Raw genomic sequence first — 49,239 nt, forward strand, 5'->3', positions numbered from 1 at the left:
TGGCATGGCGCCCCGGCGCTCGATCCACCGGCGGGGCCCTCAACGCTCGCGGCAGATTAAAAAAAAAAGCGCGGACCTTTCGGTCCGCGCCGGTGGTGCCGCCAGGGGGAGAGAGGACCTGGCGACACCGTTGCCTGGTAGGTCACGACCGTTGGCCGTGACCCCTTTCAATCAATATTTCAGGTTCTGCGACCAGTAGGTCTCGATCTGCTTGACCAGGGCGTCCGGCAGCGGCACGTAGTCCAGCTGCTTGGCTTGGGCATCGCCGCTCTTGTAGATCCAGCGGAAGAACTCCTGGGTCGCCTTGGCGCTGTTGACGTTCTTGGGCTGCTTGCGGACCAGGATGAAGTTGGTGGCGGTGATCGGCCACGCTTCGGCGCCCGGGGCGTTGGTCATGACCAGGTAGAAGTCCTTGGCGTTGGCCCAGTCGGCGCTGGCGGCAGCGGCGGCGAACGACTCGTCGCTCGGCAGCACGACCTTGCCCGACGCGTTCTTCATCGCGGCGTAGGACATCTTGTTCTGCAGCGCGTAGGACAGTTCGACGTAGCCGATGCCACCCTTGATCTGCTTCACGTACGCGGCAACGCCTTCATTGCCCTTGCCGCCGATGCCGACCGGCCACTGGACCGAGGTGCCTTCGCCGACCTTGGACTTCCACTCCGGGTTGACCTTGGAGAGGTAGTTGACGAAGTTGAAGGTGGTGCCCGAACCGTCCGAGCGGTGCACGACGGTGATCTTGCCGTCGGGCAGCTTCACGCCCGGGTTGAGGGCGGCGATGGCCGGGTCGTTCCAGGTCTTGACCTTGCCCAGGAAGATGTTGGCCAGGGTCACGCCATCGAGCTTCAGCGCACCCGGGGCGATGCCGGCCACGTTGATCACCGGCACCACGCCGCCAATCACCGACGGGAACTGGGCCAGGCCGGCCGCGGCCAGATCTTCCGGCTTCAACGGGGCATCGGACGAACCGAAGTCCACCGTGGCCGCCTTGATCTGGGCGATACCGCCACCCGAACCGATGGACTGGTAGTTGACCTTCTTGCCGGTCGCGGTGCTGTAGTCGGCCGACCACTTGGACATGACCGGGTAGATGAACGATGCGCCCGCGCCGGTCACATCGGCGGCGTTGGCGGCGAACACGGAGGACGCGGCGAGGACGGCAACAGCGGCGCGCGACTTGAAGGCGTGGATCACGGGGTGGCTCCTGGGATGGATGGTGGTGCGGGGTTTCCCGCCCGGTGCCTATTCCATAACGGTTCGATGACAGCGCAGCGACTGTCATATGACGCAACCGTGACACCGTTGGTGGGCAGTTCCAGCCACGCAGGGCGTGGCTCTATGCGCTCACGTGCGATGGCGGTGTGCGGGGTAGGGTCGGTCGCCAGACGACTGCAGTGAACGGTTCAACGTCCGGTAACGCATGGAACCGGAACGAAAAAGGGGCGCAGCCCAAGCTGCGCCCCTCCATCACACAGTTACATCAGGACTTACCAGAAGAACTGCAGGCGCGCTTCCAGGATGTTCGGGTCGTCGTTGACGAAGGTGCGCGTGGCCGAGCTGTACTTCTTGCTGTCCACCATCACGTAGTTGAGGGCGAACTTGGTGTTGGAGCGCCAGTAGTAGTTCACGCCGACGGTCCAGATATCCATCTTGCCGCCCAGCACGCCGTCCACGATCGGCGGGCGACCGGCAACCGGGTTGGCGTTCAGATGGCCATCATCCAGGTTCATCGAGTCATAGCGCGCGCCCAGCTGCCACATGCCACGGCCCGGCTCGTCCGGCAGGCCGGTGGTCGGCACGCCGCTCTTGTAGCCCCAGGTCTCGCCGGTGATGTTCCACAGCCCGCTGACATAGAAGCCGTCGCTGGTGTAGTTGTCGCGCGTCATGCGCTTGGCTTCGCTGGTGTAGTACTCGGCCTGGGCCTTGAACGGGCCGCCGATGTACATGGCTTCGGCACCGATGGTCTTGACGCGGTCGGTGTCGGTCATGTTGCCGCTGTCGACCAGGCGTGCGGTGGCCAGGTCGGCGTTCGGACGGGCGCGCACGCGCAGGGTGTCGGCGTCGGTGTCGTAGTCGACATAGCTCAGGCCGAAGTGCAGGACCTGGCCTTTGTCGTTGATCGGCGCCCAGGTGCCACGTGCGCCGTAGCCGCTGCCGTGGGCCAGGTTACGGGTCAGCTCACGGCCGAAGGCGCTGGCGGTGACCGACCAGTTGTTGTCGCCGAAGCTGTAGGCGCCACCGAGGCGGCGGGCCACGGCGTAGGTGTTGGTGACCGCAGCCTTGGAGATGAAGTCGTTGTTCTTGGTGCTGGACAGCTCTTCCAGGCTGTTGGGCTGCTTGAACTGGCCCAGCTGCACGAAGTGGTTGGCGTTGCCGGCCAGCTTGTACTTGACGTTGGTGTCCAGGAACTTGTCGGCCTTGGCGTCGTAGCCGACCACCCATTCCACGTTGCCCGGGCCCTTGCCCTTCAGCACCAGCTCGGCGCGACGCAGTTCGAATTCGCTGTCCTTGCCGTTGGCGGCATCGCCACCGTTGAGATCGGTCACATCGTTGTCGAACCAGTTGCCGTCGGCCTGGACCAGGCCTTCGAAGGTGATCTCCGAGCCGCCGATCACGTCGATGGCCACTTCAGCGTGGGCGGCCGGCACGAACAGCGCAGCAGCCACGGCCGCAGTGAGGAGTTGGCGATGCAGTTTCATGGAAAGGAGCCTTGCAGGCAGGTGGGAAGATGCTGCGCAGGCTAATAAGTGAAGATTGCGTAAATATGACAGTTTCAGACAAAGCAGCCCCAGGCCCGGGCACGGCGGCTGCTGGGGTTGCTCAAACTGCCCGAATCAGATGACTGCCCGGTTGCGCCCAGATGGCAGTCGCCGCCGTCGCTCAGGCGGCGGTTTTCTGCTTGAAGCGGCACAGGTCACGGATCACGCACTGCGGGCAGTCCGGCCTGCGCGCCTTGCACACATAGCGGCCATGAAGGATCAGCCAGTGGTGGGCGTCGAGCAGGAACTCGGCCGGAATCACCTTGACGAGCAGGTCTTCCACTGCCCGAACGTCCTTGCCGGGGGCCAGCCCGGTGCGGTTGGCCACCCGGAAGATGTGCGTATCCACCGCCATCACCGGTTCGCCGAACGCAGTGTTGAGCACCACGTTGGCGGTCTTGCGCCCGACCCCGGGCAGGGCTTCCAGCGCGGCGCGGTCACGCGGCACGTCACCGCCATGCTGGTCGATCAACAGGCGGCAGGTGGCGATGACATTCTTCGCCTTGGCATTGAACAGGCCGATGGTGGCGATGTACTTCTTCAGCCCGTCCTCGCCCAGCGCCAGGATTGCCTGCGGCGTGTTGGCCACCGGGAACAGTTTGCGCGTGGCCTTGTTGACGCCCACATCGGTGGCCTGCGCGGAAAGCGCCACGGCGACCAGCAGTTCGAACGGTGAGCTGTACTCCAGTTCGGTCTTCGGATGCGGATTGAGTTCGCGCAGGCGGGTGAACATTTCAACGACGTCGGCCTTGGGCATGCGCGCACTGCGCGGAGCGGCCTTTGCAACAGGGGTCATCAGGAAGGCTTTCCAGCAGCCCTGGCTTTGGCGCGCGCAAGAATCGCGGCAGCCGCAGGCGGCAGGGCGGGCTTCAGATCGGGAGTGGGGGCCGGCGGCGCGCGTCGCGCATCGCGTTCGGCCGCGCGGCGCGCAAGCCGCTGCGCGCGATGGCGGTAACGGTCACGCGCGGCCCAGGCGCGCTGCAGCTGCTGCTGGGCCTGCAGCAGGCGGGCGGGCAGGTCCGGGTGGCCGGGCAGCAGGGCGTCGTCGCCAGGGCCGGGCACGTAGTCCATCAGGCCGGCGTCCAGCGCGGCGTCCAGGCCATCCGCCAGCACCAGCTGCAGCAGGCGCGCCGGCGCTGGCCCGGCGGCGTCACCTCCCTGAACCATGGGGCGGTTGACCCCGGGCGCTGGGGTGGCACCATCGTCGGCAACGGTCAGGGGCGCGTCGGCCACGGCAGAAACTCCTGGTAAAACGTTAAAAAAAAGTGATTTTGAACTCTGGAAACGAAAGCAGGTCATAGCCTTCGTCGTTAGTGGCGGTTCAACGTTGCGGCGGCTATCCTAACCCGTCGCCTCAGGGCGGCCCAATGCGTCCTGAGTTACCACCCCTGGAGAAACGTTTGATGAAGTTGCGTTCTATCGCGGTCGCCGTCGCGGCCCTGGCCCTGACGGGCAATGCCTTCGCCCAGGACACTTCGTCCGAAAAGGGCAAGCTGAGCTATTACTTCGGTTACGACTACGGCAACAACCTGGCTGAGCTCACCGGTCGCGGCGAACAGCTGGACATCAATTCGGTGGTGAAGGGCCTGCAGGATGCCTACGCCAAGAAGCAGCCGGCAATCACCGCCGACCAGCTGAAGCCGGCCGTCGAAGCCTTCCAGAAGCGTGAGCAGGGTCGTGCTGCTGCCGCCAAGGCCGAGTACGAAAAGGCTGCCGCCGAAAACAAGACCAAGAGCACTGCCTTCCTGACCGCCAACAAGGCCAAGGCCGGCGTGCAGGCGCTGCCGAGCGGCGTGCAGTACCGCGTGATCGAAGCCGGCAAGGGCGCCAAGCCGACCCAGGCCAGCACCGTGCAGCTGGAAGTGGCCGGCCCGTACCCGTTCGGCACCCGTCCGACCGAAGCCCGCCCGGCGCAGCAGATCCCGTCGATCAAGGTCAGCGAAGTCGAAATGAAGGCCATGCGCGAAGTGCTGCTGCAGATGCCGGCCGGTTCGAAGTGGGAAGTCACCCTGCCGCCGGAACAGGCCTACGGTGCCGACCCGCGTACCCCGTTCCCGCCGAACGTCGCCGTGCAGTTTGAAATCAAGCTGGTCAGCGTCAAATAAGAACGGCTGAAAACAACAAAACGCGTCGATGGCAACATCGGCGCGTTTTTTGTTTTCAGCACATTCGTAGCGCCGACCGTTGGTCGGCTCTCGCAGTGTTGGAACCGCGCCATTCGCGTTACTGTTGCCCGGTGCACTTTCCGGAAACCCCCGCCCATGCCATGCCAAGCCCCTGCATCGGAACCTGCGCGCTTGATCGCGCCGGCCTGTGCGGCGGCTGCCTGCGCAACGTGGATGAAATCACCCGCTGGTCGACGATGACCCGACACGAACAAGAACATGTGATGCGGCAGGTGCTGCCGCTGCGTGAGCAGCTGCGGCAGTCGCTGGGTGGCTCACTGGCCGACCACGAGCGCCTGTTGCGCGCGCTGCACCCGCTCGATGCACCCCCCGGTGGCGATGGCTGGAACCGCAGTGAACTGGCCGACCTGCTGCCGCCCGGCCCGCCAGTGGAAGCGGCGGTGCTGGCCGGGATCATTCCGCGTGCCAGCGGCGCGCAGGTGCTGCTGACCCGGCGCACCGATACGCTGCGCCAGCATGGCGGCCAGGTCGGCTTCCCGGGCGGCCGCCAGGAGCCGGACGACCGCGACGCGGTGGCCGCCGCGATCCGCGAAAGCAACGAAGAAATCGCGCTGCCGCACGACCAGGTGCAGGTGCTGGGCTACCTGGATCCGTTCGTGACCATTACCGGGTACCGGGTGATGCCCGTGGTGGCGGTGATCGACCCGGGTTTCGTGGCGGTGCCACAGCCGGATGAAGTGGCCGAAGTGTTCGAGGTGCCGTTCGATTACCTGATGGACCCGGCCAACCTGCACCAGGTCGAGATCGACCACCGCGGCCGCATTCGCCACGTGCTGGAATACGGCTGGCCGGGCCAGCGCATCTGGGGCGCCACCGCCGCCATCCTCTACAACCTGCGTCGCCGCCTGGAGCAACTGGAACGATGACCGCGAACCCGACCCCGTGGACCACCCTTGTCGATGTGGCGACGCTGTCCAGCGCGCTTTCGCAGGGGGATACGCGCCTGCTGGATGCACGCGCCACCGCCAGTGCGGCGCCGCGCGTGCTGGATGCGCGTTTTTCGCTGGCTGATCCGCAGTCCGGCGCGCGCGATTACGCCGCCGGGCATCTGCCCGGCGCCCTGCGCGCAGACGTCAACCGCGACCTGGCGGACATGAGCGTGGTCGGCCACGGCCGCCACCCGTTGCCGGACAGCGGTGCGTTCGCCGCCACGCTGGGGCGTTGGGGAATCGGTCCGGATACCCAGGTCGTGGTCTACGACGGCGGCGACGGCAGCATGGCGGCGGCGCGCGCGTGGTGGCTGCTGCGCTTGATCGGACATACACAGGTGGCGGTGCTCGATGGCGGCCTCGCGGCGTGGCAGGCGGCCGGTCTGCCGTTGACCACGGACGTGCCCGAGGTGCTGCCGTTGCCGGCCTATCCCGGGCGTTTCGATACCCGCCAGGTGGCGTCGGTGGACGAGATCGCCGCGCGCTTGAAGCATGCGCCGGGCTGGCTGCTGGATGCGCGTGCCGGTGAACGGTTCCGGGGTGAGGTGGAGCCGCTGGATCCGGTGGCGGGGCATGTGCCCGGGGCGGTGAACCGCCCGTTCGCGTTGAATGTGGCCGACGGCCGCCTGCGGCCCGCAGCCGAATTGCAGGCCGCGCTGCGGCCGCTGATCGGGACGCATGATCCGCAGCAGGTGGTGTTGATGTGCGGGTCGGGCGTGACCGCCTGCCATCTGCTGTTGGCGATGGAAGTGGCCGGGCTGCACGGCGCGCGGGTCTATGCCGATTCGTGGAGCGGGTGGGTCAGCGATTCAAGCCGACCGGTCGCGACCGGCGCCTGATCGGCCGTCACCCAGGGCGTCAACGATGGCGCAGGTAGAGCGGACTGTCAGTCCGCTGCTCTCCGCGTAGACCGCAGGCTATACGCCAACGGCAGCGGACTGACAGTCCGCTCTACCCCCCCAGCGGACTCAGCGTCACCGCCGCCAGCACCCGCGGCCACGGGAACAACGGGCCCGGGTCGCGCTTGCGCAGCACGCGCCGGTCCGGGTCGTCGCTGGCTACTTCTTCCCGGGTGTCCAGCGCCTCGTGCCCGGCGATGTGGTGCAGGGCGGGCAGGGTGTCGCACAGATGCTGCAACAGGTTGATCAAGGCCGCGATCTGGGTCTCCGGGTAGGGTTCGTCCATCGCCTGGTGGCGTGAATCCAGCCAGTGCGGGTAGCGGCCGGTGTTGACCAGCTCGATGCCGACCGAACGCGGGTTGTACCCGCTGACGTGGTGAGCCACGCGCTCGACCGGGACGTACTCGACGATGCTGCCGTCGCGGTCGATGTAGAAGTGCCCGCTGTTGCCGCTGCCGCTGTCGTACAGCACGCGCTCGCCGTAGCTGCGCGCCATGGCCAGGTCGGGCAGTTCGGTGCAGTGGATGACCACCAGATCGATGTCCTCCGGCGCGCGCTCGCCCAGCTGCGCCACGTAGGGCAGCGGCTGCGAATCGATGCGGGGCGGGGCGCGGTCGGGCATGCGCCGATGCTAGCATTCAGGCATGAGCGCTTACATCGATTTCCACGCGGTGGCTGCATGAGCCGCGGCCACTGCATTCTTTCCCACGGCTTCGAAAGCGGCCCGGACGCCACCAAGGTAACCGCCCTGGCCGAAGTGGCCGAGCGGCTGGGCTGGACCCACGAACGGCCCGATTACACCGACCTGGATGCCCTGCGTGAGGTCAGCAGCGTGGGGGATGTCCGTGCCCGCCTGCAGCGCCTGGTCGAGCGCGCCAGCGCCGCCGCCGCGCAAGGCCCGGTCGTGCTGGCGGGTTCCTCGCTGGGTGCCTACATCTCGGCCATCGCCTCGCTGCAGGTCCCGACCCGGGGTCTGTTCCTCATGGTGCCGCCGACCCGGATGGGGCCGATGCCGGCGCTGGATGCCGCCCGCGTGCCCACCAGCGTGGTCCACGCCTGGCACGACGAACTGATTCCCGCCGCCGATGTGATTGCCTGGGCCCAGGCCCGGTCAGCCCGTCTGCTGCTGGTGGACGACGGCCACCGCCTGAACAATCACGTGGACGCCTCCGCGCAGGCCTTCGAGGCCCTGCTCGCCACCCTCCGGTAGAGCGGGGCTCTGACCCGCTGCATTCCGGTAGCGGTTCGGCCAGCCAGGCAGAGCCGGGCGCTACGCGGCCGCGTGCGGCCGGGTCACGTACAATGGACGGTCCGGCGCCTGCGCCCGGGCCGCCCGCGGTGCCCGTGGGCACCCCCTTCCTGCTGACCTGCGATACCGATCCCGTGAAATTCTTTGTTTCCTGCGCCAAGGGCCTGGAGTACCTGCTCGCCGACGAACTGCTGGCGCTGGGCCTGCCCAGGGCCACTGCCACCATTTCCGGCGTCAATGCCGAGGGCGAGCTGCCGCAGGCACTGAAGGTCGTGTTGTGGTCGCGCCTGGCCAGCCGGGTGCTGTGGCCGCTGGCCGAGTTCGACTGCCCGGACGAGGGATCGCTGTACCAGGGCGTCTCCTCGATGCCGTGGGAGCAGCACATCAGCCCCGAGCTGACCCTGTCGGTGGACGCCCATGTGTCTGGGACCGAAATCACCCACGCGCGTTTTGCCGCGCAGCGGGTCAAGGACGGCGTGGTAGACAGCCTGCGCGCGCAGGGCCTGGAACGACCGTCGGTGAACACCGAGTTCCCGGACGTGCGCATCAACCTGTCGCTGCGCAAGGGCCGCGCCTCGATCTCGATCGACCTCGGCGGCGGCCCGATGCACCGGCGCGGCTGGCGCATGGCGCAGAACGAGGCCCCGCTGAAGGAAAACCTGGCGGCCGCCGTGCTGATGCGCGCCAACTGGCCGAAGATCCATGCCGAAGGCGGCGGCCTGCTGGACCCGATGTGTGGCAGCGGAACGCTGCTGATCGAAGGCGCGCTGATGGCTGCCGACGTGGCCCCGGGCCTGCAGCGGCATGGCAGCATTCCGCCGAGCCGCTGGCTGGGCTTCGACCGCGAGGCCTGGAACGCCCTGATGGCCGATGCGCGCACCCGCGAGCAGGCCGGGCGCGCCGCGCTCAAGCAGGTCATCCACGGCAGCGACATCGACCCGCATGCGATCCGCGCGGCCAAGGAAAACGCGGAGACCGCCGGTGTCGCCGAGGCGATCTGGGTCGGCGTGCGCGACGTGGCCGACGTGCAGGTTCCGCCGCAGGAAACCGGCTGCGTGGTGTGCAACCCGCCGTATGACGAACGCCTGGCCGCCGATGCGGTGCTGTACCGCCGCCTGGGCGACGCGCTCAAGCGCGCCGTGCCGCAGTGGCGGGCCAGCCTGTTGTGCGGCAGCGCCGAACTTGCGTTCGCCACCGGGCTGCGCGCGAACAAGAAGTACCAGCTGTTCAACGGCGCCATCGAGTGCGCGTTGATCGTATGCGATCCCATCGCCGTACCGCAGCGCGAGAACGCGGGCCAGCCGCGCGAGCTCAGCGAAGGCGCGCAGATGGTGGCCAACCGGCTGCGCAAGAACATCCGCAGGTTCAAGACCTGGAAGGCGCGCGAGCAGGTCACCTGCTACCGCGTGTATGACGCCGACCTGCCCGAGTACGCCGCCGCGATCGACGTGTACGAAGAAGACGGTGGCGCTGGCCGCACCTTCCTGCACGTGCAGGAATACGCCGCGCCGGCCACCATTCCGGACGTGGACGTGCGCCGCCGCCGCAACGAGCTGCTCTCGGCCGCGCGCGAGGTATTCCAGGTGCCGGCCGAGCAGGTGGCGCTGAAGTCGCGCGAGCGCGGCAAGGGCGGCAGCAAGTATGGCCGCTTCGAACAGCGCGGCGAATTCGTGCTGGTGCGCGAAAACGATGCACTGCTGCGCGTGAACCTGTTCGATTACCTGGACACCGGCCTGTTCCTGGACCACCGCCCGCTGCGCTGGCACATGGCCAAGGAAGCGCAGGGCAAGCGCTTCCTCAACCTGTTCTGCTACACCGGCGTGGCCAGCGTGCAGGCAGCGGTGGCCGGTGCGGCCTCCACTACCAGCGTGGATCTGTCCGGTACCTACCTGCAGTGGTGCGCCGACAACCTGGCCCTTAACGGCAAGGGCGGCAGCCAGCACCAGCTGATCCAGGCCGATGCACTGGCCTGGCTGGAAGCCGAGCGGCATCGGTTCGATGTGATCTTCTGCGATCCGCCGACCTTCTCCAACTCCGCCCGCGCCGAGGATTTCGACGTGCAGCGCGAGCATGTGCGGCTGCTGCGTGCGGCCGTGGCGCGGTTGAGCCCGGAAGGCGTGCTGTACTTCTCGAACAACTTCCGCCGCTTCAAGCTGGACGAGGAAGCGATCAAGGAATTCGCCGAGTGCCGCGAGATCTCGGCCGACACCATCGGCGACGATTTCGAGCGCAACCCGCGCATCCACCGCGCGTGGGAGTTGAGGCGTTACGGGGCGTGATGTAGAGCCGACTGTTGGTCGGTTTGCACTTGAGTTCCCGTTGCCACCGGAAGAGCAGCCGACTGACAGTCGGCTCTACAGCGCGGCGGCGCCCAGGCCCAGCACCGGCAACGCCCAGGCCAGCGGCGCGATCCAGCGCGGTCGCCAGGGATACAGGCCGAAGGCGATCAGCAGGCCGCTGACCGTCATCGCGCCCAGCCACAGCACCGGGCCGGCGGCCCAGCCGTGGTCGGCCACGCAGATGCCGAACGCGGTCGCCAGCAATGCCCAACCCAGCCAACGCCACAGCCGCATGCGCGCGGGGCCGGCGTGCGCCTTGCCATGCAGGTCGAGCTGGTGCTTTTCCATCGCCAGCGAGAGGGCGGTGAACGCAGAAAAGTTCAATGTGAGCGCCAGCAGCATCATGCGCTGGCCTCGGCGGCATTCGCGGTGGCAGCGAGGGCAGCGGCCTGGCGCCGCTTCTTCTCGGCCGCGCTCAGCGCAGGCTGCCAACGCTGCATGCGCAGGCCGCAGTACGCCAGCATCGCGCCGAAGGCGAGCATCACCAGGTCGAACCCGGCCAGCGCCCAGTCGCCGGTGCGCAGGGTTACGCCCAGATGTGCATCGGTGGTGAGCACATTGATCACCGGGATCAGGGCGAACAAGGCCGCGCCCAGGTACAGCTGCCAGGCCCACATCAACCGCTTGGGCCAGACGAAGGCCGCCAGCAGGGCGGCGGCCCAGGCATAGAAGAACACGCTGGCTTCTGCGTCGGCGCGTTCCGCCATTTCCAGCGGCAGCAACCGGTTACCCCAGAAGTACGCGGCAAACGCGATCGGCAGGCCGGCCACGGCGCCGATGTTGAGCGCATCCACCAGCCGCAGGCCGAAGCCGATCCTGCCGGCCTTGGCGTGCTTGGGGCGTTCCTTGACCGCCCACAGCACTACGCCGCTGGCCACCATCAGGCAACCCACCAGGCCGGACAGGAAGAACAGGGCGCGCAGGCCCCAGTCCGCGAAGCGGGCCAGGTGCAGGCCGTACATCACGCCGCGGGTGTGGGTGGCGCCGCCGGGCTCCGGGCTGGTCTCGATCAGTGCGCCGCTGACCGCGTGGTAGCGCAGCGATGGTGTGTCGATCGACAGCCGCTTGCCATCGCGCTGGTAGATGTCGATCACCGCATTGGCCGCGCCCGGGTGGAACACGGTGAAGCCGCTGACCTGCGCGCCCTTCCATTCGGCACGCGCGCTGTCGAGCAGCTGCTGGATCGGCAGCGGCGCCGCGCTGCCTTCGGCGGCGTCGGCCGGATCGGCCAGGCGCGCAAAGGCCTCGCTGAAGAACGCGTCCTCATCCTTGGGATAAGCCACGCTTACGCCCTGCGGCAGGTACATGAACATCAGCGTGACTATGCCGGTGTAGGTGATCATCGCGTGGTAGGGCAGGGCCATCACCGCGCTGACGTTATGGAAGTCCAGCCACGAACGCAGGCCCTTCTCCGGCCGGAAGGTGAAGAAATCCTTGAAGATCTTCTTGTGGGTGATCACGCCGGTGATGATCGCCACCAGCATGAACATCGCGCAGAAACCCACCAGGTAGCGCGCCCACAGCACCGGGATATAGTGCAGGTCGAAATGCAGGCGGTAGAAGAAATCGCCGCCCCGGGTTTCGCGCGCGGCCACTTCCTCGCCGCTGGCCGGGTCCACCGTGGCATCGCCGAAGCGGCCACCGCCGCGGCGGCGCTTTTCACCTTCGGCCTGTGGCTTCACCATCGATTCGGGGTTGCGCCAGAACATGCGCATGGCCGGGTTGCGCGGATCGGGCAGGGTCACGTTCCAGCTTTCGGCCTGCGGCGCCTTGTGCTGCAGGAAGGTCACCGCGCGCTCGGCGGCGACCTCGGTGGACACGCTGCTGCGCGGCAGCTCCGGGCGCATCCAGCGGCTGATTTCTTCGCGGTAGTAGCTGGCGGTGCCGGCCATGAAGATGAGCAGCAGCAGCCAGCCCACCAGCAGCCCGGTCCAGGTGTGCAGCCAGGCCATGGACTGGCGGAATCCATTCTTCATGCACGTGCTCCCAGTGCGAGGGTGCCCAGCCAGAACAACGCGGTGGGCGCGGCGATGCCAATCCAGGCGCGCAGTGCGGTCCGGGTGGCGAACGCCCACAGCGCGGCGCAGGCGCACAGCACGATCGCCACCAGCATGCCGGTCAGCACCGCTTGCGCGCGGGCGATGGGCAGGGCCACGGCGAAGAACATCGCGCAGGTGGCGGCCAGCGCGTAGCCGCCGAAGATCGCGGCCAACGAACGCGACAGCACTCCCAGCCAGGGGCGGTCGAAGAAACCGCCGAAGCGGTTGAACCAGCTGGCATCAGGCGTGCTGTCCACGGGAACCTGCAATGTCGGGTCGAACAACGAACGTCACCGGCCGGGGCCGGTGACAGGGGGAGGGTGGCCATCCGTGGCCAAGCCGCCGCACAGGGCGGGGGTATCCCTGGAGAACGGTGTTGCCTCTGTCGCGCACCGCAACGCCACCATCGGCGGCGCGCAGGACGGCATCGAGCAAGCATGCAGTGCGCTAATGATAGTCATTATCATTCGCTTCGGCAAGATTGACAGGCGCTTCGCGCCACCCGTTCTTCGCGCGGCGGCTGCAATACTGGCCGCATGACCGACGCAGACCTGCACGCTCTCGACGCCTTGCCCGATCCCGCCGGGCGCGACCCTGACAGGCTGGCAGCCGATGAGGACTGGTGGTCCCAGGTAGCGGCGCTGTACGACCTCACCGGCGAGGTGGTCATGCTCGACAACGGCTACTGGGGCGCGATGGCGCGGCCCGTGTTGCAGTCGTATCAGCGCGCCACCGCACGCGTGAACCGTGAGAATGCCTGGTTCGGGCGGCGGCAGTTCCCGGCGTTGTTGGAACACGCGCGTGCAACGCTGGCCGAAGCGCTCGGCGTGGGCCCGGATGAGATCGCGCTGACCCGGGGCGCGACGGAAGCGATGCAGGTACTGATTGCCGGCTATCGGCACCTGTCTCCGGGCGATACCGTGCTGTATGCGGACACCGACCACGAAAGCGCGATCGCTGCCGTGCAGTGGCTGCGCGAACGCAGGGGCGTGGACGTACAGCGCATCGTGCTGCCGGAGCCGTTCGACCATGACGGCATCGTGGACACCTACCGCCAGGCGCTGGCGCGCTACCCGCGCACCCGCCTGCTGCTGCTCACCCAGGTCGGCCATCGCAACGGCATGCTGCTGCCGGTGACGGAGATCAGCGCACTGGCCCGCGCGGCCGGCGCGGACGTGGTGCTGGATGCGGCCCATGGCGTCGGCCAGGTCGACACGCCGCTGCACGCGCTGGGCGCGGATTTCGTCGGCATCAACCTGCACAAGTGGATCGGCGCACCGGTCGGCATGGGTGCGCTCTACGTGCGTCGCGGACGCGTTCAGGACCTGGATCCCTGCATGGGCGAGACCGACACCGGCGATATCGACAGCCGCGTCCACACCGGCACGGTCAACTTCGCGGCGGTCATGGCCTTGCCGGCCGCGGTATCGCTGCACCAGCGGATCGGCGTGGCAAACAAGCGCGCGCGCCTGCTGCGCCTGCGCAACCAGTGGCTGGATGCGCTGCGCGACGACGCCCGGATCCAGCTGCTGGCGTCACCGGATCCGCGTCTGTCCAGCGCCATCGCCGCCTTCCGCCTGCGCGGGCAGGTCAGCCTGGACGCCAACGCCGCCACGGCCGAGCGCATGCTGCAACAGTCCGGTGTGTTCGTGGTGGCCCGCGAGGGATTGGCGTCCGGCGCCTGCGTACGCGTGACACCGGGAATCTTTACCGCCCCCTCGCAGATACAGTCGTTGATCGACGCCGTGCGCGCAGTTGCTGGTTAGGCAGGACTTCCTGCCGCTAGATGTTCAGCGCGAACTGCAGGCCTTCGCGATTTCGGTATCGATCCGCTCCGGTGCGGGGCGTCCGAACATCTCGCTGATCTCGCGTCGGGCGCGTAGTTCTTCGCATTGCTCCGGATTGGCCGCGCCGTCGATCACGGTGCCGCGCACCGGGGGCTCTCCACGGCCAGCGTCAGCCTGCATGCGGCGGCGGGCCTGGTGCAGGTCGCGCTGGGCGCGGGTGCGCTCTTCCCACGTGAGGTTGGGGTCTTTGACAATCGGACGGGTCACGCCGGTGTCCTGCTCGGGTGGGCAGGGTACCGTCTGGTAGATGGTCTGGCTGCCGTTCGCGCACTTGTACACGCGCCCGGCGTGGGCATTGCAGGCCAGCGCGCACAGCGCCAACGTCATGATCGTCCTTCGCATGGTTCCCCCGGTGGGCCACTCCAGCCCTGAATGCGCGGCAGAATACGCGAACCACGTCTCAAAAACACCCGGGCAATCTGTCAACCGGGCCTGCCACAAACACAGGTAGAGCCACGCCCTGCGTGGCTGCGCAGGGCAGGCGCTACCAACGCATCCAAACGGTCAGGGCATGCAGCAACAGCCCGATCAACCCACCCACCAAGGTGCCGTTGAACCGGATGAACTGCAGGTCGCGTCCCACGCTCAGCTCCAGCTGCTCCACCAGGTGCCGCTCGTCCCAGCCCTTCACGGTCTGCGCGATATGGCTGGTCACGCCTTCGCGCAACCGGCTGGTCAGGCGCTCGGCGCCATCCATGAGGTGCTGGTTGAGCGCCTCGCGCAGTGAAGGGTCCTCCTGCAGCGCCTGGCCGATCTTGCCCAGACTGCGCTGCAGGTGGCCGGCCAGCGCAGACGATTCGCTGGACAGATCGGCGCGCAGGCTGGCATGGATGCGCGCCCACAGGCCCTGGACGTACTCCTGCACCGCCGGGTGGTCGATCACCTGCTGCTTGAGCTGGTCGACCTTTTCCGCCAGTGCCGGGTCGTGGCGCAGGCGCTGGATGTAGTCGCCCAGCCACGCCTCGTAATCCTTGCGCAATGGGTGTTCCGGCTCGGCCAGGATCTGCTGCAGTTCGGCCAGCACCGCGTGCGCCATGCGCTCGGCCAGGCTGTCGCCGATTTCATCAATGGGTTTGACCCAGTTCACCGTGCTGGCCAGCTTCGGCCATTCGCGCTGGATGTAACGCACGATCAGTTCGGAAGCGCGCTGCCGCACGGCGTCGTTGTCCATCCACTGGCTGATCCGGGTCAGCCCTTCGTCCAGCACCCGCTGGTGGCGGTTGTCGGCGGTGAGCAGGCCCAGCAGCTCGCCGGCAGTGGCCGCCGCGTTCCACTGCCGCAGCTGCTCGACCACGAACGACTGGATGCTGCGGCGAACGGCGGTTTCGTCCAGGAAATCCAGCGCCTGCAGGGCCCAGCCCCGCGCCATGTCGGCCAGCAGCCGCGACCGTGCGGGATCAGCCAGCCAGCTGCCGAGCCGGCTGGCGGGGTCGAACACCTGCAGCCGGGCCAGCAGTGCCTGCGGTTCCAGGAACTGGTCGCGCACGAACACCGCCAGGCTGTCGGCAATGCGCTCCTTGCTGTGCGGGATGATCGCCGTGTGCGGGATCGGCAGGCCCAGCGGGTGGCGGAACAACGCCACCACTGCGAACCAGTCGGCCAGCGCGCCGACCGCAGCGGCTTCGCAGAACGCGGACACCCACGCCCAGATACCGCGTTCGCCGTTGAGATGGCTGATGACGAAGCCGGCCAGCATGGCCAGCAGCATCGCCAGGGCAATGGCTTTGAGGCGGCGTAGCTGGGCGCGGCGGGGGTCAACCGAGGGCGTGCTGTTCATGCGGCAAGTGTATCGACCCGGATGCGAATGCCGCCTCCACAAGCATTCTGGAGGGCCGGCCAACGGCCGGCGCTACCATGGAACTCCCACATCGCTCGACGGTAGCGCCGGCCGTTGGCCGGCAGAACGGGTTACGCCACGTCTCCGACCTGTCGGCGAAGCGCCGCCAACTGGACACGCAGCGCATCGTTTTCGAGGGTGAGCGCGATCACACGCTGGCGCAGCTCGGCCGGGCCTTCGCCCAGCGAGGCCAGTGCCTCGGCGATCTCGGCCTCACGGCTGGGATCGACCTCCAGCTCGCCATCGGCGCTGTGCAGCACCTCCTGCACCGGCTTGCGCGGCTTGCGCTTGGCCTCGCGCACGCGCTTGGCGGCCTGTTTCAGCTCGTCCTTGCCGGCGGCCGCGGCCGCGCGCTGCTCCTCTTCCGGCAGCGCCGCTACGGCCGCCGCAGCGCTGATCGAGATCACCCCGCTCTTGACCGCTTCCACCAGTTCCGGCGCGGCCTGCTTGTGGATGCGTTCGATCATCGTCACCTGGCTGCTGCTCAGCCGGGCTTCGCGCGCCATGTCGGCGCGGCTTACCTTCGGCGCCGGCGCCCACGGCGGGCTGTCCTCATCGCCTTCGGGCGTGGCATCGGCGATCTCGCCGTCGCTTTCGCGCTGCAGCTGGGCCTGGTCCGCGCGGTGGCGCTCGGCCAGGATGTCCCGCTTGCGCAGGGCCAGCACGCCGCGCTGGAAATCGGACACGCTGCGCCGGCCCAGGTGCTGTTCGATCATCCACAGGTGGACGTCGTCCATCGACTGGAAGCGGGTGTTCTGCACCGTCTGGAACGGCAGGCCGTGCTTCTGGCAGATGCCGTAGCGGTTGTGCCCATCCACCAATACATCGTTCCACAGCACCAGCGCGTCGCGGCAGCCTTCAGCCAGGATGCTGCGCTCCAGCGCCTCGTGTTCGTCGGCGGTGAGCGGATCGATGTAGGCCTTGAGTTCTTCTTTGACGACGATGTCCATGCAATCCGGTTGGCGAGCAGCTGTTGACCGCCCATTGTACCGGTCGCCGGCATCACGCCGTGGCGCGGATCATCTCGCCCAGCACGTCCACGATCCGGTCGATCTGCGCCCGGTCGATGATCAGCGGCGGCGACAGCGCGATCACGTCGCCGGTACAGCGCACCAGCAGCGCCCCGTCGCGGAAGCAGCGCTCGAACACCTCAAAGCCCCGGCTGCCAGGCGCGCCCTTGCGCGGCGCCAGCTCGACCGCACCGATCAGCCCGAAATTGCGGATGTCCACCACGTTCGGCAGCCCGCGCAGGCTGTGCAGGCGGGTCTGCCAGTATTCGCCCAGCTCGATGGCACGATCGAACAGGCCTTCGGCGGCGTATGTGTCCAGCGCCGCCAGCGCAGCAGCGCAGGCCAGCGGGTGGCCGGAATAGGTATAGCCGTGGAACAGCTCAATGGCCCCCGGCGGGCCCTGCATGTACGCGGCGTGGATGGCATCGGACACCATCACCGCGCCCATCGGCACCGCGCCGTTGGTCAGCCCCTTGGCCATCGTCAGCAGGTCCGGGGTGACCCCGAAGCGCTGCGCGGCAAAGGCGTTGCCGACCCGGCCGAAACCGGTGATGACCTCGTCGAACACCAGCAGGATGCCGTGCTGGTCGCAGATTTCGCGCAGGCGCTGCAGGTAGCCCGGCGCCGGCAGGATCACCCCGGCTGAACCGGCAATGGGCTCGACGAATACCGCCGCGATGGTGGAGGCATCATGCAGCGCGATCAGCCGTTCCAGGTCCTCTGCCAGTTCGGCGCCGTGGCGGGGCAACCCGGGGGTGAAGGCGTTGCGTGACAGGTCCAGGGTGTGGCGAAGGAAATCGCTGCCCGCCAGCAGCGGGCCGAAGCCTTTGCGGTTGTTGGGCAGGCCCCCGATCGACAGCCCACCGAAACCGACCCCGTGGTAGGCCTTCTCGCGCCCGATGAAACGGGTGCGCTGGCCTTCGCCGCGCAGCCGGTGGTAGCCGAGCACGATCTTCATCGCCGTATCCACCGCCTCGGAACCGGAGTTGGTGAAGAAGGCATGGTTCAGCGGTCCGGGGGCGAGCGCGGCCAGTCTCTGCGCCAGCACGAATGGCAGCGGCGTGCCCATCTGGAAAGGCGGGGCGAAATCCAGCGTAGCCGCCTGCTGCTGGATGGCCTGCACGATCCGCGGCCGCGCGTGCCCGGCGTTGCAGCACCACAGCCCGGCGGCGCCATCAAGGATCGGGCGGTCGTCCACGTCGTGGTAGTACATGCCTTCGGCACGCACCAGCAGGCGCGGTGCGGCCTTGAACTGGCGGTTGGCGGTGAACGGCATCCACCAGGCGTCGAGGGAGGTGGGTGCGTGTTGGGGCAGCGGGGATGGCGGTGTTCCGGTGGGGGGCATGGTGCTGGATCCGCTGGGTTGGATGGTGTGGACTGTACTTGCGGATGCGTTGCTTTGTTGTGGACCGCTTGGCCCGGCCAACGGCCGGAGCTACCGCTGGTTTCGTTCGCACAGCGTGATCCGGCCAACGGCCGGGGCTACCGCTGGTTTCGTTGTTTCGCGTGCAACCATCGCGACGGTGGGCGGCGGTCACGTGGCAGAATCGGGCAGCTGATCTTCCCGCACGTGAACGATGTCGACTCCTGCCGCTGCCAACGCCGCCAATTCGCCCCGCCGCATCCTGCTGGCCAGCCTGATCGGCACCACCATCGAGTTCTTCGACTTCTACATTTACGCCACGGCGGCGGTGCTGGTGTTCCCGCACCTGTTCTTTCCCGACAGCAGTGAGGGTGCCGCGCTGCTGCAGTCGCTGGCGACCTTCGCGGTGGCGTTCATCGCCCGCCCGGTCGGCTCGGCGGTATTCGGCCATTACGGTGACCGGATCGGGCGCAAGGCCACGCTGGTGGCTGCGCTGCTGACCATGGGCGTGTCGACCGTGGCGATCGGCCTGCTGCCCACGCACGCCAGCATCGGCATCCTGGCGCCGGCGCTGCTGGCACTGTGCCGGTTCGGCCAGGGCATGGGCCTGGGCGGCGAGTGGGGTGGGGCGGTACTGCTGGCCACGGAAAACGCCCCACCGGGCAAGCGGGCCTGGTACGGCATGTTCCCGCAGCTGGGCGCGCCACTCGGGTTCCTGCTTTCGGCCGGCATCTTCCTGCTGCTGGGCCGCGCGATGAGCGATGCGGACTTCCTGCAGTGGGGCTGGCGCGTGCCGTTCCTGGCCAGCTCACTGCTGGTGGCGGTAGGCCTGTGGGTGCGCCTGAACATCCATGAGACCCCGCAGTTCCAGGCCGCACTGGACCGCAACGAACGCGTGCGCCTGCCGATGTGGACGGTGCTGCGCCACCACCCGCGCACCCTGGTGCTGGGCACGCTGGGGGCGTTCGCGACCTTCGTGCTGTTCTACCTGATGACGGTGTTCACCCTCGGCTATGGCACTACCGTGCTGCACTACAGCCGCGAGCAGTTCCTGCTGCTGCAGATGGTGGGCATCCTGTTCTTCGCCGCCGGTATTCCGCTGTCGGCGATGTACGGCGACCGCTGGGGCACCCGGCGCACGATGATCGTGGCCAGCGGCCTGATCCTCGGCTTCGGTGTGTTGTTCGCGCCGTTGTTCCAGGCCGGCAGTCCGTGGCTGGTGGTCGGGTTCCTTGCGCTTGGCCTGTTCCTGATGGGCCTGACCTACGGGCCCTGCGGCACGTTCCTGGCCGAAATCTACCCGGTCCAGGTGCGCTATACCGGCGCCTCGCTGTCGTTCAACCTGGCCGGCATCCTCGGCGCGGCGCCGGCACCGTACGTGGCGACCTGGCTGGCAGGCCGTTTCGGTCTGGTCGCGGTGGGCTACTACCTGTGCCTGACTGCGGTGATCACCATCCTGGCACTGCTGGCCATGGGCCGGCCAACCCGGCTCAGCGGAAAATCCGCTTGAGCGTGCGCCCCAGCCAGCTGCCCTGCTGGTGGTCGCGGGCGAACTGGTTCAGGTGCTGCTTGACCGATTCGGCGTAGGCCTTGTCATCGCCCCGGATGTGGTTGAACAGCCAGCGCGACAGCATCGTGCGCAGTTCGTCGGTGATGTCCTCGCCGGCCTGGAAACGCAGCCGGTACTCGGACACGCGCTTGCCGAAGATCTCGTGCACGCGCTTGTGCGCGGCGCAGAACGGGTAGCCGGCTTCTTCCATCAGCTCTTCCTCGAACGCGAAGTGCGACATGGTGTAGTCCACCAGTTCGTCGATCACCTCGGCCACGGCCACCTTGTGCAGGCTGGTCTGTGCCACGTGCAGGTGGTTGAGCATCTCCACGATCCGCATGTGCTGGTGGTCGATGACGTCGATGCCGATGTTCAGGTCGTCCTGCCAGACCAGAAGTGCCATGCTGCGTTCCCTGTGATGTTCGCTGGGAACGACTCTAGGCAGGGCGGGGCGGACCTGCGTTGATCTGGATCAAGGCGCCAGCGCGGGTTCCCGGGCGGCGGTCGCCTCGCGCGTGCTGCACACGCGGTTGCGCCCGCCGGCCTTGGCCAGATACAGCTGGCGGTCGGCTTCGGAAATCAGCCGGTGCAGCGAATCGTGCTGCGGGCGGATGCAGCACAAGCCGATGCTGACCGTCATCCGCAGCGTGGTGTGACCAAGATCCACTTCCAGCGCGGCGATACGCTGGCGCAGGATCTCGAAGTAGCCGATGGCTTCGTCTTCCTCCAGCCCCGGTACCAGCAGGCAGAACTCTTCGCCACCGAAGCGCGCGATCAGGTCCTGGTCGCGTGCGTGGTCGGCGACGGCCGCGGCCACCGCCCGCAATGCGTCGTCGCCGGCTTCATGGCCATGGGTGTCGTTGATGTGCTTGAAGTGATCGATATCGATCATCGCCACCGCCACCTGCTCACCCTGCACCTGCAGCTTCGGCAGTTGGCGCGTGCTCTGTTCCAGGAAGCAGCGGCGGTTGGGCAGACCGGTGAGGAAATCGCGGGTGGCCAGGTCCTGCAGCGTACCGATCAGCTCCAGCTGGTCAACGTTCTGCGAGACGCGGCAGAAGAACTCCTCGCGCGAGAAGGGCTTGCGCAGGAAGTCATTGGCGCCGTTCTTCAGGAAGCGCGGAATCAGCGAGGGATCGGTGTTGCCGGAAATGCCAATCACCGCCACCTTGTCGCGCGAGCGCAGGGTACGCAGCCGGCGGGTGAATTCCACGCCCTCCATGCCGGGCATTTCCTGGTCGACCACCGCCAGCCGGATCGCCGGGTGGGCCTCGATCGCCTTCAGGCCCTCGGCGCCGTCGGCAGCCTCGTAGACGTCGTGGCCATACATGCGCAGCAGCGAAGCGGCGTACATGCGCGCGGACATCGAATCGTCCACCACCAGCGCAGCGATGCGCCGGTTGCGGTCCAGGCGCTGCACCAGCCACACCAGGTAGTCGATGCTGCCGGGGGTGTTCTTGAGCACGTAGTCGATGATCTGCTGCTGCAGCACGCGCTTGCGAAGGTCCTCGTCGTACACCCCGCTGACCACCACCGTACGCAACCCGCGCGACAGGAAGTACTCCACCACCTTGTCGCGGTCGCCATCGGCCAGCACCAGCCCGGTCAGCACCAGGAACCAGCCCTGTTCCTCATCCAGCAGGCGCCCGGCCTCGGCCAGCGAGGTCGCCACCGACACCGGCAGCTCCAGCCGCTGCTCGATGGCTTCCTTGAGCATGCTGGTGAACGTGCGCGAGTTCTCCACCAGCAGGATCCGCTGGGGGAGGTCATCACCGGGGTCGCTGGGGAAGGCGCCCTGAAACAGTGCCGGCATGTTGCGTACGCTCGAATCCGAGAGGGTCGGAAGGTGTATCGGCGTCTTCACGCAGGACTTTAGGCCCAATCTCCCGATCTGTGACCGAAATGCATGGATCCGCGGCCCCAACGTCCGGATCCCGGACCTCCCGGACCGTAGTGCCACGCCCTGCGTGACAGCCCTCCCGACTCCGGCCGACCAACCCGTAGGAAGAATCAATCGCTACCCGACTGGAATGAGAGCTGATGCACGTACGGGCGTGCTTCCGCCGCTTACGATTCCTCTGTGCTCGAAACTCTGGTCCGCAACGCATGGACAACCTCTACAAGGAAGTGACCCCGCTACTCACGTTCCTGCTGCCGGGGTTCCTGTCTGCATCGATCTTCTATGGGTTCACGTCTCATCCCAAACCCAGTCAGTTCGAAAGGACTGTGGAAGCATTGGTCTTCACGTTTGTCGTCCATGCAGCAACCGGGATGGTTCAGGTCCTGCTGGAAGCAGTTGGCCGGATGTTCACCGTCGGAGATTGGACATCGGCAAGTCATCTCAGCTGCTCGGTGTTGATGGCGACAGTCTTGGGCGCGCTGATGGCCGCCGCCGTCAACAGAGACACGTTTCATTCCTGGCTGAGAGGAAAGGGGTTGACCTCGCGCACCTCACATTCAAGCGAGTGGTACTGCGTACTGGGATCGAATCCCACAGACATTGTGCTGCACCTTATCGACGGCAGGCGGCTCATTGGTTGGCCAAAAGAATGGCCTCTGAATCCATCCAATGGCCAGTTCTATATTCAGGATCCCGCATGGATCGATGACGATGGAAACACAGTAGAGCTGCGTGATCTGGATGGCATAATCATTCACGCGACCGATGTCAGGTGGGTCGAAGTGATGCTTGGTAAAGGAGTCGAACATGGCATTTCTACGTAAAGGATCCAATCCGCCTCTGCCGGCCTCCCGGCGACAGCGGACCGAGGATGCAGATCCGTCGGCTCGCAGCACCCAACGAAAGGTTCCGCCGAACCCGCCGCCGGCCCCCAAGCGGCCCTGAGTTGAGCGCTGCGCATCAACGCATAACGTTCAACCCAACACATCCCGCAGTTTGTACCAAGACATGGCGGCCACCAGCAGCGGCGTGCGCAGCAGCTTCCCACCGGGGAAGCGCGCATGCGAAATGCGCTCGAACACATCCAATCGTTCGTTCTGTCCGGCAATGGCCGCGGCAATCACTGCGCCGGCCAATCCCGTCGCCGCGACACCGTGGCCAGAGAAACCCTGCGCGAAGTACACGTTGGATGTGAGCCGGCCCCAATGCGGGGCGCGGTTGCGGGTGATGTCCACGTAGCCGCCCCAGACCTGCTCCATGCCCACGTCGGCCAGCTGCGGGAACACCTGGTGCATGCGCCTGGTCATAACCCAGCGCAGATTCGGCGGCGGCAGCGCCGAGTAGCTGGCGCGGCCACCGAACAGCAATCGGTGGTCGGTACTGAGCTTGAAGTAATCCAGCGCCCAGCTGACGTCGGCGACGGCCATGTCATTGCGGATCAGCGCCCGGGCCCGTTCCTCGCCCAGCGGGGCGCTGGCGCCGATATAGGTACCCACGGGCATGATCCGGCTCTCCAGCTCCGGTGCGATGCCCTGCAGCCACGCGTTGCCGGCGATGACCACCTGATTGGCGGTGACGGTGCCGTAGGCGGTACGCAGCTGCGGGCGGTCCCCGCGCACCAGTTCCAGGGCAGGGCTGGCCTCATGGATCACCACGCCCAAGCCCTCGGCCGCGCGGGCAAGCCCCAGCGCATAGGCGAGCGGATGCAGATGGCCGCTGGCCGCATCGAACATCGCGCTGCGATAGCGCGGGCTGTCGAGCTGGCTGCGCAGCTGCTGCCGGTCCCACCACTGCAGCGGGTAGTCGTAGCGCTCCACCAGGGTGTCCATGCCTGCACGCAGCGCACGCTCCTGCCGCGCGTTGATTGGCACGCTGGCATGGCCATCGCGCCAGTCGCACTGGATCGCGTAGTGGCTCAGGCGATTGCGGAGCAGGGCCATGCCCTCGCGAGAGAAGTCGAACAGGCGGCGCGCATCGGCATTGCCGACCAGCCGTTCCAACGTATCCACCTCGCAGCCGTAGCCGACAATGGCCTGGCCGCCATTACGGCCCGAGGCACCCCAGCCGACCCGGTGCGCCTCGAGCACGGTCACCCGGTAGCCGCGTTCGGCCAACGAGAGCGCGGCCGACAGGCCGGTGTAGCCAGCGCCCAGTACGCACACGTCGGTGGCATGGTCGCCCCGCAGCGGCGCGCGCAGTGGCGCGTCGGGCACGCTGTCGGCATACCAGCTGGGTGCGTGCGCCTGTCCGGCCAGGCTCATCGGGGGCTCGCTCATGCGCACAGCATGCCAGCAACCCGTGTCGAGGGCAGGTGCGCCCGCTGTGACGGCGGCTGCCGACGGAGGTACAGTGGCACTATCACAGTACGTTCCAGCCCTTCGGCGAAGCTTGTCGTCGTTACTCCAGCACAGCAGACCGGTCATGACCACCCGAACGCGTTCGCGCAAAGCCCCGTCTCCATCGCGCAAGGCCGCCGCTCCGTCGCGGAAGGCCCCCGCGCGCAAGGCCGCGGCCAAACCGGCTGCCGAAGAGAGTGTGCTGCTGCGCTGGCTCAAGGATCGCCACATCACCGAAGTGGAATGCCTGGTGCCGGACATCACCGGCAACGCGCGCGGCAAGATCATCCCGGCCGACAAGTTCTCCCATGACTACGGCACCCGGCTGCCCGAGGGCATCTTCGCCACCACCGTCACCGGCGAATTTCCGGACGATTACTACGAACTGACCTCGCCGTCGGACTCGGACATGATCCTGCGCCCGGACCCGGACACCGTGCGCATGGTGCCGTGGGCCACCGACCCCACCGCGCAGGTCATCCACGACTGCTACACCAAGCACGGCGAGCCGCATGAGCTGGCGCCGCGCAACGTGCTGCGCCGGGTGCTCGATGCCTATGCCGAACTGGGCCTGCGCCCGGTGGTGGCGCCGGAGCTGGAATTCTTCCTGGTGCAGAAGAACACCGACCCGGACTTTCCGCTGCTGCCGCCCGCCGGCCGCTCGGGCCGCCCGGAAACGGCGCGGCAGTCGTACTCGATCGATGCCGTCAACGAATTCGATCCGATCCTCGACCTGATGTACGACTACTGCGACGCGATGAAGCTGGACGTGGACACGCTCATCCACGAATCCGGCGCAGCGCAGCTGGAGGTCAACTTCACCCACGCCAACGCGATGGACCTGGCCGACCAGGTGTTCCTGTTCAAGCGCACCATGCGCGAATCAGCCATGCGCCATGGGGTGTACGCCACCTTCCTGGCCAAGCCGATGGAAACCGAGCCGGGCAGTGCAATGCACATCCACCAGAGCCTGGTGCGGGTCAGCGACGGCCACAACGTGTTCAGTGGGGACAACGGCGGGGAGGAGTTCAGCCCGCTGTTCGGCCACTACCTGGCCGGCCTGCAGAAGTACGTGCCGGCAGCGATGGCCTTCTTTGCCCCGAATGTGAATTCCTACCGGCGGCTGGTATTCGGCGAGGTCTCCCCCAGCAACGTGCACTGGGGCTTCGACAACCGCACCTGCGGGCTGCGGGTGCCGATGGACACCCCGGAAAACATGCGCGTGGAAAGCCGTTTTGCCGGTTCCGACGCCAATCCCTACCTGGCGATCGCCGCCACCCTGGCCGCCGGCCTGCTGGGCATCCGCGAGCAGGGCTCGCCGACCGCGCCGATCAGTGGCAGCGCCAAGGAGCTGGGCTACGACCTGCCGCGCTCGCTGGGCGAGGCGCTGGACGGCCTGGAGCGCTGCCCCGAGCTGCGCGAGATGCTCGGCGAGCGGTTCTGCCGGGCGTATGTGTCGGTCAAGCGCAAGGAGTACGAGACCTTCTTCCGGGTGATCAGCTCCTGGGAGCGGGAGTTCCTGCTGCTGAATGTGTAAGCGGCCCAGCCGCCCGATCAGGCATGGCCGTGAGCGCCATGTGCTGGGAAAATACCCGGCTGCCCGTTAGGCTGGCACCGTCATGCCGGTCCGGCCGGTTCCCCCGCCTTGCACCTGACCTGTGGAGAGTCCGATGAAGCTGCGAATCCTCACCCTCGGCATTGCCGTTTCGATGCTCAGCGCCTGTGGCGGCGCCAAGCAGGAAGACAGCAAGGTGCTGAACGTCTACAACTACAGCGATTACATCGCCGAAGACACCATCCCGAACTTCGAAAAAGCCACCGGCACCAAGGTGACCTACGACGTGTTCGACAGCGACGAGATGGTCGAGACCAAGCTGCTCGCCGGTGGCAGCGGCTATGACGTGGTGGTGCCGACGCTGAACTTCTTCGGCCGCCAGATCCAGGCCGGCGTGTTCCTGCCGCTGGACAAGAGCAAGATCCCGAACCTGGCCAATCTCGACCCGGAGATGATGAAGCGCATCGCGCAGCAGGATCCGGACAACAAGTACGGTGTGCCGTACATGATCGGCACCACCGGCATCGGCTACAACGTGGAGATGCTCAAGGAGCGTTTCGGCGGCAGCACCGAAATCGCCAACAGCTGGGACCTGATCTTCAAGCCGGAAAACATCGCAAAGATGAAGGACTGCGGGATCACGATCCTCGATACCCCGGCCGACATGATTCCGATCGCGCTGCATTACCTGGGCGAAGACCCGCACAGTCATGACCCGGCGGTGATCCAGAAGGCGGCCGACCTGCTCAAGACCATCCGCCCGTACGTGCAGAACTTCCATTCCTCGCAGTACGTGGGCTCGCTGGCCAACGGCGGCACCTGCCTGGTGGTGGGCTGGTCGGGTGACATCATCCAGGCCCGCGACCGCGCCGCCGAAGCGGCCAACGGCGTGACCGTAGCCTATTCGATCCCGAAGGAAGGCGCGCCGCAGTGGTTCGACATGCTGGCCATTCCGAAGGATGCCAAGCACCCGGAAGCGGCCTACGCCTTCATCAACTACCTGCTGGACCCGAAGGTCGCCGCGGCCAACACCAACTTCATCCACTACGCCAACCCGGTGAGCGCGGCCACGCCGCTGGTGGACGAAGCGATCCGCAACGACCCGACCATCTACCCGCCGGCCGACGTGGCCGCGAAGATGTTCACCTACTCGATCAACCCGCCGGATGTGGACAAGCTGTACACCCGGTTGTGGACCGAGGTGAAGACGGGTCGCTGAGGCGACGGGTTTGAACGATGGAAAGAGGGGCTGCCGGTGAAGATCGGCGGCCTTTTTCATGCAACGGCGTTGTGCGAGGACGCAGCAGCAAGGTGGCGCAGGATGGAAGGCATCAACTCGGCTGCATCCCGCCCACCATTGCACAGGAAGTTCGAGCTCGGTCGCTGCAGGTTGTACATGCCGATGAAGAACAGTCCCGGCTGCGGGGAGACGCCGTAATCGCCCAGTGGGTAGCCGTTCGGGTCGAGTACGCCCGGTACTTCGAGCCATGGCCACTGCGCGTCGAAGCCGGTGGCTGCCACAATCGAGCCAATGCCGGCGGCGTCCAGCCGGATGCAACGTGGTGAGGCGTCCGGCTCCCAGTCCAGGTAGACCTCTTCGGGCAGATAGCGGGCGTCGTCGGTCGGTGTCTCTGTGGTGGATGCATAGTGCGCATCGGCCATGTCGTTGAGGTGCCTGTACTCGGCGCGGGTGCCGGCCACCGCCTCGCGGATCTGCGGGCGCGCATCGCGGAAGTGCGCAATGTGGCCTTCCAGGTGCTCCAGTCTGCCAAGCAGCATGATGCCGTCGCGATGCATCGACAGCAGGCTGATGGAGCTGCCCATGCCCAGCGCGCCCGTTCCAGATACCAAGGGGAACTCTGCCGTTCTTGCCTTTTGCATCGCGCCCGGCACCCCCGCCGCCACGTCCGGCCGCTCGCTTACGTGCCGGTGCAGCAGCCCCTGCATGTCCCACCAGTGCATGGAATCCCTGCCGCGTACCCGGCGGATGTGCGAGAAACGATCGGCCATGGACCAGTACACCTCGCGCCCTGCAGTACGAAGGTCCTGGGCGATCTGTGCGCCGGACTGGCCACCGCCGATCACAAGCACGGCGCCCGGGCCGAGCTGCTGGGGCCGCCGGTAATCGCCGGAGTGGACAACCTCCAGCTCGGAGGCAGGGGAGAAGAACGCCCGCGGCCAGCGCGGGCGGCGGTACTCCCCGCTGGCCACGACCACGCAGCGTGCTTCGAGCGTGCCGTCGCTGGTGATGACGCGGTAGCCGTCGCCTGCCGCAAACACCCTATGCACGACGCATCCCTCGACGACAGGCAGCCGCCGCCGGCGCGCATAGTCGGTCAGCATGTTGATGACCTCGGGCGCGGTGGCGAAACCCGTGGGATCCGCGCCGTCGTACTGGTAGCCGGGCAGGGCGGTCAGGAAGTTGGGCGTGTTGAGGCGGAAGGAATCCCACCGTCGCGTCCAGCTGGAGCCGATGGTTTCCGCTTCCAGAACCAGATGACGCACGCCTGCCTCCACCAGCAAAGCGCTGAGCGACAGGCCGGAGTGTCCTGCTCCAATGACAACTGCGTCATAGGGCCGTGCGTCGGGGATGGCTTGCATGGGTTACTCCTTGTGATGTGCGCGTTCGGCGTTCGTGGAGGTATCGCGCTCCCACCGTCGGGAGGTCAACGCGATGTCGCGCGGAATGTGACGCGTCACTTGCCTGTAGTTCACGCGTGTTGGAAGGTGTGCACGCCATCAAGGAACCGGCCGAACTCCCGTTTCGGAAGACCGGGAGCGACAAGCGTTCAGGCGTTTTCAGCTGCCGCTCTCGCGGGAATGGGCCAGGCATGTCAAGGGGCACTTCGACACCGTCGCGTCTGTACCGGGTGGACGCGACAAAGGCAGGGCGTTCACGTCGCCTCGGCGGCACGCTTATTAGGGTTCTTCCTGAGACCATTGGCCCGGCTGGGCCCAACCGCCACGATCCGGTATCGCTGCTGTCGCCAACGGTCGCTAAAATGGGCCGTCCCCCCGTTCTGACGCCGCTCCTGGAGCCGCTGCCCATGTCATTCGAAGCCAAGCCGGAAGGCGAGGTCGCCCCGGCGCTGGAGCCGGGCTATCTGTCCATCCGCGCGCTGCGCAAGGAATTCGACGGCTTCGTCGCACTCGACGATGTCAGCCTGGACGTGCGCAAAGGCGAGATCTTTGCCCTGCTGGGCGGCTCAGGCAGCGGCAAATCGACCCTGCTGCGCTGTCTGGGCGGGTTCGAGACCCCCACCGCCGGCACCATCGACCTGGACGGCCAGCGCATCAACGCGCTGCCCCCGTACCAGCGGCCGATCAACATGATGTTCCAGTCCTATGCGCTGTTCCCGCACATGAGCGTGGAGCAGAACATTGCCTTCGGCCTCAAGCAGGATGGCCTGGCCCGCGACGCCATCCGCCGCCGGGTCGGCGAGATGCTGGAGCTGGTGCAGCTGGAGAAGCTGGCCAAGCGCAAGCCGCACCAGCTGTCCGGCGGCCAGCAGCAGCGCGTGGCGCTGGCGCGGTCGCTGGCCAAGGGGCCCAAGCTGCTGCTGCTGGACGAGCCGATGGGCGCGCTGGACAAGAAGCTGCGCTCGCAGATGCAGATCGAGCTGGTCAACATCATCGAAACCTCGGGGGTGACCTGCGTGATGGTCACCCACGACCAGGAAGAAGCGATGACCATGGCCACCCGCATTGCGGTCATGGATGCCGGCTGGATCCAGCAGGTCGGCAAGCCGGACGAGATCTACGAACAGCCGGCCAACCGCTTCGTGGCCGGCTTCATCGGCTCGGTCAACCTGTTCGACGGGGTGATCGACGAGGACCTGCCCGAGTACGTCACCGTGCGCACGCCGCTGTTCCCGGCGCCCATCTACGTGGCGCACGGCATTACCGGCTACGAAGGGCAGCCGGTGGCGTTCGCGCTGCGCCCGGAGAAGGTGATGATCGGCAAGGACGAACCGGCCGGCGACACCAACAAGGCGCAGGGCGTGATCGAGGAGATCGCCTACTTCGGCAGCCATTCGGTGTACCACGTGCGCCTGCCCAGCGGGGCCAAGGTGCTGTCCAATTTCGCCAACTCGCAGCGCTGGGCCAGCGATGGCCTGACCTGGGGCGACAGCGTCTGGGTGCACTGGCGCGACAACGACGGCGTGGTGCTCACCGCATGAACGCCACCGGCTGGAAGCGCTGGCTCCCCGGCACGCGCAGCGGCGTGATCGCCGCGCCGTACCTGTGGCTGCTGCTGTTCTTCGCGGTGCCGTTCGTGATCATCCTGATGATCTCGTTCGCGCGCACCCAGGTCGGCTCGCCGCCGTACACGTGGCTGCTGGAATACGTGGACGGTGCGTTCTCGCTCAAGCTCAACCTGGGCAACTACGCGGCCATGGTCAAGGACAGCCAGTACGTGCTTGCCTACCTGAGCTCGATCAGGATCGCGGTGATCGCCACGCTGTTCACGCTGCTGATCGGTTACCCGATGGCGTATGTGATCTCGCGGATGAGCCCGGCCGCGCGCAACGTGGCGATGATGCTGGTGGTGCTGCCGTCGTGGACCTCGTTCCTGATCCGGGTGTATGCGTGGATCGGTATCCTCGACCGCAACGGCCTGCTCAACCAGCTGCTGCTGAAGATCGGGGTCATCGATGCACCGCTGCAGATCCTGTACACCCCGACCGCCGCCTACATCGGCATCGTGTACTGCTACCTGCCGTTCATGGTGCTGCCGCTGTACGCCAACCTGGTGAAGCTGGACAACCGCCTGCTGGAGGCGGCCTACGACCTCGGTGCCAAGCCGTGGCAGGCGTTCCTGCGCATCACCCTGCCGCTGTCGCGCACCGGCATCATTGCCGGCTGCATGCTGGTGATGATCCCCGCCGTGGGCGAATTCGTGATCCCGGAAATGCTGGGCGGGCCGGATACGCTGATGATCGGCCGGGTGCTGTGGGGCGAGTTCTTCAACAACCGGGACTGGCCGACCGCCTCGGCGGTGGCAATCGTGATGTTGGCCCTGCTGCTGGTGCCGATCCTGCTGTTCAACCGGGTGCAGCAGCGTGAGCTGGAAGGGAAGCTGACATGAGCATGGTGCGCCGCAGCCGCTGGCTCGGCTGGACGGTCCTGGGGCTGGGCTTTGCCTTCCTGTACCTGCCGATCCTGCTGCTGATGATCTATTCGTTCAACGCGTCCAAGCTGGCCACGGTGTGGTCGGGCTTCTCCACGCGCTGGTACGGCGAGCTGTTCAACAACCGGCAGATCCTGGATGCACTGTGGATCAGCCTGAAGGTGGCGTTCTGGACCGCCAGCGCGGCGACCGTGCTGGGCACCATGGCCGCGATGGTGATGACCCGCTTCAAGCGCTTCCCGGGCAAGACCGTGTTCGGCGCCCTGATCACCGCGCCGCTGGTGATGCCCGAAGTGATCCTGGGCTTCTCGCTGATGACGCTGCTGGTGGCGATGGGTGGCATTCCCGGCTTCCCCAGCCGAGGCGTGGGCAGCATCTGGATCGCGCATGTCACGTTCACGCTGTCCTTCGTGACCGTGATTGTGTCCTCTCGGCTGCAGGAGCTGGACCGCTCGCTGGAAGAGGCGGCCATGGACCTGGGCGCGGGCCGGCTGAAGGTGTTCTTTCAGATCACCCTGCCGATCATCGCCCCGGCGCTGGTGGCCGGCTGGCTGCTGGCCTTCACCCTGTCGCTGGATGACGTGGTGATCGCCAGTTTCGTGGCCGGGCCGAATTCGACCACGCTGCCGATGAAGGTGTTCGCTTCGGTGCGGATGGGGATCAAGCCGGAGATCAACGCCTTGGCCACGTTGATGGTGCTGGCGGTGTCGATCGCGGCGGTGGTGGGGTGGTTCATTACCTCGCGCAGCGAGAAGCGCCGGCAGCGCGACATGCAGATGGCGCTGCAGGAAAAGGGCTGACGCAACACCCGGCTCACAGGGCCGGGCGCAGAATGGGTGCCTGTCTTTCGGAGCACCGCGATGACCGTCGAAATCGTCAACCCCGCCACGGGCCTTGTGACTTACCGCCACGAGCTGCTGGACGCCGCCGGGATCGAGCAGCGGCTGGCGGCTGCCGCCGCAGCCTTCCCGACGTGGTCGGCCCGTTCGCTGCAGGAGCGCGGCGCCATCCTGCGTGCCATCGCCGGCCAGCTGCGCGCGCGCAGGGACGACATCCAGCAGGCGATGACCACCGAGATGGGCAAGCTCAAGGGCGAGGCGCTGGCCGAGGTGGAGAAGTGCGCGCAGGCCTGCGAGTACTACGCCGACCACGCCGCCGATTACCTCAAGCCGCAGCTGATCGACACCGAAGCCCAGCGCAGCTACGTGCGCTATGAGCCGATCGGCTGCGTGTTCGCGGTGATGCCGTGGAACTTCCCGTTCTGGCAGGTGTTCCGCTTCCTGGCGCCGGCGTTCATGGCCGGCAACGTGGCCCTGCTCAAGCATGCCAGCAACGTGCCGCAGTGCGCCGACCTGATCCTGGCGGTGTGCCGCGACGGCGGCTTGCCCGAGGGCGTCTTCGATGTGCTGCACATCGACAACGACCAGGCCGCCGAGGTGCTGCGCGACAAGCGGGTCAAGGCGGTCACCCTGACCGGCAGCGAGCGGGCGGGGCGCTCGATCGCGTCCAACGCCGGCGACCAGCTCAAGAAGTGCGTGATGGAGCTGGGCGGCAGCGATGCGTTCGTGGTACTGGACGATGCGGACCTGGACAAGACGGTTGCCGCTGCGGTGAAGTCGCGCTTCGACAACAGCGGGCAGACCTGCATCGCCGCCAAGCGCTTCATCGTGGTCGATGCGATTGCCGACGCGTTCGTGGAGAAGTTCGTCGCAGCGGCCGCAGCGCGTGTGTACGGCGATCCACAGGACGAGAAGACCACGCTGGCGCCGATGGCACGTGCCGACCTGCGCGAGGAGCTGCACAAGCAGGTCCAGGCGAGCGTGGAGAAGGGGGCCAGGGTACTGCTGGGCGGCGAGCCGGTGGCCGGCACCCATGCGGGTTACCCGGCGACCATCCTCGACAATGTGGAACCGGGCATGCCGGCGTACGACGAGGAACTGTTCGGGCCGGTGGCGGCGATCCTGCGCGTGCGCGACGACGCCGATGCGCTGCGGGTGGCCAACGACACCACCTTCGGGCTGGGCGGAAGCGTGTGGAGTGGAGATCCGGTACGCGGCGAAGCCATCGCCAAGCGGCTGGAATGCGGCGCGGCATTCGTCAACGCCATCGTCAAAAGCGATGTCCGCTTGCCGTTCGGCGGCAGCAAGCGCTCGGGCTTTGGTCGCGAACTGGCCGACCACGGCATCCACGAGTTCATGAACATCAAAACCGTTTACGTGGCCTGATGCGGTTGACCACCAACGGCCGCCACCTGCCGGTCCACGCGGTAGGTATCGACCGTTGGTCGATACGCGTTACAGCCAACGGGCGCGCTTGAACAGCCGATACAACCCCACGCACACCGCACCCACCCCGACGATCATCGCGGGGTAGGCCCACGGCTTGTCCAGCTCGGGCATGTGGGTGAAGTTCATGCCGTACCAGCTGGTGATCAGGGTGGGGGCGGCCAGCAGCGCCGCCCACGCACCGAGGCGCTTGACCGTCTCGCCCTGGGCCAGGGTTACCAGCGACAGGTTCACGCTCAGTGCCGTACCCAGCATCTCGCGCAGGGTGTCGATCACATCGCTGATGCGCACGGCGTGGTCGTGCACGTCGCGGATGTACAGCTTCACTTCGTCGGGGATCAGCTCGCCGGGATAGCGGCGCAGCTGCGCCAGCACGTCCTGCAGCGGTGCGACCGCCATCCGCATCTTGTTGAGTTCGCGCTTGAGCTCGTAAAGGCGTACCACCGTGGTGCGTTTGTAACTGTCGGCGAAGATGTCCTTCTCCAGCGAATCCAGCGTGTCGCGGAAGTCAGTGGTGATCGGCAGGTAGTTGTCGACCACGAAGTCCAGCACGGCATACAGGCAGTAGGAGGCGCCCATGGTCAGCAACTGCGGTTCGCGTTCCACCCGGGCGCGGACCGGGGCGTAGGACAGCGATGCGCCGTGGCGCACGGTCACCAGGAAGCGCGGACCGAGGAAAGCGTGTGTTTCGCCATACTCGATGCGGTCCTGCACGCGTTGCGCGGTGGTCACCACCACGAACAGGGAATTGCCGTAGGCCTCGACCTTGGGCCGCTGGTGGGCGTTGCGTGCATCGTCTATGGCCAGGTCGTGCAGGCAGAATTCCTCCTGCAGCTTGAGCAGCACCGCGTCGGCCGGGTCGTAAAGGCCCACCCACACAAAACCGTTCTTGCTGGCGATCACATCGCTGATCGCATCCAGCGCGATGTCGTGTCGCTTGCCCTGGTCGTCGTAGTGAACGCAGTTGATGACACAGGTCGGATTGGAGGCGGCGGGGTGTTCCATGAGCGATATCCTGCGTCAGCGATGCGTGACAGCTGGGTCACGACGGCCCAGTGTCCAGGCCAGCGCCACGTGCAGCGGCAAGAGCAGCACGATCCACTGCAGGTTCACCTGCGCCTGCAGGGTCAGCCAGTGCAGTACCAGGCCCAGCAGGGAGAGCAGGGCAACCGCCCACAAGGTCCAGCGGAACCAGGCGCCGGGCACGCGTGCGCGCAGCAGCGTCACCGCGCCGGGAAGCAGCAGCAGGCACAGCGGCGAGAGCTGCAGCAGGTTGCGGTTGGCCCAGGCGGCGTGGTGCGCGCTGAAGCCCCACAGGTAGGCCAGCAGGATGCCGGCGACCCCGCAGAACAGCCACAGCGGCAGGGCCAGCGCGGCCAGCAGGCGCCGGCGGCGGCGCAGGACCAGCACGCCGGCAGCCAGCACCAGCCCGCACAGCAGCCACGGCCACCAGCGGCGCGCGGATTCAGCCGGTTCCGGGGCGATGCGGTGTGGCAGCAGCTCCAGCTCTTCCTGCACCAGCGGACGGCCGTCGCTGTTGCGCACCTCGCGCAGCGCGTCGGCCAGGCGCATCGGCACGAAGGCTTCCTGCCACCGCGAGAGCGGCTGGTCGGCGAACGGGCCGAGCCCGATGTCGAAGCCCAGCCACATCCACGGGGCCGGCGAGGCCAGGCGCACCGATTCGCTGCGGTAGGTGTTGCCGCGCGAACGGCCGGACAGCTGCGAGTGCAGCCCGCCGCCGAGCGCACCATCGATCGCATCGCGCACCATGGTGGCGCAGTTGGCGGTGTAGTAGTCGTAGCGGTAGCGCGCGTTTTCCGGCTTGGCGCGCTCGGCCAGCGACGCGGCAAGCGCACGCGCCTGCTCCGGGCTGAGGTCCAGCCACTGCAGGTTGGCGCCCCGGCCGCTGTCGCGGTAGTAGGAGAGGTCCTGGTCCAGCGGCAGCGCCACCAGGTAATACATCATCTCGCCGCGCAGGAAGCGGCCGACGAAGTCCGGTTCGCTGGGGTCGAAATAGCCGAAGTTGTACGAGGTGGCATCGCCGGTGACCGGGTCCTCGACCACGATCGCGTCATGCCCGAAGCGCTCGAAGAAGATGCTGCCCGGCTGCATGGTCACGATGCCGATGCGCGGTGGCGGCGCTTCGGCAGGCGGCGCGGCGGCGCTGGCCGCCGCGGGTCCAGGCGCTGCCTGTGCCAGTGCAGCCAGCGGCAGGCTGGATACACTGGCCAGGAACAGGAGGAACAACAGGCGGCACAACGGCCACCGCGTCAGCAGGGGCCGCATGGCGTGGGTCAATCCTCGATGATGGCGTCGGGCGGCAGCACGGTCACATGGAACGCCTGCACGCGACGGGCATCGGCGCGCGCCACCCGGAACACGAAGCGGTCCAGGGTCAGCTCGTCGCCGGTTTCGGGCAGGTGCCCGATCGCCTCGGTGACCAGGCCACCGATGGTGTCGTAGTCGTCGTCCGGGAACGCGGCGCCGAAACGCTCGTTGAAATCCCCGATCGGGGTCAGTGCGTCGACCACGTACTGCCCGTCGGCCTGGATCGCGATCTGCGCGGTGTGGTCTTCGGCTTCATCATGCTCGTCATCGATCTCGCCGACGATCTGCTCCAGCACGTCCTCGATGGTGACCAGCCCGGCAACACCGCCGTACTCGTCCACCACGATCGCCATGTGGTTGCGCGAGAGCCGGAATTCCTTGAGCAGCACGTTGAGCTTCTTGGCTTCGGGAATCAGCACCGCCGGGCGCAGCAGCTCGCGCACGTTGGCCGGCCCGTTGTCGGCGACCACGCCGCGCAGCAGGTCCTTGGCCAGCAGCACGCCGAGGATGTCGTCCTTGTTGTCACCGTGCACCGGGAAGCGCGAATGGCCGGATTCGACCACCTGCTTCATCAGTTCTAGGAAGGGGGCTTCCACCGGCAGCGAGACCATCTGCGAACGCGAGATCATCACGTCGCCCACGGTCAGTTCCGCCACCGAGACCGCGCCCTCCATCATGCGCAGCGTGTCGGCGGCAATCAGGCCGTCTTCGTGCGCGGAGTGCAGTACCGCCACCAGCTCGTCGCGGGTGTGGGGTTCGCCGGAGAAGGCAGACGTCAGGCGTTCAAGCCAGCTGCGCTTCTTCTCATTTTGCTCCGGAACGGAGCCACTACTGTCGTCTTCAGACATCTCTGCAAAAAAGGCACCCGGCGAGCCGGGCGTTGGCGCCAGTCTAGCAGGATGCGGGCCGCTGTCAGCGCCCGCCCGGCGGTGTGTTCACGGACGGGGGCAGGGCGCCGGCGGGCGCTGCCGGGGTGTCGGCCGGGGCTTCGTCCTCGGCGGGCAGGTCCAGGCTGTAGGTGCAGCCGGCCAGGGTCTTCCCGGGGTGGGTCTTGACCGTGGACAGGCTCAGGATGATCGACTCGATCATCGGCTCGCCGGTGCGCGGATCGGTCACGTCCCGGCTGACGACCTCACGGCCGGCCATGAACTTGTCCGGGTTGTCCACGCCGTCTTCCAGGGCCAGGGTCTTGGCCATCGGGCGGGGATCGGCCACGTCCAGGATCGCCATGATGCTGGCCCCGGACACCGCCACGTATTCGGTCCGCTGGCCGAACACCGTCAACGGCGTGGCCAGGCGGTACTCACTCATGAACTGGTTGTTCTGCGGCAGCGGCTGCATGCCGTTGGCCACTGCCTTGAGCGGGTCGGCCACGACCGGGGCGACCGCGTCGTAGTCGGCCACGCGCTGGCGGCACTCGATCAGCGCGGCCAGGTCCAGCGGCGCGGCGGCAGGGGCGGCCGTCGTCGGGGCGGCGGCCAGGGCCGGGATGGAAAACAGGGCCAGCAGGCACAGGCAGGCGGGGCGTGCGAAGGTCATGCAGGAAACGTCCGTCAGGGGCGGCGGCTCAGCGCTCGCCGGCGTAGGGGTCGGCGATGCCGAGGTCGGCCAGGATCTCGCGCTCCAGCTGTTCCATGGCCTCGGCTTCCTTGTCGTCCTCGTGGTCCCAGCCCAGCAGGTGCAGCACCCCGTGCACGGTCAGGTGCGCGTAGTGGGCGTTGAGCGCCTTGGCCTGTTCCATCGCTTCGGCGGCCACCACCGGCGCGCAGATCACCAAGTCGCCCAGCAGCGGGAACTTGACCCCCTTGGGCAGGCCCTCGGGCAGCTCGGCGGGGAAGCTGAGTACGTTGGTGGCGTAGTCCTTGCCGCGGTAGTGCCGGTTCAGCGACTGGCCCTCCTTGGCGTCGACCACGCGGATGGCCAGGTCGGCCTCGCGGATGCGGCCGTTCAGTGCCGCAGCCACCCATCTGCGGAAACTCACCGCCGACGGCAACCCGGCACGGGGCAGGGCGTAGCTGACGGCGACATCGAGTCGAATGGGGCCTTTGGTCATGGCGGTTCCGGTACTTCGGGTTCTATCAGGAAACCACAGTATCGCGCGTGTGGCACCGCGCCGCGATGGCCGCGCTCATTCGGCGCCCGGCTTGACCTGCTGCAGGTCGCGGCGGTCGTAGGCGCTGACGATGCGCGCCACCAGCGGGTGGCGCACCACGTCGCGGGCCTCGAAGAAGGTGAAGCTCACCCCGTCCACGTCGCGCAGCACCTCGATGGCATCGCGCAGGCCGGACTTCACGTGCTTGGGCAGGTCGGTCTGGGTCAGGTCGCCGGTGACCACGGCGGTGGAGCCGAAGCCCAGCCGGGTCAGGAACATCTTCATCTGCTCGACGGTGGTGTTCTGCGCTTCGTCCAGGATCACGTACGCATCATTGAGCGTGCGCCCGCGCATGTACGCCAGCGGCGCGATTTCGATGACGTTCTTCTCCAGCAGCTTGATCACCTTTTCCACGCCCAGCATTTCATACAGCGCGTCGTACAGCGGGCGCAGGTATGGATCGACCTTCTGGCTCAGGTCGCCGGGCAGGAAGCCCAGCTTCTCGCCGGCTTCCACCGCCGGGCGCACCAGGATCAGGCGCTGCACCCGCGATTCGTTCAACGCGTCCACCGCGCTGGCCACGGCCAGGAAGGTCTTGCCGGTACCGGCCGGCCCAATGCCGAAGTTGATGTCGTGGGTGGTGATCTGGTGCAGGTAGCGCGCCTGGTTGGCACCACGCCCGCGCACGGTGCCGCGCTTGACCTTGATGGTGACTTCCTGCGCTTCGTAGCTGCGCTCCACCAGGTGTTCCACGTTGGCCTGGTTCAGGCGCAGGTGGATGGCGTGGCTGTCGAAGGCCGTCTCGGCCGCCTCCAGGTACAGCGCTTCGATCAGCGCCTGTGCTTCCTCGGCCACGGCCTTCGGGCCGGTGACCCGGAAGACGTGGCCGCGGTTGGCGATTTCCACGCCGAGCTTGAGTTCGATCTGGCGCAGGTGCTCGTCGAAGGGGCCGGCCAGGTTGGCAAGGCGTTCGTTGTCTTCCGGGGCCAGGGTGAAGTCGCGGTGTGCCAGTGCGGTCATTGCGTCCGGCGGCGACGGTCGTCATGGCCGTGCCGCAAGTTGGGGATAGGAAGGACAGGGTAGCGCGGGCGTGCAGGCCTCGCTACAGCAGCGCGGTTCTCCACAGCGGCTGTGCAGCAGCAGTGCAGCAACCTGTGGATAGTCTCTGACGGCCCTACTGCCGCAATGCTGTCGCGTGCGTGGTCAAAAAAGCGACATCTAGCTCGGGGTTTTCCACACCGCTTGTGGGCGGTTGCGCGGGAAAGGTGTGGATAAGCGGCTGTACCCCCTGCGGCGCAATGGCTGCGGAAGGGTGATCATTTCATGACCAGTGCGCGGACCCGCTGGCACGCGTGACCGATCCTTCACGGGTGCATGCGCAAGGTGACCTCTTCTTCCCCCGCCGTGCCCTGCCGGAGCCGCGTCAATGTCCGCAGCCAGCTACCTGTCCATGCGTGGGGTGTTCCTGGCCGGCGCGGGCCTGCTGCTGTCGGCGTGCCGGCAGGAGCCGCCGGCCGCGCTCGGTACCTTGGAGTGGGACCGCATTACCGTGCCGGCGCCCGCGGCGGAAACCATCGTGGCCATCCGGGTTCACGAAGGCCAGCAGGTGGCCGCCGGGGCGGCGCTGCTGCAGCTGGAGCCGATCCGCACCGCTGCCCAGCTGCAGGCACTGGAAGCGCAGGCCAGCCAGGCCGGGCAGGCCCTGCAGGAACTGCGTGAGGGCCCTCGCCGCGAAGACATCGACCAGGCGCGGGCCAACCTGGCGTCGGCACGCGCGCAGGCCGTCGACGCGTCGGCCTATTACCGCCGTCTGCAGCCGCTGGGTCGGCAGCAACTGGTGGCCGCTGCCGACGTGGACCGCGCGCGGGCGACCGCCGGCAGCGCGCAAGGCGCGGTGCAGGCGGCCGAACAGGCGCTGCTGGCGCTGGAACACGGTACCCGCGTGGAGCAGGTGGCCCAGGGCGAAGCCGCCCTGCAGTCGGCACAGGCCCAGGCCGCGGCGCAGGCAGTGACGCTGCGCAAGCTCGACCTCGTTGCCCCGCGCGCCGGGCGCGTCGATGCGCTGCCCTACCGGCTGGGCGACCAGGCGCCGGTGGGGGCCCCGCTGGTGGTGCTGCTGGTCGGCGACCGCCCTTACGCCCGGGTGTACCTGCCTGAGCCACTGCGCCTGAAGGTGCGGGTGGGGCAGGCGGCCCAGGTCCACCTGCAGGGCGGCGACGGCGTGTTTGCCGGCCATGTGCGCAGCATCCGCAGCGATCCCGGCTTCACGCCGTACTACGCGCTCAGTGGCGACGACGTGTCGCGGTTGAGCTGGCTGGCGGAAATCGAACTGGACCGCGCCGACGGGAGCGCGCCGCTGGCGGACCTGCCCGCCGGCGTGCCGGTGCGGGTGGTGTTTTGAACGCCGCCGAACCGGCGATCCGCGCGCGCGGGCTGACCAAGCAGTTTGGATCGCTGGTGGCGGTGGATCATGTCGACCTCAGCGTGCCGCGCGCCAACGTGTATGGGTTCCTGGGGCCGAATGGCTCGGGCAAGTCCACCACCATCCGCATGCTGTGCGGCCTGCTCACCCCGAGCGCGGGCGAGATCGAAGTGCTCGGCCTGCGCATACCGGAGCAGGCTGAAGCGCTGCGCCGGCGCATCGGCTACATGACCCAGCGCTTTTCGCTGTTTGAAGACCTCACCGTGCGCGAGAACCTGGAGTTCCTGGCGGCGGTGCAGGACATCCCGCGCGCCCGGGCGCGGCAGCGCATCGATGAGTTGCTGGAGCACTACCATTTCCAGGACCGCCAGAAGCAGTTGGCCGGCACCATGAGCGGCGGCCAGAAGCAGAGGCTGGCACTGGCCGGTGCCGTGATCCACGCGCCGGAGCTGTTGTTCCTGGACGAGCCGACCAGTGCGGTGGACCCCGAGTCGCGGCGCGATTTCTGGGAAAAGCTCTTCGACCTGGCCGACGCCGGCACCACCTTGCTGGTGTCCACGCATTACATGGACGAGGCCGAGCGCTGCCACCGTCTGGCCATCCTCGACCAGGGGGTGCTGGTGGCCGATGGCAGCCCGGCCGAACTCACCGCCGCACTGCAGGGGCGCACCCTGGAAGTGCATGCGGCGCAGCCACGACAAGCCCAGCGGGCGCTGGCAGGCCTGCCCGGGGTGCTCAGCGTGGCGCAGATCGGCAATACGCTGCGCGTGCTGCTGGACAGCGGCGACGATGCCGAAGCGCGCCTGCAGCAGGCGCTGCGCGCTGCCGGGCAGGGGGCGGAGGTGGTGCGCAGCGCCGCCAACCTGGAAGACGTGTTCGTCTCGGCCACGCGCGGCCGCGAGACGCCTGCCGCGGCCGGGGCCACGCCATGAACCTGCGGCGGCTGTGGGCGATCGTGCTCAAGGAGTTGCGGCAGATGCGCCGCGACCGCATCACCCTGGCCATGATCGTCGGCATCCCGGTGATGCAGCTGGTGCTGTTCGGCTATGCGATCAACCTCAACCTCCGCCATCTGGAGACCGGCATCGCCGACCAGACCGGCAGCGCGGCCTCGCGCGCGCTGCTGGCCGACATGGTGGCCACCGGGGTGATCACCCCGACCCTGCACGTGGACACTCCCGACCAGTTGATGACCGCGCTGCGGCGCGGGCAGGTCAGCATCGGCATCGTGGTGCCGCCTGATTTCGAGCGACGCCGGTTCGACGGCCGTGAGGCGGTGCAGGTGCTGGTGGATGGCAGCGATACCGTCGTGCAGAGCGCGGCGGTCCAGCTGGCCCAGGTGCCGCTGGACACCCGGCCGGTGCGCAACGACCGGCCACTGCGCGCGGGCGCATCGGGTGCGGCCGGGCAGATCAGCGTGGTGGCGTTCTACAACCCGCAGCGGCGCTCGGCGATCAACATCGTGCCCGGCCTGATCGGGATAATCCTGACCATGACCATGGTGATGTTCACTGCCGTGGCGATCGTGCGCGAACGCGAGCGCGGCAACATGGAATTGCTGATCGCCACGCCACTGAGCCGCAGCGAGCTGATGGTCGGCAAGGTGCTGCCGTATGCGGTGATCGGCCTGATCCAGACCACGCTGGTGCTGCTGCTGGGGATGTGGCTGTTCGAGGTGCCGGTGCGCGGCAGCGTGCTGGATGTCTACCTGGCGGCGGTGCTGCTGATCACCGCCAACCTGGCGTTGGGCCTGTTGATCTCGACCCGCGCGCAGTCGCAGTTCCAGGCCATGCAGATGACAATGTTCCTGTTCCTGCCATCGATCCTGCTGTCGGGTTTCATGTTCCCGTTCGCCGGCATGCCGCGCATCGTGCAGTGGCTGGCCGAGATCCTGCCGCTCACCCATTTCCTGCGCCTGGTGCGCGGCATCATGCTGCGCGGCGCCCGCTGGTGGGAACTGTGGCCCGAGGTGCTGGCACTGCTGGGCTTCATCGTGGTGATGATGACCCTGGCCATCCTGCGGTTCCGCAAGCGCCTGGATTAGCGCGCATGCCGACCAACGGTCGGCATCTACCCGGTAGGTACCGACCGTTGGTCGGTACGTGGCCTCACGCGATGACCAACCGCCCGCGCAGTGAATTGCTGTACGCCTCGCTGATCTCCACATCGACCAGCTGGCCGATCAACCGCGCCTGCCCCGGGAAATTCACCGACCGCATGTTCTCGGTCTTGCCGGTGAGCTCATTCGGATCGCGGCGCGACGGACCTTCCACCAGCACCGTCTGCACCGTACCGACCATCGCGTGGGAGATGGCGGCTGCCTGCTCGTTGATCCGGGCCTGCAGGCGCGACAGCCGCGCGTGCTTCTCCGCATCGCTGATGGTGTCCTCGAGGTCGGCCGCGGGCGTGCCCGGTCGGCGCGAATAGATGAAGGAGAAGCTGTGGTCGAAGCCTACGTCCTCGATCAGCTTCATGGTCTTCTCGAAGTCCGCGTCCGTCTCGCCAGGGAAGCCGACGATGAAGTCCGAGCTGATCGAAATGTCCGGGCGTACTGCGCGCAGCTTGCGGATCTTGGCCTTGAATTCGAGCGCGGTGTAGCCGCGCTTCATCGCCGACAGCACGCGGTCGCTGCCAGCCTGCACCGGCAGGTGCAGGAAATTGGCCAGCTGCGGCACGTCGCGGTAAGCATCCACCAGCGAATCGCTGAACTCCAGCGGGTGCGAGGTGGTGAAGCGGATGCGGTCCACCCCGTCGATCTCGGCGATGGTGCGGATCAGCAGGCCGAGGTCGGCAAACTCGCCGTCCCCATAGGGACCGCGGTAGGCATTGACGTTCTGGCCCAGCAGGTTGATCTCGCGCACGCCCTGCGCGGCCAGCTGCGCCACTTCCACCACCACGTCCTCGAACGGGCGGCTGACCTCGGTGCCACGGGTGTAGGGCACCACGCAGAACGAACAGTACTTGGAGCAGCCTTCCATGATCGACACGAACGCCGAACCGCCTTCGGCCCGCGGCTCGGGCAGGCGGTCGAACTTCTCGATCTCGGGGAAGCTGATGTCCACCTGCGATTTGCCCGATTCGCGCCGCTGGCGGATCAGCTCGGGCAGGCGGTGCAGGGTCTGCGGGCCGAACACCAGGTCCACATGCGGGGCGCGCTTGATGATCGCTTCGCCTTCCTGGGAGGCCACGCAACCGCCCACGCCGATGATGACGCCTCGGCCGTTGTTCTTCAGCGCCTTCCAATAGCCCAGCTGGCTGAACACCTTCTCCTGCGCTTTCTCGCGGATCGAGCAGGTGTTCATCAGCAGCACGTCGGCTTCGGCCGGGTCGTCGGTCAGCTCCAGGCCTTCTTCGGCGGCAAGTACGTCGGCCATTTTGGTCGAGTCGTACTCGTTCATCTGGCAACCGTGGGTCTTGATGTACAGCTTGCCGCGCACGGGGCCGGTCACCTGCGGCCGGGAACCGGGCAGGGGCAGCAGGTCGGGGCGGGGCGAATCGATGGCAGGCACGGCGGTGCCGGCCGAGGTCGGCAGGGTCGAAGCTGGCGTCCCGGTCATGGCGCTTATTCCAGTCGGGTGGGCGGGCAGGCAGCCGGGGAGGGCTGCCGGGTAGCCGTCCATTGTACCCCGGGCGCCCGGTAGAGCCACGCCCTGCGTGGCTGCGGGGCTTGGCAACGGCGCGCGAAACGGGGACACTCCGCCCCATGAAGGGGATCTTGGGGATCGCTGCGCTGGCCTTGGCTGCGCTGACCGCTGTGCCGGCCAGTGCGGGCACCCTGTACAAGTGTGTTGGCGCGGACGGCGTTCCCAGCTATGTCAGCAAACGCGTTGCCGGCACCAGCTGCAGCGTGGTCAGCAACTACCGTCCCGACCGCAGCGCCCCGCGCCGTTACATTCCGCCACCGTCTCCAGCCTCTGTGCCCGCCCCTGCGGTCGTGGCAACCGCTGCGCCGGTCCAGGACGGTGCCGCGTCCGGCACCGCGCTGGCCCCGACCCCGGCACCCGCCCAGGCCGCCACCGTGCTTACTGCCGCGCCGGCGCCGGCGGCCCGCACCGGCAAGGCGCAGCGCGTGGTCAACGGGCAGGTCTACTCGTACATGAAGGATGGCGTGCGGCATTACACCAGCCGCCGGCCCGCGCAGATGGCCAGCCTGGGCCAGGTCCGCACCATCCATTACAGCTTCATCGAGCGCTGTTATGCCTGCGGTGCCAGTCCGGGCGTGAACTTCGGTTCGGTCCGCCTCAACACCACCGCCTTCCAGGCAGAGATCGCGTCAGCCGCGCGCGAGTTCGGGGTGGAGGAGGCGGTCGTCCGCGCCATCATCCACGCCGAATCGGCTTACAACCCGACCGCGCTCAGCCGCGCCGGCGCACAGGGCCTGATGCAGCTGATGCCGCCCACCGCGCGCCGCTTCGGTGTCACTGATTCCTATGATGCGGCGCAGAACATCCGCGGCGGCGTGCAGTACCTGTCGTGGCTGCTCAAGCGCTTCAACGGCAATCTGACCCTCGCCGCAGCGGGCTACAACGCGGGCGAAGGCGCGGTCGACCGCCACGGTGGCGTGCCGCCTTACAGCGAGACGCAGTACTACGTGAAGCGCGTCGCCCTGCTCGCCGACCGCTACCGCGGCGCCACCGCCTCCACGCAGTAATCCCCGTCCGCTTTCGATCGCATCGCGAAGGCCGGCCAACGCCCGGCACTGCAGATGTGGGCGCTTCCCTGGCAGCGCCGGCCGTTGGCCGGCCCTCGTGGTGCGACCACCATTGTGTCGCCGAGTCAGGTTCCGCTATAGTCGATCAGGATTCATTGTGGACTGGCCCCCACCGGTCTACTGGCAGCCTCAAGCTACCTAAATCAATATCGGAGTGCCGGATGGCCAACGATGGGGTAAACGATCCAGTCAACACTGGACGTCGACGATTTCTTTCCGCAACCACCGCAGTGGTGGGAGCAGTCGGCGTCGGTTTCGCCGCAGTTCCGTTCATCAAGTCCTGGAATCCCAGCGCCCGCGCCAAACTGGCCGGTGCCCCTGTGCTTGCCGACATCAGCGCCCTGCAGGAAGGCCAGCGACTGGTCATGGAGTGGCGTGGACAGCCGATCTGGATCGTCAAACGGTCCAAGGCCATCCTTGACGCCCTGCACGGGCTGGATGGGCGGCTGAAGGATCCTGCGTCGGAGAACAAGGACCAGCAGCCGGACTACGTGCTCAAGCAGAACCCCGAATTCCGCGCGATCAAGGCCGAGGTCTCGGTGCTGGTCGGGCTGTGCACCCACCTGGGCTGTTCGCCGGAAATGGTGGCCGAGATCCGCCCCGAGCCGTTCGATCCGGAATGGAAGGGCGGCTACTTCTGTCCCTGCCACAAATCCCGGTTCGACATGTCCGGCCGCGTCTTCGATGGCGTCCCGGCGCCGATCAACCTGCTGGTGCCGCCGCACCATTACCAGGACGACGCCACCATCATCATCGGCGTCGATCCGCAGGGGGCAGCCTGATCATGGCCAACATCCTTTCCCGTACCGCCACCGGCGTCGCTGACTGGGTCAACGCACGCGCGCCCGGGCTGATGCCGGTGTACCGCAAGCATGTGAGCGAGTACTACGCGCCGAAGAACTTCAATATCTGGTACTACTTCGGTTCGCTGGCGCTGCTGATCCTGGTCAACCAGATCGTGACCGGCATCTTCCTCACGATGCACTACAAGACCAGTGCGCTGGAAGCGTTCAACTCCGTCGAATACATCATGCGGGACGTGGAGTGGGGCTGGCTGATCCGCTACATGCACTCCACCGGGGCCTCGCTGTTCTTCATCGTGGTCTACCTGCACATGTTCCGCGGCCTCATGTACGGCAGTTACCAGAAGCCGCGCGAGCTGGTGTGGATCCTGGGCATGCTGATCTACCTGGTGCTGATGGCCGAAGCCTTCATGGGCTACGTGCTGCCGTGGGGCCAGATGTCGTTCTGGGGCGCAAAGGTGATCATCTCGCTGTTCGGCGCCATTCCGGTGATCGGCAACGGGCTGACCGAATGGATCATGGGCGATTACCTGCCCAGTGATGCCACCCTCAACCGGTTCTTCGCCCTGCACGTGATCGCCCTGCCGCTGGTGCTGCTGTTGCTGGTGGTGCTGCACCTGGGCGCACTGCATGAAGTGGGGTCGAACAACCCCGACGGCGTGGAGATCAAGAAGGGGCCCAAGGGCAACCGCTGGTCGGCCACCGCGCCCACCGACGGCATTCCGTTCCACCCGTACTACACGCTCAAGGACGGGGTGGGCGCCGGCTTCCTGCTGATCATCGCGGCTTTCATCATCTTCTTCGCGCCAGGCTTTGGCGGCCTGTTCCTGGAGCACGACAACTTCACCGAGGCCAACCGCCTGGTCACGCCCGAGCACATCAAACCGGTGTGGTACTACACGCCGTACTACGCGATGTTGCGCGTGGTGCCCAACAAGCTCGGCGGCGTGATCGTGATGTTCTCGGCGATCGCCATCCTGTTCCTGGTGCCGTGGCTGGACAAGGCGCGGGTAAAGTCCTACCGCTACCGCGGCTGGTTGTCGCGCGCGCTGCTCGGCGTGTTCGCGGTCTGCTTCATCTGGCTGGGCGTGATCGGTTCCGGGCCCGGTACCGATGCGCATGAAACCTATGTCGGCCGCGTGCTGACCTTCCTCTACTTCGCCTTCTTCATCACCATGCCGCTATGGACCAAGCTGGACAGGACCTTGCCGGTACCGGACCGGGTGACCACGCATGACTGACCACTGGATTGTCCGGCTGGCCTGCGCGGCCGCCCTGTTGCTGGCCAGCACCGTGTCCGGCGCCGCCGAAGGCGGCAAGACCCTGCAGGCCGGCAACGACCTGGGCGACCGTGCGTCGCTGCAGCGCGGCGCGCAGCTCTACATGAACTACTGCTCCGGCTGCCATGCGCTGAAGTACCTGCGCTATTCGCGGATGGCGCAGGACCTGGGCCTGTCCGAAGAAGAGGTGATGAACAACCTCAACTTCACCGGCGTGCCGATCGGCGAGCCGGTGCCGGTGACGATGCCCAAGGCGGAAGCCGAGAAGTGGTTCGGCAAGATGCCGCCGGACCTCAGCCTGATCTCACGGGTGCGTGGCAGCGACTGGGTCTATACCTACCTGAAGTCGTTCTACCTGGATCCCAGCCGCCCGCTGGGCTGGAACAACGCGCTGTTCCCCAACGCCTCCATGCCCAACCCGCTGTGGGAAATGCAGGGCCTGCAGCACGCCGTGCACGGCAAGCCGGAAGCGCCGGGTGCGGACGCGCCGGTGACCGGGCTCACGCTGGCACAACCCGGTAACGTCGACCCGGGGCAGTACGACCAGGCGGTGCGGGACATCACCAACTTCCTGGAGTACGCGGGTGAACCCGCGGCGCTGAAGCGGCAGAAGCTGGGCGTGTGGGTGATCCTGTTCCTGGCACTGCTGACCTTCCTGGCCTACCTGCTGAAGAAGGAGTACTGGAAGGACGTGCATTGATCGATACGGCGTAAGTCGATCGGCCTATTGGCTTTTGTGATGGGCAGTTGCACACTCGGGTACTGTGACGACTGTCGGCAATGGGCCGACAGCGCCGATGCGACCGGCGGATACCGATCGCTGGAGAGCCTTTGATGGCGGCGAGCGTACGCATGCGGAACACCCTGACGCTGTTTTCCTCGAACGACGACGTGCTGTGCCATCGCGTGCGCCTGGTGCTGGCCGCCAAAGGCGTTACCTACGATTTCGTGCCCGTCGACCCGCAGAACCCGCCCGAGGATCTGATCGACCTCAATCCGTACCACTCGGTGCCCACGCTGGTAGAGCGCGAGCTGGTGCTGTACGCGGCTTCGGTGGTCAGCGAATACCTGGACGAACGCTACCCGCACCCGCCGCTGATGCCGGTGGACCCGCTCTCGCGTGCGCGGATCCGGCTGGCGATGCTGCGCATCGAACACGACTGGGTACCGCAGGTGCAGGCGATCCAGCTCGGCAACAAGACCCAGGCCGAGGCGGGGCGCAAGCGGTTGAAGGAACTGCTGACCAGCGCGGTGCCGCTGTTCAAGGCCAGCAAGTTCTTCCTCAACCCGGAAATGAGCCTGGCCGATTGCGCCATGGCGCCGATCATCTGGCGCCTGCAGTCGCTGGACGTGCCGTTGCCCAAGGATGGCAAGTCCATCGAGGATTACGGCAACCGCATTTTCCGCCACCCGGGCTTCATCCGCAGCCTGACCGACCAGGAAAAGAAGCTGCGCGACCTGCCGGCCTGATCGGCGGTTCGCTGCATCGGCGCTTTACGCCGGGGGACGTGCATGCTGACCGCTGCACGGGTGGGCGCGTACACTTGTCACATTTCCGCGGCACCCCACAATGACTGAAGACACTTTCCGCATGACCAGCCATCGCCCCTACCTGTTGCGGGCGCTGGTGGACTGGATCAACGACAACGACCTGACCCCGCATATCCTGGTCGACGCTGGCATGCCTGGCGTACAGGTGCCGCAGAGTGCGGTGAAGGACGGTCGCGTGGTCCTCAACATCGCCGAGCGCGCGGTGGTGCGGCTGCACATCGACAACGAGAGCGTGAGCTTCTCGGCCCGCTTCTCGGGCACCAGCTACCCGGTGCAGGTGCCGATCTCGGCCGTGCTGGCCGTCTACGCCCGCGAAACCGGGCAGGGCATGGCACTGCCGGATGATATTCCCGGCCACGAGCCGAGCCCGGACGATACCCTGCCGCCGGATGACACACCGACCCCGGATGACACCCCGCCCAAGCCGAGCGGTCGCCCGCACCTTCGGGTGGTCAAGTAAGAAATCGCCGCCCTCGGGCGGCGATTTCGTTGCTACACATCCTCGGCGCCGGTGGTGTCCACGCCGCGCCGGATTTCGCTGATGCGCGCGGCCGAGGGCCCGACGAAGGCCACCAGTTCATCGCCGCGCAGCACCATCCGCCCGGTATGGCGGTCGATGCCGTCGTGTGAGTACTCGAAGCGGTAGGTGCGCTCCCAGCCCAGCCAGCCGTTGTCCTTGCGGCAGACGCGGATGCCACTGGCATGCACGGCCTGGTCCAGCCACTGCACGTCGGCGGCGCGGCAGGCGTTGCGGCCCAGTTCGATGGCGCGTTCGGCCGCGGCGCGCGAGGAGTTCCAGAAGGCGTAGGCGAACGCGCCGGCAATCATCAACAGGATAAGAA

The 49,239-nt window shown here is 67.0% G+C and carries 48 protein-coding genes; 24 read left to right on the forward strand and 24 right to left on the reverse strand.

What is annotated here, in order from left to right; translation table 11 throughout:
• Window positions 1-171: 171 nt before the first annotated feature.
• The 4 genes from pstS to ACQG3P_RS14740 form a co-directional block, all read right to left on the reverse strand.
• The gene (gene pstS, locus ACQG3P_RS14725; RefSeq protein WP_068850591.1) at window positions 172-1,191 is read right to left on the reverse strand and encodes a phosphate ABC transporter substrate-binding protein PstS; all 1,020 of its coding nucleotides are present in this window, start codon (window positions 1,189-1,191) and stop codon (window positions 172-174) included.
• Between the two features lie 293 nt (window positions 1,192-1,484).
• A complete protein-coding gene (locus ACQG3P_RS14730; RefSeq protein WP_068850595.1) occupies window positions 1,485-2,696 on the reverse strand; it encodes an OprO/OprP family phosphate-selective porin in 1,212 nt (403 codons plus the stop codon).
• Window positions 2,697-2,877: 181 nt separating this feature from the next.
• A complete protein-coding gene (gene nth / locus ACQG3P_RS14735; protein WP_426805488.1) occupies window positions 2,878-3,552 on the reverse strand; it encodes an endonuclease III in 675 nt (224 codons plus the stop codon).
• Window positions 3,552-3,923 carry a hypothetical protein gene (locus ACQG3P_RS14740; protein ID WP_426805527.1) on the reverse strand — a complete coding sequence of 124 codons (372 nt, stop codon included), beginning with the start codon at window positions 3,921-3,923 and terminating at the stop codon, window positions 3,552-3,554. Before ACQG3P_RS14740 ends, nth begins: the two co-directional genes overlap by 1 nt.
• Before the next feature lie 236 nt (window positions 3,924-4,159).
• On the opposite strand from ACQG3P_RS14740, the gene ACQG3P_RS14745 reads away from it, so the two are divergent.
• The 3 genes from ACQG3P_RS14745 (at window position 4,160) to ACQG3P_RS14755 (ending at window position 6,710) form a co-directional block, all read left to right on the forward strand.
• A complete protein-coding gene (locus ACQG3P_RS14745; RefSeq protein ID WP_068850599.1) occupies window positions 4,160-4,861 on the forward strand; it encodes an FKBP-type peptidyl-prolyl cis-trans isomerase N-terminal domain-containing protein in 702 nt (233 codons plus the stop codon).
• A gap of 161 nt (window positions 4,862-5,022) precedes the next feature.
• A complete protein-coding gene (locus tag ACQG3P_RS14750) occupies window positions 5,023-5,808 on the forward strand; it encodes a CoA pyrophosphatase (protein ID WP_426805489.1) in 786 nt (261 codons plus the stop codon).
• Complete coding sequence (locus ACQG3P_RS14755; RefSeq protein ID WP_426805490.1) at window positions 5,805-6,710, forward strand: sulfurtransferase; 906 nt, start codon at window positions 5,805-5,807, stop codon at window positions 6,708-6,710. Before ACQG3P_RS14750 ends, ACQG3P_RS14755 begins: the two co-directional genes overlap by 4 nt.
• Before the next feature lie 112 nt (window positions 6,711-6,822).
• Here the strand turns inward: ACQG3P_RS14755 and ACQG3P_RS14760 are convergent, their stop codons facing one another.
• A complete protein-coding gene (locus tag ACQG3P_RS14760) occupies window positions 6,823-7,392 on the reverse strand; it encodes an N-acetylmuramoyl-L-alanine amidase (protein ID WP_426805491.1) in 570 nt (189 codons plus the stop codon).
• Between the two features lie 57 nt (window positions 7,393-7,449).
• Here ACQG3P_RS14760 and ACQG3P_RS14765 point away from each other — a divergent pair, with 57 nt between their 5' ends.
• Together ACQG3P_RS14765 and rlmKL are read left to right on the forward strand one after the other, a co-directional pair.
• Entirely contained in the window at window positions 7,450-7,980 is a 531-nt protein-coding gene (locus tag ACQG3P_RS14765) for a hypothetical protein (RefSeq protein ID WP_184124231.1), read from the forward strand.
• 173 nt (window positions 7,981-8,153) lie between these two features.
• Window positions 8,154-10,298 (forward strand): bifunctional 23S rRNA (guanine(2069)-N(7))-methyltransferase RlmK/23S rRNA (guanine(2445)-N(2))-methyltransferase RlmL, encoded by a 2,145-nt coding sequence (gene rlmKL, locus ACQG3P_RS14770; RefSeq protein WP_093533951.1) that lies wholly within the window; start codon window positions 8,154-8,156, stop codon window positions 10,296-10,298.
• Between the two features lie 75 nt (window positions 10,299-10,373).
• Here rlmKL and ACQG3P_RS14775 read toward each other — a convergent pair whose 3' ends face one another.
• From ACQG3P_RS14775 to ACQG3P_RS14785, 3 genes are read right to left on the reverse strand one after another with little or no spacing between them, the layout of a single operon-like run.
• Window positions 10,374-10,703 (reverse strand): DUF3325 domain-containing protein, encoded by a 330-nt coding sequence (locus ACQG3P_RS14775; protein ID WP_184124227.1) that lies wholly within the window; start codon window positions 10,701-10,703, stop codon window positions 10,374-10,376.
• Window positions 10,700-12,334, reverse strand: a complete 1,635-nt coding sequence (locus ACQG3P_RS14780) for a PepSY-associated TM helix domain-containing protein (protein WP_426805492.1) — start codon at window positions 12,332-12,334, stop codon at window positions 10,700-10,702. The genes ACQG3P_RS14775 and ACQG3P_RS14780 overlap by 4 nt, the downstream gene beginning before the upstream one ends.
• Window positions 12,331-12,654, reverse strand: a complete 324-nt coding sequence (locus tag ACQG3P_RS14785) for a DUF3649 domain-containing protein (protein ID WP_414715899.1) — start codon at window positions 12,652-12,654, stop codon at window positions 12,331-12,333. The genes ACQG3P_RS14780 and ACQG3P_RS14785 overlap by 4 nt, the downstream gene beginning before the upstream one ends.
• Window positions 12,655-12,727: 73 nt before the next feature.
• On the opposite strand from ACQG3P_RS14785, the gene ACQG3P_RS14790 reads away from it, so the two are divergent.
• Together ACQG3P_RS14790 and ACQG3P_RS14795 are read left to right on the forward strand one after the other, a co-directional pair.
• Window positions 12,728-12,937: a hypothetical protein gene (locus ACQG3P_RS14790; RefSeq protein WP_426805493.1), complete on the forward strand. Its 210-nt coding sequence runs from the start codon at window positions 12,728-12,730 to the stop codon at window positions 12,935-12,937.
• A complete protein-coding gene (locus ACQG3P_RS14795; RefSeq protein ID WP_426805494.1) occupies window positions 12,934-14,163 on the forward strand; it encodes an aminotransferase class V-fold PLP-dependent enzyme in 1,230 nt (409 codons plus the stop codon). Before ACQG3P_RS14790 ends, ACQG3P_RS14795 begins: the two co-directional genes overlap by 4 nt.
• 24 nt (window positions 14,164-14,187) lie before the next feature.
• Here ACQG3P_RS14795 and ACQG3P_RS14800 read toward each other — a convergent pair whose 3' ends face one another.
• From ACQG3P_RS14800 to ACQG3P_RS14815, 4 genes are all read right to left on the reverse strand, one after another.
• The gene (locus ACQG3P_RS14800) at window positions 14,188-14,571 is read right to left on the reverse strand and encodes a hypothetical protein (protein WP_426805495.1); all 384 of its coding nucleotides are present in this window, start codon (window positions 14,569-14,571) and stop codon (window positions 14,188-14,190) included.
• Between the two features lie 157 nt (window positions 14,572-14,728).
• Window positions 14,729-16,021 (reverse strand): DUF445 domain-containing protein, encoded by a 1,293-nt coding sequence (locus tag ACQG3P_RS14805; protein WP_426805496.1) that lies wholly within the window; start codon window positions 16,019-16,021, stop codon window positions 14,729-14,731.
• Window positions 16,022-16,152: 131 nt separating this feature from the next.
• Window positions 16,153-17,031: a plasmid replication/partition related protein gene (locus ACQG3P_RS14810; RefSeq protein WP_426805497.1), complete on the reverse strand. Its 879-nt coding sequence runs from the start codon at window positions 17,029-17,031 to the stop codon at window positions 16,153-16,155.
• 52 nt (window positions 17,032-17,083) lie between these two features.
• The gene (locus ACQG3P_RS14815; protein WP_217537365.1) at window positions 17,084-18,436 is read right to left on the reverse strand and encodes an aspartate aminotransferase family protein; all 1,353 of its coding nucleotides are present in this window, start codon (window positions 18,434-18,436) and stop codon (window positions 17,084-17,086) included.
• Between the two features lie 232 nt (window positions 18,437-18,668).
• On the opposite strand from ACQG3P_RS14815, the gene ACQG3P_RS14820 reads away from it, so the two are divergent.
• Window positions 18,669-19,964 (forward strand): MFS transporter, encoded by a 1,296-nt coding sequence (locus ACQG3P_RS14820; protein WP_426805498.1) that lies wholly within the window; start codon window positions 18,669-18,671, stop codon window positions 19,962-19,964.
• Here ACQG3P_RS14820 and ACQG3P_RS14825 read toward each other — a convergent pair.
• On the reverse strand, window positions 19,945-20,406 hold the full coding sequence (locus tag ACQG3P_RS14825) for a bacteriohemerythrin (RefSeq protein ID WP_068850625.1): 462 nt from the start codon (window positions 20,404-20,406) through the stop codon (window positions 19,945-19,947). The two genes, ACQG3P_RS14820 and ACQG3P_RS14825, sit on opposite strands and share 20 nt — an antisense overlap.
• A 69-nt stretch (window positions 20,407-20,475) precedes the next feature.
• Complete coding sequence (locus ACQG3P_RS14830; protein WP_184124209.1) at window positions 20,476-21,816, reverse strand: diguanylate cyclase; 1,341 nt, start codon at window positions 21,814-21,816, stop codon at window positions 20,476-20,478.
• Window positions 21,817-22,109: 293 nt separating this feature from the next.
• Between ACQG3P_RS14830 and ACQG3P_RS14835 the strand changes: the two genes are divergently transcribed.
• Complete coding sequence (locus ACQG3P_RS14835; protein ID WP_426805499.1) at window positions 22,110-22,727, forward strand: DUF6338 family protein; 618 nt, start codon at window positions 22,110-22,112, stop codon at window positions 22,725-22,727.
• Window positions 22,728-22,877: 150 nt separating this feature from the next.
• Here the strand turns inward: ACQG3P_RS14835 and ACQG3P_RS14840 are convergent, their stop codons facing one another.
• Entirely contained in the window at window positions 22,878-24,179 is a 1,302-nt protein-coding gene (locus ACQG3P_RS14840) for an NAD(P)/FAD-dependent oxidoreductase (protein ID WP_426805500.1), read from the reverse strand.
• 145 nt (window positions 24,180-24,324) lie between these two features.
• Here ACQG3P_RS14840 and ACQG3P_RS14845 point away from each other — a divergent pair, with 145 nt between their 5' ends.
• Complete coding sequence (locus tag ACQG3P_RS14845; RefSeq protein ID WP_254622033.1) at window positions 24,325-25,776, forward strand: glutamine synthetase family protein; 1,452 nt, start codon at window positions 24,325-24,327, stop codon at window positions 25,774-25,776.
• 133 nt (window positions 25,777-25,909) lie between these two features.
• Complete coding sequence (locus ACQG3P_RS14850) at window positions 25,910-27,013, forward strand: polyamine ABC transporter substrate-binding protein (RefSeq protein ID WP_095364005.1); 1,104 nt, start codon at window positions 25,910-25,912, stop codon at window positions 27,011-27,013.
• A gap of 56 nt (window positions 27,014-27,069) precedes the next feature.
• Here ACQG3P_RS14850 and ACQG3P_RS14855 read toward each other — a convergent pair whose 3' ends face one another.
• Window positions 27,070-28,395, reverse strand: coding sequence for a flavin-containing monooxygenase (locus ACQG3P_RS14855; protein ID WP_426805501.1), 1,326 nt, complete (start codon window positions 28,393-28,395; stop codon window positions 27,070-27,072).
• 446 nt (window positions 28,396-28,841) lie between these two features.
• Here ACQG3P_RS14855 and ACQG3P_RS14860 point away from each other — a divergent pair, with 446 nt between their 5' ends.
• From ACQG3P_RS14860 to ACQG3P_RS14875, 4 genes are read left to right on the forward strand one after another with little or no spacing between them, the layout of a single operon-like run.
• On the forward strand, window positions 28,842-29,975 hold the full coding sequence (locus ACQG3P_RS14860) for an ABC transporter ATP-binding protein (RefSeq protein ID WP_093533947.1): 1,134 nt from the start codon (window positions 28,842-28,844) through the stop codon (window positions 29,973-29,975).
• Window positions 29,972-30,883 carry an ABC transporter permease subunit gene (locus ACQG3P_RS14865; protein ID WP_068850639.1) on the forward strand — a complete coding sequence of 304 codons (912 nt, stop codon included), beginning with the start codon at window positions 29,972-29,974 and terminating at the stop codon, window positions 30,881-30,883. The genes ACQG3P_RS14860 and ACQG3P_RS14865 overlap by 4 nt, the downstream gene beginning before the upstream one ends.
• Window positions 30,880-31,725, forward strand: coding sequence for an ABC transporter permease subunit (locus ACQG3P_RS14870; protein ID WP_320459169.1), 846 nt, complete (start codon window positions 30,880-30,882; stop codon window positions 31,723-31,725). The genes ACQG3P_RS14865 and ACQG3P_RS14870 overlap by 4 nt, the downstream gene beginning before the upstream one ends.
• A 60-nt stretch (window positions 31,726-31,785) precedes the next feature.
• The gene (locus ACQG3P_RS14875) at window positions 31,786-33,150 is read left to right on the forward strand and encodes an NAD-dependent succinate-semialdehyde dehydrogenase (RefSeq protein WP_426805502.1); all 1,365 of its coding nucleotides are present in this window, start codon (window positions 31,786-31,788) and stop codon (window positions 33,148-33,150) included.
• 69 nt (window positions 33,151-33,219) lie between these two features.
• On the opposite strand, the gene ACQG3P_RS14880 is transcribed toward ACQG3P_RS14875, so the two are convergent.
• The 6 genes from ACQG3P_RS14880 to ACQG3P_RS14905 all read right to left on the reverse strand — a co-directional run bounded on the left by ACQG3P_RS14880 (window position 33,220) and on the right by ACQG3P_RS14905 (window position 38,650).
• Window positions 33,220-34,215, reverse strand: a complete 996-nt coding sequence (locus ACQG3P_RS14880) for a magnesium and cobalt transport protein CorA (protein WP_217536067.1) — start codon at window positions 34,213-34,215, stop codon at window positions 33,220-33,222.
• 15 nt (window positions 34,216-34,230) lie between these two features.
• Window positions 34,231-35,496 carry a DUF4105 domain-containing protein gene (locus ACQG3P_RS14885; RefSeq protein WP_426805503.1) on the reverse strand — a complete coding sequence of 422 codons (1,266 nt, stop codon included), beginning with the start codon at window positions 35,494-35,496 and terminating at the stop codon, window positions 34,231-34,233.
• 8 nt (window positions 35,497-35,504) lie between these two features.
• Window positions 35,505-36,386 (reverse strand): HlyC/CorC family transporter, encoded by an 882-nt coding sequence (locus ACQG3P_RS14890; protein WP_093533867.1) that lies wholly within the window; start codon window positions 36,384-36,386, stop codon window positions 35,505-35,507.
• 64 nt (window positions 36,387-36,450) lie between these two features.
• Window positions 36,451-37,077: a hypothetical protein gene (locus ACQG3P_RS14895; RefSeq protein WP_426805504.1), complete on the reverse strand. Its 627-nt coding sequence runs from the start codon at window positions 37,075-37,077 to the stop codon at window positions 36,451-36,453.
• 28 nt (window positions 37,078-37,105) lie between these two features.
• Window positions 37,106-37,591 (reverse strand): rRNA maturation RNase YbeY, encoded by a 486-nt coding sequence (ybeY, locus tag ACQG3P_RS14900; protein ID WP_184124186.1) that lies wholly within the window; start codon window positions 37,589-37,591, stop codon window positions 37,106-37,108.
• Window positions 37,592-37,666: 75 nt separating this feature from the next.
• Window positions 37,667-38,650 carry a PhoH family protein gene (locus tag ACQG3P_RS14905; protein WP_426805505.1) on the reverse strand — a complete coding sequence of 328 codons (984 nt, stop codon included), beginning with the start codon at window positions 38,648-38,650 and terminating at the stop codon, window positions 37,667-37,669.
• A 406-nt stretch (window positions 38,651-39,056) separates the two neighbouring features.
• On the opposite strand from ACQG3P_RS14905, the gene ACQG3P_RS14910 reads away from it, so the two are divergent.
• From ACQG3P_RS14910 to ACQG3P_RS14920, 3 genes are read left to right on the forward strand one after another with little or no spacing between them, the layout of a single operon-like run.
• Window positions 39,057-40,031, forward strand: coding sequence for an HlyD family secretion protein (locus ACQG3P_RS14910; RefSeq protein ID WP_426805506.1), 975 nt, complete (start codon window positions 39,057-39,059; stop codon window positions 40,029-40,031).
• A gap of 17 nt (window positions 40,032-40,048) precedes the next feature.
• A complete protein-coding gene (locus ACQG3P_RS14915; protein WP_320459207.1) occupies window positions 40,049-40,984 on the forward strand; it encodes an ABC transporter ATP-binding protein in 936 nt (311 codons plus the stop codon).
• Complete coding sequence (locus ACQG3P_RS14920) at window positions 40,981-42,096, forward strand: ABC transporter permease (protein WP_426805507.1); 1,116 nt, start codon at window positions 40,981-40,983, stop codon at window positions 42,094-42,096. Before ACQG3P_RS14915 ends, ACQG3P_RS14920 begins: the two co-directional genes overlap by 4 nt.
• A 64-nt stretch (window positions 42,097-42,160) precedes the next feature.
• On the opposite strand, the gene miaB is transcribed toward ACQG3P_RS14920, so the two are convergent.
• Window positions 42,161-43,609, reverse strand: a complete 1,449-nt coding sequence (gene miaB / locus ACQG3P_RS14925; RefSeq protein ID WP_426805508.1) for a tRNA (N6-isopentenyl adenosine(37)-C2)-methylthiotransferase MiaB — start codon at window positions 43,607-43,609, stop codon at window positions 42,161-42,163.
• Window positions 43,610-43,755: 146 nt separating this feature from the next.
• On the opposite strand from miaB, the gene ACQG3P_RS14930 reads away from it, so the two are divergent.
• From ACQG3P_RS14930 to ACQG3P_RS14955, 6 genes are all read left to right on the forward strand, one after another.
• Window positions 43,756-44,703: a lytic transglycosylase domain-containing protein gene (locus ACQG3P_RS14930; protein ID WP_426805509.1), complete on the forward strand. Its 948-nt coding sequence runs from the start codon at window positions 43,756-43,758 to the stop codon at window positions 44,701-44,703.
• A 221-nt stretch (window positions 44,704-44,924) separates the two neighbouring features.
• On the forward strand, window positions 44,925-45,545 hold the full coding sequence (gene petA / locus ACQG3P_RS14935) for a ubiquinol-cytochrome c reductase iron-sulfur subunit (protein ID WP_184124178.1): 621 nt from the start codon (window positions 44,925-44,927) through the stop codon (window positions 45,543-45,545).
• Between the two features lie 2 nt (window positions 45,546-45,547).
• On the forward strand, window positions 45,548-46,807 hold the full coding sequence (locus ACQG3P_RS14940) for a cytochrome b (protein ID WP_068850673.1): 1,260 nt from the start codon (window positions 45,548-45,550) through the stop codon (window positions 46,805-46,807).
• A complete protein-coding gene (locus ACQG3P_RS14945) occupies window positions 46,800-47,546 on the forward strand; it encodes a cytochrome c1 (protein ID WP_426805510.1) in 747 nt (248 codons plus the stop codon). The genes ACQG3P_RS14940 and ACQG3P_RS14945 overlap by 8 nt, the downstream gene beginning before the upstream one ends.
• A gap of 134 nt (window positions 47,547-47,680) precedes the next feature.
• The gene (locus ACQG3P_RS14950; RefSeq protein ID WP_145478065.1) at window positions 47,681-48,316 is read left to right on the forward strand and encodes a glutathione S-transferase N-terminal domain-containing protein; all 636 of its coding nucleotides are present in this window, start codon (window positions 47,681-47,683) and stop codon (window positions 48,314-48,316) included.
• Between the two features lie 100 nt (window positions 48,317-48,416).
• A complete protein-coding gene (locus ACQG3P_RS14955; RefSeq protein WP_426805511.1) occupies window positions 48,417-48,857 on the forward strand; it encodes a ClpXP protease specificity-enhancing factor in 441 nt (146 codons plus the stop codon).
• Between the two features lie 32 nt (window positions 48,858-48,889).
• On the opposite strand, the gene ACQG3P_RS14960 is transcribed toward ACQG3P_RS14955, so the two are convergent.
• Window positions 48,890-49,239 (reverse strand): DUF3301 domain-containing protein (locus ACQG3P_RS14960; protein ID WP_426805512.1); only part of this gene is annotated, 350 nt, incomplete at its 5' end.

It is taken from the genome of Stenotrophomonas sp. SrG (assembly GCF_050031795.1).
Classification (GTDB): Bacteria; Pseudomonadota; Gammaproteobacteria; order Xanthomonadales; family Xanthomonadaceae; genus Stenotrophomonas; species Stenotrophomonas rhizophila_A.

Coding starts and splice junctions, on each gene's coding strand:
- ACQG3P_RS14730 (WP_068850595.1), bottom strand. CDS start 2,696: ATGAAACTGCATCGCCAACTCCTCACTGCGGCCGTGGCTGCTGCGCTG.
- nth (WP_426805488.1), bottom strand. CDS start 3,552: ATGACCCCTGTTGCAAAGGCCGCTCCGCGCAGTGCGCGCATGCCCAAG.
- ACQG3P_RS14740 (WP_426805527.1), bottom strand. CDS start 3,923: ATGGTTCAGGGAGGTGACGCCGCCGGGCCAGCGCCGGCGCGCCTGCTG.
- ACQG3P_RS14745 (WP_068850599.1), top strand. CDS start 4,160: ATGAAGTTGCGTTCTATCGCGGTCGCCGTCGCGGCCCTGGCCCTGACG.
- ACQG3P_RS14750 (WP_426805489.1), top strand. CDS start 5,023: ATGCCAAGCCCCTGCATCGGAACCTGCGCGCTTGATCGCGCCGGCCTG.
- ACQG3P_RS14755 (WP_426805490.1), top strand. CDS start 5,805: ATGACCGCGAACCCGACCCCGTGGACCACCCTTGTCGATGTGGCGACG.
- ACQG3P_RS14760 (WP_426805491.1), bottom strand. CDS start 7,392: ATGCCCGACCGCGCCCCGCCCCGCATCGATTCGCAGCCGCTGCCCTAC.
- ACQG3P_RS14765 (WP_184124231.1), top strand. CDS start 7,450: ATGAGCCGCGGCCACTGCATTCTTTCCCACGGCTTCGAAAGCGGCCCG.
- ACQG3P_RS14775 (WP_184124227.1), bottom strand. CDS start 10,703: ATGATGCTGCTGGCGCTCACATTGAACTTTTCTGCGTTCACCGCCCTC.
- ACQG3P_RS14780 (WP_426805492.1), bottom strand. CDS start 12,334: ATGAAGAATGGATTCCGCCAGTCCATGGCCTGGCTGCACACCTGGACC.
- ACQG3P_RS14795 (WP_426805494.1), top strand. CDS start 12,934: ATGACCGACGCAGACCTGCACGCTCTCGACGCCTTGCCCGATCCCGCC.
- ACQG3P_RS14800 (WP_426805495.1), bottom strand. CDS start 14,571: ATGACGTTGGCGCTGTGCGCGCTGGCCTGCAATGCCCACGCCGGGCGC.
- ACQG3P_RS14805 (WP_426805496.1), bottom strand. CDS start 16,021: ATGAACAGCACGCCCTCGGTTGACCCCCGCCGCGCCCAGCTACGCCGC.
- ACQG3P_RS14810 (WP_426805497.1), bottom strand. CDS start 17,031: ATGGACATCGTCGTCAAAGAAGAACTCAAGGCCTACATCGATCCGCTC.
- ACQG3P_RS14815 (WP_217537365.1), bottom strand. CDS start 18,436: ATGCCCCCCACCGGAACACCGCCATCCCCGCTGCCCCAACACGCACCC.
- ACQG3P_RS14820 (WP_426805498.1), top strand. CDS start 18,669: ATGTCGACTCCTGCCGCTGCCAACGCCGCCAATTCGCCCCGCCGCATC.
- ACQG3P_RS14825 (WP_068850625.1), bottom strand. CDS start 20,406: ATGGCACTTCTGGTCTGGCAGGACGACCTGAACATCGGCATCGACGTC.
- ACQG3P_RS14830 (WP_184124209.1), bottom strand. CDS start 21,816: ATGCCGGCACTGTTTCAGGGCGCCTTCCCCAGCGACCCCGGTGATGAC.
- ACQG3P_RS14835 (WP_426805499.1), top strand. CDS start 22,110: ATGGACAACCTCTACAAGGAAGTGACCCCGCTACTCACGTTCCTGCTG.
- ACQG3P_RS14840 (WP_426805500.1), bottom strand. CDS start 24,179: ATGAGCGAGCCCCCGATGAGCCTGGCCGGACAGGCGCACGCACCCAGC.
- ACQG3P_RS14845 (WP_254622033.1), top strand. CDS start 24,325: ATGACCACCCGAACGCGTTCGCGCAAAGCCCCGTCTCCATCGCGCAAG.
- ACQG3P_RS14850 (WP_095364005.1), top strand. CDS start 25,910: ATGAAGCTGCGAATCCTCACCCTCGGCATTGCCGTTTCGATGCTCAGC.
- ACQG3P_RS14855 (WP_426805501.1), bottom strand. CDS start 28,395: ATGCAAGCCATCCCCGACGCACGGCCCTATGACGCAGTTGTCATTGGA.
- ACQG3P_RS14860 (WP_093533947.1), top strand. CDS start 28,842: ATGTCATTCGAAGCCAAGCCGGAAGGCGAGGTCGCCCCGGCGCTGGAG.
- ACQG3P_RS14865 (WP_068850639.1), top strand. CDS start 29,972: ATGAACGCCACCGGCTGGAAGCGCTGGCTCCCCGGCACGCGCAGCGGC.
- ACQG3P_RS14870 (WP_320459169.1), top strand. CDS start 30,880: ATGAGCATGGTGCGCCGCAGCCGCTGGCTCGGCTGGACGGTCCTGGGG.
- ACQG3P_RS14875 (WP_426805502.1), top strand. CDS start 31,786: ATGACCGTCGAAATCGTCAACCCCGCCACGGGCCTTGTGACTTACCGC.
- ACQG3P_RS14880 (WP_217536067.1), bottom strand. CDS start 34,215: ATGGAACACCCCGCCGCCTCCAATCCGACCTGTGTCATCAACTGCGTT.
- ACQG3P_RS14885 (WP_426805503.1), bottom strand. CDS start 35,496: ATGCGGCCCCTGCTGACGCGGTGGCCGTTGTGCCGCCTGTTGTTCCTC.
- ACQG3P_RS14890 (WP_093533867.1), bottom strand. CDS start 36,386: ATGTCTGAAGACGACAGTAGTGGCTCCGTTCCGGAGCAAAATGAGAAG.
- ACQG3P_RS14895 (WP_426805504.1), bottom strand. CDS start 37,077: ATGACCTTCGCACGCCCCGCCTGCCTGTGCCTGCTGGCCCTGTTTTCC.
- ybeY (WP_184124186.1), bottom strand. CDS start 37,591: ATGACCAAAGGCCCCATTCGACTCGATGTCGCCGTCAGCTACGCCCTG.
- ACQG3P_RS14905 (WP_426805505.1), bottom strand. CDS start 38,650: ATGACCGCACTGGCACACCGCGACTTCACCCTGGCCCCGGAAGACAAC.
- ACQG3P_RS14910 (WP_426805506.1), top strand. CDS start 39,057: ATGTCCGCAGCCAGCTACCTGTCCATGCGTGGGGTGTTCCTGGCCGGC.
- ACQG3P_RS14920 (WP_426805507.1), top strand. CDS start 40,981: ATGAACCTGCGGCGGCTGTGGGCGATCGTGCTCAAGGAGTTGCGGCAG.
- miaB (WP_426805508.1), bottom strand. CDS start 43,609: ATGACCGGGACGCCAGCTTCGACCCTGCCGACCTCGGCCGGCACCGCC.
- ACQG3P_RS14930 (WP_426805509.1), top strand. CDS start 43,756: ATGAAGGGGATCTTGGGGATCGCTGCGCTGGCCTTGGCTGCGCTGACC.
- petA (WP_184124178.1), top strand. CDS start 44,925: ATGGCCAACGATGGGGTAAACGATCCAGTCAACACTGGACGTCGACGA.
- ACQG3P_RS14940 (WP_068850673.1), top strand. CDS start 45,548: ATGGCCAACATCCTTTCCCGTACCGCCACCGGCGTCGCTGACTGGGTC.
- ACQG3P_RS14945 (WP_426805510.1), top strand. CDS start 46,800: ATGACTGACCACTGGATTGTCCGGCTGGCCTGCGCGGCCGCCCTGTTG.
- ACQG3P_RS14950 (WP_145478065.1), top strand. CDS start 47,681: ATGGCGGCGAGCGTACGCATGCGGAACACCCTGACGCTGTTTTCCTCG.
- ACQG3P_RS14955 (WP_426805511.1), top strand. CDS start 48,417: ATGACTGAAGACACTTTCCGCATGACCAGCCATCGCCCCTACCTGTTG.